The sequence below is a fragment of the Enterococcus casseliflavus genome, assembly GCF_029215545.1.
In the GTDB taxonomy this organism is placed as follows: domain Bacteria; phylum Bacillota; class Bacilli; order Lactobacillales; family Enterococcaceae; genus Enterococcus_D; species Enterococcus_D casseliflavus.
This window is the reverse complement of sequence record NZ_CP119393.1, coordinates 3,471,544-3,529,214: the sequence shown is the minus strand read 5'-3', so window position 1 is coordinate 3,529,214 and position 57,671 is coordinate 3,471,544. Positions and strand designations below refer to the sequence as shown.

The 57,671-nt window shown below is 45.1% G+C and carries 50 protein-coding genes (2 of these 50 only partly in view); 37 read left to right on the top strand and 13 right to left on the bottom strand.

Annotated features, from left to right (window positions below):
* From P0G38_RS16570 to P0G38_RS16470, 21 genes are all read left to right on the top strand, one after another.
* On the top strand, nucleotides 1–1,921 hold the 3' portion of the coding sequence (locus P0G38_RS16570) for a chemotaxis protein CheA (protein WP_010748546.1). The gene continues 131 nt to the left of window position 1, outside the view; the window shows 1,921 of its 2,052 coding nt (coding positions 132–2,052); its start codon lies beyond the left edge, outside the window; its stop codon occupies nucleotides 1,919–1,921.
* Nucleotides 1,918–2,505: a chemotaxis protein CheC gene (locus P0G38_RS16565; protein WP_005226634.1), complete on the top strand. Its 588-nt coding sequence runs from the start codon at nucleotides 1,918–1,920 to the stop codon at nucleotides 2,503–2,505. Before P0G38_RS16570 ends, P0G38_RS16565 begins: the two co-directional genes overlap by 4 nt.
* Before the next feature lie 14 nt (nucleotides 2,506–2,519).
* On the top strand, nucleotides 2,520–2,882 hold the full coding sequence (locus P0G38_RS16560) for a response regulator (protein ID WP_003129084.1): 363 nt from the start codon (nucleotides 2,520–2,522) through the stop codon (nucleotides 2,880–2,882).
* 19 nt (nucleotides 2,883–2,901) lie between these two features.
* Complete coding sequence (locus tag P0G38_RS16555; protein ID WP_275853327.1) at nucleotides 2,902–3,291, top strand: chemotaxis protein CheW; 390 nt, start codon at nucleotides 2,902–2,904, stop codon at nucleotides 3,289–3,291.
* A 17-nt stretch (nucleotides 3,292–3,308) separates the two neighbouring features.
* Nucleotides 3,309–4,319, top strand: a complete 1,011-nt coding sequence (gene fliM / locus P0G38_RS16550; RefSeq protein WP_005232756.1) for a flagellar motor switch protein FliM — start codon at nucleotides 3,309–3,311, stop codon at nucleotides 4,317–4,319.
* On the top strand, nucleotides 4,316–5,374 hold the full coding sequence (fliY, locus tag P0G38_RS16545) for a flagellar motor switch phosphatase FliY (RefSeq protein WP_005226637.1): 1,059 nt from the start codon (nucleotides 4,316–4,318) through the stop codon (nucleotides 5,372–5,374). The genes fliM and fliY overlap by 4 nt, the downstream gene beginning before the upstream one ends.
* 95 nt (nucleotides 5,375–5,469) lie before the next feature.
* Nucleotides 5,470–5,745 carry a flagellar biosynthesis anti-sigma factor FlgM gene (gene flgM / locus P0G38_RS16540; RefSeq protein WP_005226638.1) on the top strand — a complete coding sequence of 92 codons (276 nt, stop codon included), beginning with the start codon at nucleotides 5,470–5,472 and terminating at the stop codon, nucleotides 5,743–5,745.
* Nucleotides 5,746–6,102: a hypothetical protein gene (locus tag P0G38_RS16535; protein WP_005232752.1), complete on the top strand. Its 357-nt coding sequence runs from the start codon at nucleotides 5,746–5,748 to the stop codon at nucleotides 6,100–6,102.
* An 11-nt stretch (nucleotides 6,103–6,113) separates the two neighbouring features.
* Nucleotides 6,114–7,637, top strand: a complete 1,524-nt coding sequence (gene flgK, locus P0G38_RS16530; protein ID WP_275853322.1) for a flagellar hook-associated protein FlgK — start codon at nucleotides 6,114–6,116, stop codon at nucleotides 7,635–7,637.
* A gap of 3 nt (nucleotides 7,638–7,640) precedes the next feature.
* Nucleotides 7,641–8,561, top strand: a complete 921-nt coding sequence (flgL, locus tag P0G38_RS16525; RefSeq protein ID WP_005226641.1) for a flagellar hook-associated protein FlgL — start codon at nucleotides 7,641–7,643, stop codon at nucleotides 8,559–8,561.
* A gap of 136 nt (nucleotides 8,562–8,697) precedes the next feature.
* Nucleotides 8,698–9,780, top strand: coding sequence for a flagellin N-terminal helical domain-containing protein (locus P0G38_RS16520; protein ID WP_005226642.1), 1,083 nt, complete (start codon nucleotides 8,698–8,700; stop codon nucleotides 9,778–9,780).
* A 102-nt stretch (nucleotides 9,781–9,882) separates the two neighbouring features.
* Nucleotides 9,883–10,296 carry a flagellar protein FlaG gene (locus P0G38_RS16515; RefSeq protein WP_005226643.1) on the top strand — a complete coding sequence of 138 codons (414 nt, stop codon included), beginning with the start codon at nucleotides 9,883–9,885 and terminating at the stop codon, nucleotides 10,294–10,296.
* A gap of 4 nt (nucleotides 10,297–10,300) precedes the next feature.
* Nucleotides 10,301–11,722, top strand: a complete 1,422-nt coding sequence (gene fliD / locus P0G38_RS16510) for a flagellar filament capping protein FliD (protein WP_338070824.1) — start codon at nucleotides 10,301–10,303, stop codon at nucleotides 11,720–11,722.
* Between the two features lie 73 nt (nucleotides 11,723–11,795).
* On the top strand, nucleotides 11,796–12,125 hold the full coding sequence (locus tag P0G38_RS16505; RefSeq protein ID WP_005232745.1) for a hypothetical protein: 330 nt from the start codon (nucleotides 11,796–11,798) through the stop codon (nucleotides 12,123–12,125).
* Between the two features lie 13 nt (nucleotides 12,126–12,138).
* The gene (fliS, locus tag P0G38_RS16500) at nucleotides 12,139–12,507 is read left to right on the top strand and encodes a flagellar export chaperone FliS (protein ID WP_008376567.1); all 369 of its coding nucleotides are present in this window, start codon (nucleotides 12,139–12,141) and stop codon (nucleotides 12,505–12,507) included.
* Between the two features lie 165 nt (nucleotides 12,508–12,672).
* Complete coding sequence (locus P0G38_RS16495) at nucleotides 12,673–14,424, top strand: glycosyltransferase family protein (RefSeq protein WP_081343868.1); 1,752 nt, start codon at nucleotides 12,673–12,675, stop codon at nucleotides 14,422–14,424.
* A 166-nt stretch (nucleotides 14,425–14,590) separates the two neighbouring features.
* Nucleotides 14,591–15,031 carry a MarR family winged helix-turn-helix transcriptional regulator gene (locus tag P0G38_RS16490; protein WP_010748552.1) on the top strand — a complete coding sequence of 147 codons (441 nt, stop codon included), beginning with the start codon at nucleotides 14,591–14,593 and terminating at the stop codon, nucleotides 15,029–15,031.
* On the top strand, nucleotides 15,028–16,770 hold the full coding sequence (locus tag P0G38_RS16485) for an ABC transporter ATP-binding protein (RefSeq protein WP_005226665.1): 1,743 nt from the start codon (nucleotides 15,028–15,030) through the stop codon (nucleotides 16,768–16,770). The genes P0G38_RS16490 and P0G38_RS16485 overlap by 4 nt, the downstream gene beginning before the upstream one ends.
* Nucleotides 16,736–18,502: an ABC transporter ATP-binding protein gene (locus P0G38_RS16480; protein ID WP_060791647.1), complete on the top strand. Its 1,767-nt coding sequence runs from the start codon at nucleotides 16,736–16,738 to the stop codon at nucleotides 18,500–18,502. Before P0G38_RS16485 ends, P0G38_RS16480 begins: the two co-directional genes overlap by 35 nt.
* A 167-nt stretch (nucleotides 18,503–18,669) precedes the next feature.
* Nucleotides 18,670–20,106 carry a glycoside hydrolase family 1 protein gene (locus tag P0G38_RS16475; protein WP_005226667.1) on the top strand — a complete coding sequence of 479 codons (1,437 nt, stop codon included), beginning with the start codon at nucleotides 18,670–18,672 and terminating at the stop codon, nucleotides 20,104–20,106.
* A 262-nt stretch (nucleotides 20,107–20,368) separates the two neighbouring features.
* Entirely contained in the window at nucleotides 20,369–22,831 is a 2,463-nt protein-coding gene (locus P0G38_RS16470; RefSeq protein WP_167826592.1) for a heavy metal translocating P-type ATPase, read from the top strand.
* Nucleotides 22,832–22,904: 73 nt separating this feature from the next.
* Here P0G38_RS16470 and P0G38_RS16465 read toward each other — a convergent pair whose 3' ends face one another.
* Complete coding sequence (locus P0G38_RS16465; RefSeq protein ID WP_005226669.1) at nucleotides 22,905–23,621, bottom strand: GntR family transcriptional regulator; 717 nt, start codon at nucleotides 23,619–23,621, stop codon at nucleotides 22,905–22,907.
* A 108-nt stretch (nucleotides 23,622–23,729) separates the two neighbouring features.
* A complete protein-coding gene (gene celB, locus P0G38_RS16460) occupies nucleotides 23,730–25,001 on the bottom strand; it encodes a PTS cellobiose transporter subunit IIC (RefSeq protein WP_275853303.1) in 1,272 nt (423 codons plus the stop codon).
* Between the two features lie 159 nt (nucleotides 25,002–25,160).
* Between celB and P0G38_RS16455 the strand changes: the two genes are divergently transcribed.
* From P0G38_RS16455 to P0G38_RS16445, 3 genes are all read left to right on the top strand, one after another.
* On the top strand, nucleotides 25,161–26,549 hold the full coding sequence (locus P0G38_RS16455; protein ID WP_015508750.1) for a glycoside hydrolase family 1 protein: 1,389 nt from the start codon (nucleotides 25,161–25,163) through the stop codon (nucleotides 26,547–26,549).
* Between the two features lie 247 nt (nucleotides 26,550–26,796).
* A complete protein-coding gene (locus P0G38_RS16450) occupies nucleotides 26,797–28,077 on the top strand; it encodes a PTS sugar transporter subunit IIC (RefSeq protein WP_005232725.1) in 1,281 nt (426 codons plus the stop codon).
* A 191-nt stretch (nucleotides 28,078–28,268) separates the two neighbouring features.
* Nucleotides 28,269–29,009 carry a GntR family transcriptional regulator gene (locus tag P0G38_RS16445; protein ID WP_008376546.1) on the top strand — a complete coding sequence of 247 codons (741 nt, stop codon included), beginning with the start codon at nucleotides 28,269–28,271 and terminating at the stop codon, nucleotides 29,007–29,009.
* A 74-nt stretch (nucleotides 29,010–29,083) separates the two neighbouring features.
* Here P0G38_RS16445 and uvrC read toward each other — a convergent pair whose 3' ends face one another.
* Both uvrC and P0G38_RS16435 read right to left on the bottom strand, forming a co-directional pair.
* Nucleotides 29,084–30,874 (bottom strand): excinuclease ABC subunit UvrC, encoded by a 1,791-nt coding sequence (gene uvrC, locus P0G38_RS16440; protein ID WP_005226686.1) that lies wholly within the window; start codon nucleotides 30,872–30,874, stop codon nucleotides 29,084–29,086.
* 231 nt (nucleotides 30,875–31,105) lie between these two features.
* Complete coding sequence (locus tag P0G38_RS16435; RefSeq protein ID WP_034870186.1) at nucleotides 31,106–31,957, bottom strand: LysR family transcriptional regulator; 852 nt, start codon at nucleotides 31,955–31,957, stop codon at nucleotides 31,106–31,108.
* A 65-nt stretch (nucleotides 31,958–32,022) separates the two neighbouring features.
* Here P0G38_RS16435 and P0G38_RS16430 point away from each other — a divergent pair, with 65 nt between their 5' ends.
* Nucleotides 32,023–33,045 (top strand): YeiH family protein, encoded by a 1,023-nt coding sequence (locus tag P0G38_RS16430; protein WP_060791641.1) that lies wholly within the window; start codon nucleotides 32,023–32,025, stop codon nucleotides 33,043–33,045.
* On the opposite strand, the gene P0G38_RS16425 is transcribed toward P0G38_RS16430, so the two are convergent.
* The 6 genes from P0G38_RS16425 to P0G38_RS16400 all read right to left on the bottom strand — a co-directional run bounded on the left by P0G38_RS16425 (nucleotide 32,971) and on the right by P0G38_RS16400 (nucleotide 39,045).
* Nucleotides 32,971–33,528 carry a GNAT family N-acetyltransferase gene (locus P0G38_RS16425; protein ID WP_074535621.1) on the bottom strand — a complete coding sequence of 186 codons (558 nt, stop codon included), beginning with the start codon at nucleotides 33,526–33,528 and terminating at the stop codon, nucleotides 32,971–32,973. The two genes, P0G38_RS16430 and P0G38_RS16425, sit on opposite strands and share 75 nt — an antisense overlap.
* A gap of 205 nt (nucleotides 33,529–33,733) precedes the next feature.
* Nucleotides 33,734–35,173, bottom strand: coding sequence for a 6-phospho-beta-glucosidase (locus tag P0G38_RS16420; protein WP_008376521.1), 1,440 nt, complete (start codon nucleotides 35,171–35,173; stop codon nucleotides 33,734–33,736).
* A gap of 32 nt (nucleotides 35,174–35,205) precedes the next feature.
* Nucleotides 35,206–36,516, bottom strand: a complete 1,311-nt coding sequence (locus P0G38_RS16415) for a PTS sugar transporter subunit IIC (RefSeq protein WP_008376519.1) — start codon at nucleotides 36,514–36,516, stop codon at nucleotides 35,206–35,208.
* 159 nt (nucleotides 36,517–36,675) lie between these two features.
* The gene (locus P0G38_RS16410; protein WP_010748570.1) at nucleotides 36,676–37,434 is read right to left on the bottom strand and encodes a MurR/RpiR family transcriptional regulator; all 759 of its coding nucleotides are present in this window, start codon (nucleotides 37,432–37,434) and stop codon (nucleotides 36,676–36,678) included.
* Between the two features lie 57 nt (nucleotides 37,435–37,491).
* On the bottom strand, nucleotides 37,492–38,418 hold the full coding sequence (locus P0G38_RS16405) for an ROK family protein (protein WP_074535622.1): 927 nt from the start codon (nucleotides 38,416–38,418) through the stop codon (nucleotides 37,492–37,494).
* 75 nt (nucleotides 38,419–38,493) lie between these two features.
* Entirely contained in the window at nucleotides 38,494–39,045 is a 552-nt protein-coding gene (locus P0G38_RS16400; protein WP_074535623.1) for a GNAT family N-acetyltransferase, read from the bottom strand.
* Between the two features lie 335 nt (nucleotides 39,046–39,380).
* On the opposite strand from P0G38_RS16400, the gene P0G38_RS16395 reads away from it, so the two are divergent.
* A complete protein-coding gene (locus P0G38_RS16395) occupies nucleotides 39,381–40,661 on the top strand; it encodes a PTS sugar transporter subunit IIC (protein ID WP_074535624.1) in 1,281 nt (426 codons plus the stop codon).
* Nucleotides 40,662–40,704: 43 nt separating this feature from the next.
* Here P0G38_RS16395 and P0G38_RS16390 read toward each other — a convergent pair whose 3' ends face one another.
* On the bottom strand, nucleotides 40,705–41,751 hold the full coding sequence (locus P0G38_RS16390) for an AraC family transcriptional regulator (RefSeq protein WP_074535625.1): 1,047 nt from the start codon (nucleotides 41,749–41,751) through the stop codon (nucleotides 40,705–40,707).
* Between the two features lie 38 nt (nucleotides 41,752–41,789).
* Here P0G38_RS16390 and P0G38_RS16385 point away from each other — a divergent pair, with 38 nt between their 5' ends.
* The 5 genes from P0G38_RS16385 (at nucleotide 41,790) to P0G38_RS16365 (ending at nucleotide 48,261) form a co-directional block, all read left to right on the top strand.
* Nucleotides 41,790–44,588 (top strand): alpha-L-rhamnosidase, encoded by a 2,799-nt coding sequence (locus P0G38_RS16385; RefSeq protein WP_074535626.1) that lies wholly within the window; start codon nucleotides 41,790–41,792, stop codon nucleotides 44,586–44,588.
* A gap of 385 nt (nucleotides 44,589–44,973) precedes the next feature.
* The gene (locus P0G38_RS16380; protein WP_074535627.1) at nucleotides 44,974–45,342 is read left to right on the top strand and encodes a YxeA family protein; all 369 of its coding nucleotides are present in this window, start codon (nucleotides 44,974–44,976) and stop codon (nucleotides 45,340–45,342) included.
* 295 nt (nucleotides 45,343–45,637) lie between these two features.
* A complete protein-coding gene (locus P0G38_RS16375) occupies nucleotides 45,638–46,984 on the top strand; it encodes an amino acid permease (RefSeq protein ID WP_074536613.1) in 1,347 nt (448 codons plus the stop codon).
* Between the two features lie 107 nt (nucleotides 46,985–47,091).
* A complete protein-coding gene (locus P0G38_RS16370; protein ID WP_074536614.1) occupies nucleotides 47,092–47,520 on the top strand; it encodes a DUF1761 domain-containing protein in 429 nt (142 codons plus the stop codon).
* A gap of 240 nt (nucleotides 47,521–47,760) precedes the next feature.
* Nucleotides 47,761–48,261 carry a hypothetical protein gene (locus P0G38_RS16365; RefSeq protein WP_074536615.1) on the top strand — a complete coding sequence of 167 codons (501 nt, stop codon included), beginning with the start codon at nucleotides 47,761–47,763 and terminating at the stop codon, nucleotides 48,259–48,261.
* Nucleotides 48,262–48,369: 108 nt separating this feature from the next.
* On the opposite strand, the gene P0G38_RS16360 is transcribed toward P0G38_RS16365, so the two are convergent.
* On the bottom strand, nucleotides 48,370–49,506 hold the full coding sequence (locus P0G38_RS16360) for a serine protease (RefSeq protein WP_074536616.1): 1,137 nt from the start codon (nucleotides 49,504–49,506) through the stop codon (nucleotides 48,370–48,372).
* 419 nt (nucleotides 49,507–49,925) lie between these two features.
* On the opposite strand from P0G38_RS16360, the gene P0G38_RS16355 reads away from it, so the two are divergent.
* Genes P0G38_RS16355 through P0G38_RS16345 form a run of 3 tightly spaced genes read left to right on the top strand, consistent with a single transcriptional unit; the run spans nucleotide 49,926 to nucleotide 53,439 of the window.
* Nucleotides 49,926–51,230: a hypothetical protein gene (locus P0G38_RS16355; RefSeq protein WP_074536617.1), complete on the top strand. Its 1,305-nt coding sequence runs from the start codon at nucleotides 49,926–49,928 to the stop codon at nucleotides 51,228–51,230.
* A gap of 45 nt (nucleotides 51,231–51,275) precedes the next feature.
* Entirely contained in the window at nucleotides 51,276–52,661 is a 1,386-nt protein-coding gene (locus tag P0G38_RS16350) for a hypothetical protein (protein ID WP_275853267.1), read from the top strand.
* A gap of 4 nt (nucleotides 52,662–52,665) precedes the next feature.
* Nucleotides 52,666–53,439 carry a hypothetical protein gene (locus P0G38_RS16345; RefSeq protein WP_074536618.1) on the top strand — a complete coding sequence of 258 codons (774 nt, stop codon included), beginning with the start codon at nucleotides 52,666–52,668 and terminating at the stop codon, nucleotides 53,437–53,439.
* Nucleotides 53,440–53,525: 86 nt separating this feature from the next.
* Here the strand turns inward: P0G38_RS16345 and P0G38_RS16340 are convergent, their stop codons facing one another.
* Entirely contained in the window at nucleotides 53,526–54,455 is a 930-nt protein-coding gene (locus P0G38_RS16340; protein ID WP_074536619.1) for a methyl-accepting chemotaxis protein, read from the bottom strand.
* A 218-nt stretch (nucleotides 54,456–54,673) separates the two neighbouring features.
* On the opposite strand from P0G38_RS16340, the gene P0G38_RS16335 reads away from it, so the two are divergent.
* The 3 genes from P0G38_RS16335 to budA form a co-directional block, all read left to right on the top strand.
* On the top strand, nucleotides 54,674–55,633 hold the full coding sequence (locus P0G38_RS16335; RefSeq protein WP_074536620.1) for an alpha/beta hydrolase: 960 nt from the start codon (nucleotides 54,674–54,676) through the stop codon (nucleotides 55,631–55,633).
* A gap of 254 nt (nucleotides 55,634–55,887) precedes the next feature.
* Nucleotides 55,888–57,540, top strand: coding sequence for an acetolactate synthase AlsS (alsS, locus tag P0G38_RS16330; protein WP_005232673.1), 1,653 nt, complete (start codon nucleotides 55,888–55,890; stop codon nucleotides 57,538–57,540).
* Between the two features lie 18 nt (nucleotides 57,541–57,558).
* Nucleotides 57,559–57,671, top strand: the beginning of a protein-coding gene (gene budA / locus P0G38_RS16325) for an acetolactate decarboxylase (RefSeq protein WP_074536621.1). Its footprint extends 604 nt past the window's final position; 113 of the gene's 717 nt are visible here — the first part of the coding sequence; the start codon lies at nucleotides 57,559–57,561; the stop codon falls past the right edge of the window.

Sequence of the window (57,671 nt, the reverse complement as noted above, 5' to 3'; positions counted from 1 at the left end):
TTCTGCCCATACCCTTAAAGGGATGGCGGCAACGATGGGCTATGACGTCATGACGCAGCTGACCCATAAAATGGAAAATATTTTTGAGTTATTTAAAACTGGGACCTTGCAAGTGACCCAGCAATCGATCTCATTGATTTTCAAATGTCTGGATCGCCTGTCAGAACTTGTGGAGGACTTGCGAGAAGAACGAGACCTGCAGCCAGCTCAAATTGCCGATTTATTGGCCGAACTTGACCAAACGGAACATTCTGGCGGTATATCAACCGAGACAGAAGCAAGCCAAAACCCCACCGCAGTGGGCGCGTTAACCCCACAGCTTCAACAGATCGATCCTTCTGATCTGTATGTGATCGAGCAAGCGGCTGGAGATGGCTATCAAGCGGTCCAAATTGCTGTTCGCTTAGATGCCCAATCCATGTTAAAAGGTGCTCGTGCCTTCTTGATCATGGAAAAGCTTGGCCAAGCAGGGGATGTTCTTTATACAGAACCAGATGCCCAAACACTTGAAGAAGGCACCTTTGAATCAGATTTTTCACTGCTGTATTTGACGCAGCAAACACTGGCTGATGTCGAGCAAAACATCGCCAGCAACAGTGAGATCGAAGCCTTCGTGGTGGCACCGTTTGATCCTTCAGCTGCTGTGTTGGAGGAGGCAGAAGAGCTGCTTCAACCAGTGCCGACCCCAGAGTCAGAGACTTCTGCTCTTCAGCAAGCGACAACAGAAACGAAAGAAAAATCGCCGGCGCCCGCGCATCATGCGTCCGCCCAAAATCAATCGATCCGAGTCGACTTGAATCGCTTAGATTCATTCTTGGATCTCGTGTCCGAATTGGTGGTCTATCGCAATCAATTGGAAGATGTCAGTGAGCGGGAAAACATCGAAGCAGTCAAAGACCCCTTAGAGCAAGTTTCGCGATTGACCTCTGAGCTGCAAGATTTGGTCTTGCGGATCCGCATGCAGCAAGTCAATGTCGTCTTTAGTCGCTTTCCACGAATGGTTCGGGACTTATCCAATGAACTGCAAAAGGAAATGGAACTTGTCATTTTTGGGGAAGAAACGGAATTGGATAAAACAGTGGTTTCTGAATTGAGCGAACCTCTGGTCCATCTGTTACGTAATTCTGTCGATCACGGCATCGAAGCACCCGATGTTCGGGAAAAACTGGGCAAACCGCGCAAGGGCACGATTCGCTTGGCGGCCTATCAAGAAGGCAATCGCGTGATCATTACTTTAGAGGATGATGGCAAAGGCCTTGATCCGCAAGTAATCAAAGCAAGTGCTGAAAAGAAAGGCTTAGCAACGGAAGGTCTTTCCGATGAAGCGTTGCAGCAGCTGATTTTCCATCCTGGTTTTTCAACGGCACAAGAAGTGACTAACATTTCTGGGCGCGGTGTCGGGATGGATGCCGTGCAATCGAAGATCACCCAACTAGGGGGCACGATCGAAATGAAGAGCCAGCCAAATAAAGGCACGCAGTTTGTGATCAAATTGCCATTGACTCTGTCGATCATTCAAGCGTTGATGGTTCGCGTCGGAGCAGAAACCTTTGCGATCCCACTAAATCTCGTCGAACGCGTGGTGATGGTCAAAGAAGAAGAGATCATCCAGACGGTCTCAGATGAGGTCTATCGTTTTCAAGAGGAGTTGATTCCGTTGGTTCGGACCGATCAACTCTTAGCGATCGAAGGCGATCCATCTGAGAAAAAATTCGCCATCATCGTCAACAATGACCAGCAGTTTCACGGCATTTTGGCAGATGAGCTGATCGGCCAGCAAGAAATCGTCATCAAGAAAATCGATCCATTGCTGCAAAAGCTGAATCGCTATCAAGGGGCAACGATTATGGGCAACGGCTCGATCGCACTGATCCTAGACATTCATGCCATCTGTCAGGAAAAAAAGGATGACCGCTTATGAGCTATACAGCGCTGCAGATCGATGGCCTAAAAGAACTGATCAATATCGGCGGTGGTCACGCTGCGACTAGTTTATCAAAGCTCGTCCAACAACCGATCGATATGCGGGTACCGGAAGTCGAGATTCTAGCGTATGAGGACCTGTATCAGCAGATCATGGCGGAAGACAAAGAAGTTCATGTGGTGATGAGCCAGATCGAAGGGGCATTTCGAGGGATCTTCTTGTTTGTCTTAACGGATGAATCCGCCGCAAAATTGCGTCAGTTGATGATCCAAGAAAGCGATCCGTCTGAAGAATTGAAGCAATCGGTCATCAACGAGTTGACCAACATCCTTACCAATTCTTTTTTGATCGCGATCGGGCAACTGTTGGAAACCCAGCTGAGTGCGTCTTTACCAAGCGCCAGCTATGATTTCTTTGGCGCAGCGATCAGCTCCATCTATTTGGCGATGGCCCAGTATGATGAGCAGGTGATGGTGATCCGTAATGAGTTCGTCTACGCCAAAGAAACATTAGAGGCATCGTTATTTTTGATTCCAGAAATCGGTGTACTAGAAAACATATTTGATTCATTAGGAATTTGAAAGGGGCAAATACAATGTCAAAAAAAGTATTGATTGTGGATGATGCGGTATTTATGCGCATGAAATTAAAGGATATTTTAGAAAAAAACGGCTATGAAGTCGTGGGGGAAGCCCAAAATGGCCAAGAGGCTTTTGAAAAATACCAAGCAACGACACCAGACTTAGTGACTATGGATATCACGATGCCAGAAGTGGACGGCTTAGAGGCATTAAAAATGATCCGCACGTTTGATGCGCAGGCCAAAGTCGTAATGTGCAGTGCCATGGGACAACAAGGAATGGTGATGGATGCGATTCGCGCCGGTGCGGTGGACTTTATCGTGAAGCCCTTTGACACGGACCGCGTAATCACTGCCATCGACAAAGCCTTTGCCTAATGCCTAGGAGGATAGCGACATGCAGATGATTCTTTTCAAAATGGCCCAGCAGTACTATTTGATCTCGGCGGACTCGGTGGACGAGGTCATTGATGCCCCTTCCTTTACGAAGGTGCCCTTAGCACCAGAGTGGGTGGAAGGGTTGATCAATCTGCGGGGGTCTGTCGTAACGGTGATTCGTTTGGCAAAATTGATTCCCATCATGGAACCAGCCTACGAAAAAAACATATTGATCATGAAGAAGCAAGAGGAGACCAAAGGGGTCCTCGTAGAAGAAGTAATTGAAGTACTTGATATCACTGAAGACGATATCCAACTGGGCAATCAAGAGACAGAACATGCCGTTGGGGTCGTGACGATCGGTAAAAAAGTAGCCAGTGTGATTCAAATCGATCACATGATTTTTTAAAAAAATGGGGGATTAGTGTGGATCAGGTATTGACGCAGCAAGAGATTGATTTATTGTTGAATGCGATGAGCAGCGGAGAGATCGATCAAGAAATTATTGAGATAGAAGACAAACAAGCCAAAGTGAAAGCCTACGATTTTCGCCGACCAACAAAGCTGTCGAAAGAATACGTCAATACCCTGCACATGATCTTCGAGGATTTCTCGAAGATGAGCAGCAGCATGCTTTCTACCCAACTGCGGACCAATGTTTCTTTGCAGTTGGCAGCTATCGAACAAGTCAGTTATGACGAATTTATCCATTCGATACCAAAATTTACTTTGTTGGGGCTCTTTCATTCGCAGCCTTTGAGCGGGATTCAAATGATCGAGATGAACCCACAACTGTGTATGATGTTGGTGGAGTTGTTGTGCGGCGGCTTGGATGTCTATCAAAACAAGCCGATCGAAATGGATTTTAGCGAGAAAAAAAGTTTTACTGATATTGAAACAGCAATCTTGGAAGAAGTGGTGGCACAATTTGTACGGGTCTACCAAAATGTTTGGAAGGACATCGTTGCCTTGGATTCGGTTTTGGATGGAATCGATACGAATCCGCAATTGATGCAAAACATGTCGCCCAACGAACCCGTCGTGTTAGTGACCTTTACTATCAAAATTTTTGAAGTGAAACATTTTATCAATCTATGTATCCCTTATGTCTTCTTTGAAGGGATCATTGATAAATTAAGTTTCCGCAATTGGTTTGATAGCAATCAGCCAGTCAACCAAGACGATAGCCGCGAGTTGCAAAAAAGTTTGAATGGCGTCGGTTTGAATTTAGAAGTTCTGCTGGGCCATGCGCAAATGAGTCTTTCTGAGTTTCTCCACTTAGAAGAAGGCGATGTCATCAAACTAGACAAAAAAATTACTGAACCATTGGAGACTTTCATCGATGGAAAACCTTACTTCCGAGCAAAACCTGGGAAGCAAGAGGACCGTTTAGCCATTGAATTATTAGACAAGTTAGAAGAGGAGCAAGAACTATGAGTGAACGTTTATCCCAAGCAGAAATCGATGCATTGTTGAATCAAAGTGCCCCAGCCCAGCCACAAGGATTAGAAGAGCAAGTCAAAGTCGACATTATCGGCGAAGTTGGCAATATCTCCATGTCGCAAGCGGCGACGACGTTGTCTTCCATTCTTGATCGTCGGGTCAGCATCACGACTCCCCGGGTGTCTAAAATCAAATTTGGTGAGATCTTAAACGACCTCGTTGCACCAAAAGTAGCGACGACAGTTGAATTTAAAGAAGGCCTTTTAGGCAGTAATTTGATGCTATTAGAAGTCAAAGATGCCATCGTGATCGCCGATTTGATGATGGGTGGAACTGGTGAAACCAGCAACACTCAATTTACGGAATTAGAGCTAAGTGCTGTGGCAGAAGCTATGAACCAAATGATTGGGACTGCCTCGACTTCGATGGCAACGATGATCAGCCGCAAAGTGGATATCTTGCCGCCGATCGTCAAACTATGGGAGACACCAGAAAACATTGAGTATAGCGGGATCGAGGCAGAGGAAGAGATTTACTGTATCTCATTTTCTTTGCGCGTCGAAGGTTTGATCGAAAGCAAAATCATGCAGATCTTTACGGATCCTGTGGTCAACGATATCGCCAGTGCGATGCTCTCAGACGAAGCGACTGTCGTTACTCGGGAAACACCAACACCGCAGCCAACGGCACCCGTTGCTGCGCCTACGCCAGAACCAGCGGCTGCATCAAAGCCCGTGGAAGTCAGCAAACCGGCGTTTCAAACATTGGCCTCTAGCGGGGTGAGCGATGGGGACAATTTGGACTTGATTCTTGATGTGCCATTGGATCTAAGTGTCGTGTTAGGCCGCAGCAAAAAAACCATTAAGGATATTTTATCTTTCAATACGGGGTCCGTCATCGAGCTGGAAAAACTGACGGATGAACCGCTAGAGATTTTGTTGAACGGCAAACTGATCGCCACTGGGGAAGTCGTGGTCATCAATGAAAACTTTGGTGTGCGGATCACCAACATTCTTTCGCAAAAACAACGCATCCACAATTTGCATTAATTTGAAGAAATCGCAAAAAGTTAAACATATGGGTTTAACTTTTTTGTGATTTGACCGATAGTAGAGGGTAGAAGAATGAGAACGGAGGAGAACCTATGAAAATCGAAAGAGGTTACGCAGAATACAGCGACAAGGCCATCAAACGTGAAGCGGTCAAACAAGAAAAGCCATCTGCTGCTCAGACAGAAAAAACCGTCGATGTTCAATTGTCCGAAACAGCTCAAGCCATTCAAAAGAGTGCCAATCAAACAGCCAGTCGCAGTGAGCGAGTGGCAGAATTGAAACGAGCGATCAAAGAAGGCACCTACCAAGTATCTGCCGAAACGATCGCAGATAAAATGCTGCAACAAGATGAAAAGCAGGTCGACTAGATGACAGAACGGGAATTTGAGCGTCAGCTTCAGCAGTTCTTGCGGTTGCTGCAAAAAGAAAAGACCTGCTTGATCAAAAATCAAGCAGAAAAATTACCAGAACTCGTCGAGAAAAAAACCGCCTTCGTACCCGTTTTTTCCACGTATGAAGGAACTCTTTCAGTGACGATCAAAGAACTCATCCGCCAGATCCAAGTGCAGCAAGCCGAAAATCTCCTGCTGACGGAGCAAGCCATTAGTTTCCAAACTGTTTTGATGGATGCAGTCAAAGAAAATATCAAGACACCGGCAAATACGTATTCGAAATACCAAGAAAAACAAGCTGTCTCAACAGCGATCATCGATCAAAAAATGTAAGGAGTACTTCTATGACAGGACTATTTGGTTCATTAGGCACCGCAACCCGGGGCATGACCGCCAATCAAGCAGCGTTGCAAACCAGCAGCCACAACATTGCAAATACCAATACAGACGGCTACTCAAGACAACGAGTCAACTTGCAAGCCGAAGCGTCTTATCATTTAGCGGGTGTCGGCAGCATCGGTATGGGTGTGAAAGTCGGCAGTGTCGAACGGATCGTCGATGATTTTGTCATTGGACAAGTACGCAATGCCAATTCTACCTATACATATTATGAACAAAAAGCAGACATATTAGGACAGCTGGAAAGTTTAATGAATGAGCCTTCTGACAACGGACTGTCCAAACAGCTGGCAACGATGTTTGATTCTTGGACCGCATTAGCCAACAATCCTGAACTGGATACGTCTAAGACCCTTGTGCTGGAAAACAGCAGTACGTTTGCCGATACCATCAACCAAATGGGCAAACAAATGACGCAGCTGCAAAGAGACACGCTGGATACCATCGAAAAATCCGCGCTGGACTTCAATGAGAAGGTCAAACAGCTGCAATCCTTGAATGAACAGATCTATGGGTTGACGACGAGTGGTGAGACACCCAATGATCTTTTAGATCGTCGAGACAGTCTGTTGAAAGATCTCTCGGGTCTAGCAGGGATCGAAACCAAGACCGATCAGTATGGCCGTGGGTTTGTATCCATGAGCGGACAGACGATTTTAAGTGCGGAGGAACGCAATACCCTTAGTGTGGTGGTGGGACAAAGCGACACAGGCGCCTTGGTTTCCAAAGACGGCAACGCCTTGAATCCTGCCGAAACCATCACAGGGTCTTATCCAGCTGGAACCGTCTTGTTGACGAAAACCACCGACAATGGCGAAACCGCCTATACAGAATTGCCGATCAAAGAAGGCGCGATCGGAGGCCTGCAAGCATCATCTGGGGAGATAGGCAGTCGCTTGACGGAATTGAACAACTTTACGACGACAATCGCGCAAGCCATGAACATGGTCTTTACCGGCGGCGCTTCTCGCACAAGCGGTCTATTTGAGATCGGCCAAGATGATACTGGTACAGCGACGACGATTCGGGTCAGCCAAGCACTGTTAGATAACCCAAGTCTGGTGACCGGTGGAACGAGCAATGCAGCAGGAGATGGTTCAAGAGCTGCTGCAATGGCGAAACTCAGCAGTGCCAAATTGGATTTCCCGTTGTCAGAAAAGACGATCGCTTCTTTTGATTCTGAGACATTGACGTTTGCCAATGCAGCATCCGGCATGAGTGTCAGCAGTTATTTTAACAGCATCGTCACCAAAAACGGGATCTCAAAACAGCAAGCCGACAATACGGTCAGTGCCCAATTGTCGCTGCTGAATCAACTAGAATACAAAAATCAATCGGTGTCTGGGGTTTCATTAAATGAAGAAATGTCAGATGTGATTCGTTTCCAACAAGGATTTCAGGCCAATGCCCGCATATTATCGGTCGTTTCTGAAATGTTAGACACATTGATCAATCGAACAGGAGTGTAGACCATGCGTATTTCCAATTCAATCACCTACAATGATTTTTTACGAAATCTAGGCACTAACGCCTCCAAAGTCCAATCCACGTTGAATCAGCTATCGAGCTTAAAAGAAGTCAGCAAGTCCTCGGATAATCCGCTGCTGGTTTCAAAAATCATGGATCTCAATGTGTCGTTAAATCAAAACAAAACTTACAACAATACGATCAAAGACAGTATTTCTTGGACAAAAGCCCAAGATTCTGCTTTAGAAAGCGTCAGTACTTCGATGCTGCGGATTCGCTCGTTGGTTCAATCTTCTGCCAATGCGACAGCTGGCAGTGAGGAATTAGGGGCAAATCGTTCAGAGATCGAGCAAGAGATCGAAGGCATCGTTGAATCATTAAACACCAACTTTGATGGCCGCTATCTATTTAGCGGAACGAATACGACGACGGCGCCTTTTGAGATCGTCAAAGAAAATGACGCCATCGTCGGTATCAAATACAATGGCACGAGCGAAGACTTGCCGCGAGAAATCGCAAATGGGGTCTCAGTGGATCTGTTAGCCAGCGGTGATCGTCTGATGAACGAGACGGGTACCGCTGCGGATCCCCAAAATTTAAGCACCTATTTCAATGATTTGTTGTCTGCATTGCGCAGTGACGATAAAGATGCCTTAGGGGGCGAGCTTTTAACCGCTCATGACCAGCATGCCACTAATGTGGTGAATGTACGGGCGCAGATCGGCACCCTCTACAATCGCTTGGAGGCGGCAGCTGATCGAAATGAGACGGAAAAGCTGAACTTGACCGAAACACTGTCCAACAAACAAGACGTCGATATTGCGGAAAAGTATATGGAATATCAAAATCAAATGACTGCCTACCGTTCAACACTAGCGATGGGAACAAAGATCATGCAGATGTCCATTCTAGATTATTTAAATTAACCCAAAAACTTTTGTTCTTTGCTGAGAGCAAAAGTTTTTTATTTTTTTTAGAAAAAAGGCTTAACCCTGAACGGTTTCTTCCGATAAATAGTAGCAGAGGGAAACCTTAGCGAATAAAAATTAGGAGGAACTACACATGAGAATCAATACAAACGTTTCAGCATTGAATACTTACTCACGCCTAACGGCAGCAAATGCTTCTAAAAGCAATTCTTTGTCTAAATTATCTTCAGGCTTACGCATCAACAAAGCTGGGGACGACGCAGCTGGCTTAGCAATTTCTGAAAAAATGAAAGGCCAAATCGGCGGTTTGTCACAAGCAAAAAGCAACGCACAAGATGGTATTTCATTGATCCAAACAGCAGAAGGTGCATTAAATGAAACCCACAGCATCTTAGGCCGTATGCGTGATCTTGCGGTTCAAAGTTCAAACGGTACGTTAAGTGATGACGACCGCAGTGCGATCAACAAAGAATACACTGCATTGTCTGATGAAATCGACCGTATCAGCAATACCACTGAATTCAATACAAAAAGCTTGTTAACTGGTGAAGGCGATGATGCGAAATCATTCACTTTCCAAATCGGTGCCAATGCAAACCAAACAATGAGCGTTTCAATCAACAACATGAGCTCATCTGCCTTGAAAGTAAAAGGCTTAGATTTAACACAAGCCATTGACACAAGCGATGCCAAAGCTGTTGCTGCAGCAAAAGATAAAGCAGTAGCGACTGCCTTCAAAGCAGATGCTACAACAAAATATGCAGCGGACGGCACAGTTGATGCGGCTGCTGGTAAAACAGTTGCTGAATTACAAACAGCCATCGATACAGCAGCGGATGATACAGCAAAAGCAACAGCTCAAAAAACATACGATGATGCTTTAGCAACATTTACCGCTTCTGATGAAGGCAAAGCAGCAGCGGCAACTGTCAGCGTTGAAAACAACCCAATCACAAAAATCGATGAAGCGATCAAAGCAGTTTCTGCACAACGTGCGGATCTTGGTGCGGCGCAAAACCGTCTAGAACACACAATCAACAACTTAGGTACAACGCAAGAAAATCTATCTGAAGCAAACTCACGTATCCGTGACGTTGATATGGCGCAAGAAATGATGAGCTTTACGAAGAGCAACATCCTTTCTCAAGCAGCAACTTCAATGTTGGCACAAGCAAACTCAATGCCTAACAGCGTATTGAGCTTGTTACAAGGATAATTTTTGATCAAGTGAACCACTAACACAAGGACTGCCTAGGGGAAGCGCAGTTCTTGTGTTTTACATAGCAGCACAAAAACGCTTAGAAATGAGGAAGCTCTGATGGATATTCAGCCAATGTCAGGAATACACCCGATCGAAGCCGTTGCGTCGGTCGCTAAAGCACGTCCGATCGAATCCCTAGATCAAGAGAACGCCAACCTTCAGCCGCAACACCAAGAGGGGAAACTGGCGGAGAAAAAGGAACAGACAGTGGCCACTGAACCGCCGATCCACTATTTTTCAGTAGCCGATCAGCACAAGATCGCAGCCTCCGTGGAGGAAGTGAATCAGCGACTACTTGGCAAAGATATGAAATTGGCTTATGAAGTACATGAGCGCACAGGGCGTACGATGGTGCGTTTAGTGGATATGCAGACCAACGAAGTGATCAAAGAGATCCCGCCCGCCAACATGCTAGATGTGATTGGGAAAATATGGGATGACATGGGCATCGCGGTCGATCGAAAGGGATGAAAACATGGCAAGTGTAACCAGCAGTTCAGGAATCAGTACAACGCTAGGGAGTTATTCTGGCGTGACTTCAGAAGATATTGAAAAATTATTGGCGGCAGATGCGATCAACAAGACCCGCGCTGAGAATAAAATCACGTCGCTTAAAGCACAAAAAACGGCATGGAGTGATATCAGCACTCGCTTGACTAACTTTTTGTCAAAAGTCGATGCATTACAAAAAGATGATGCTTATCAAACGAAAAAAGCGACGACCACCAATAGTAGCATCGCTTCAATTGCAGGAACAACGGAAGCTCCAGAAGGCACCTATGATCTAAAAGTCAACCAACTAGCAACAGCCACGAAGGTGACGGGGAGACAAGTAGCTCAAAGCAGCAAAACGGCCCTAAATGTCAGTGGTCAGCTGTCATTGACCAGTTCGGAAGTCGATGAAGATGGCAAACCGATCACCGCTTCGATCGAGATCACGGCCGAAGACAGCTTAAAAGATGTGGCAGCCAAGATCAATAGCCAAAGCAAGACGACCTTCGTCGCGGCGAGCATCGTGGATAACCGTTTGATTTTAACGAATACCAAAATGGGCGACAAAAATTTCTTGATCGACGGCAATGCCGCCGAAGGGTTAGGGATCGGTTCAACTGCGACAACGACGCAAGGCCAACCGGCTATTTTTGAGCTAGACGGCATGAAGATCACTCGCGACAGCAACAGTGTGACGGATGTTATCGATGGTGTCACGCTGACGTTAGCGAAAAAAAGCGAGGAGCATGTGACGCTTTCTTTAGCCAATGATACCTCGAAAGTCGTTGATGCAGTGCAAGGATTAGTGGATCAATACAATAGCTTGATGAGTTTTATCGGCGACAATTTGACCGTGGGAGATCCTAGTAGTGAAAACAACAAGACGGGGACCTTGGTGGGAGACAGTGCGTTGACCCGTCTACAGACCCAATTGCGAAATTTGATCACCATTCCAGCCGTCAGCGGCTCAAAGCTGACCGCCAATAAGCTAGGCATCTCCACCGTTGATAATGATGGTACATTGGGACTGGATACGACAAAGTTAAAAGAAGCCTTAGCGGAAGATCCCGCTGCTGTGAAGTCTTTCTTTTATGCAAGTACGAAAACCAAAGAAGCTGATGGCACTGCGAGCACGAAAGAGACTGGCTATACACTAGCCCTAAAAGAATTAGCCAACAGCTATGTCGTCAATACTTCAGCCAATAAAGGGATCATTGCCACCAAATCTGCGACCTATGACAGTACCATCAAGGATTTAAACAAGCAGATCACACGGTTTGATGATATTTTAGCAATGAAAAAAGAGCGTTACATCACAATGTTTACCAAGTTAGACTCCGTGATGATGGAGGCTGAAAATCAGCTGAGCTACCTAAGCAATCAGTTTGCCAATACGTCAAACTAGGCAGGATAGCCGATTAAAGCAGTCATTTTTCATTCGCATAAGAAACCCTCGTCAACATGAAAGGAAACAACCTATGGAGCCACACGTATCATTAGATGAACGTTTGAATCAGATTTTAACTGGTTTTGCCCAATGGCGCGGCGACAGCGAAGAAGCCAGTCGTTTGATGGCAGCCAATGCAGCGGTCATAGCAGCCATGCAAGCAGAAGCACAGAGCCATAGTCCACAAACCAGTGCATTGGCGCAACAAGTGATCCAAGCGTATCAAGCGTTCTTAGACCAGGTCAAAGCCCAGCAGCAAGAGATCAAACAAGAATTGGGGCGTTTGAACCGCAAAAACAATCTTGTCAAAACGTATTTGCAGCAAGAAGACAGTGCCGCTTTCGTCGAATTTGATTTATAGTGAGGAAAAAAAGATGAATTATCAAAAAATGCAAAACAACTATTTGCAGAACCAAGTAATGAGTGCCTCCCCCAACAAACTGATTGAAATGCTGTTGCAAGCAGCGATCAAAAATATCAAATTAGCAGTGATCGCATTGGAAAAAGAAGAGTTGAGCCAAGCTCATCAGCAATTTGTCAAGGCGCAGAATATTTTATTGGAATTACGGGTCTCTTTAGACCGTGAGCAAGGCGGCGCTATCGCTGAAGATCTCGATCAGCTGTATGGCTATATGTACGATCAGCTAGTCAGTGCCAATGTCCAAAAAGAGGCAGCCCCTGCAGAAACGGTCGTCCCGCTTTTAAGCGAACTACTGGAAAGCTGGCAAACGATCACCCAATAAATTTGAGAAAAAGCACAGAAACGACCACCTAAAACCTAGAAAAGTTTAGTAATTGGTTAAATTTTTACCATGTATCCCTTTTCACTAAGCTTTCTTTTTCCCCTCCTCGTCCCTATCTGGTACTCTTTTTATGAGCGTACCGAAAAGGTGCAAGGAGGTTTTTTTTTGAAACAAAAAATAGTACAAAAGCCGCTTTTCTGGCAAGTGGTGATTCTGATTGCAATGAGTGGTGTTTTTTTATTGCCGCAGATTTTAGGCCAAGGCATGATTTTGGGCTCTGATGTGGTCTTTCACTTCAATCGTTTTTATGAGACCAGCCAGCAGATCAAAGAGGGCAATTTTCAATATTTTCTTTCTATCTACGGGTTTCAGCAATCTGCTCGTATCGTCAATGCATTATACGGGCCCTTTTTTGCCTATTTCCAAGGACTGCTGGTCTTGCTGAGTCCTTCGTGGTTTTCCTACCAGCTGCTCGCCAACGGGCTGCTCTATTTGTTAGCAGGGTTTTCGATGTTTGGCTTATTAAAGAAATTACGAGTCAATGGTTGGCTGTCAGTGGGGATGAGCGTCCTGTTTATGGCGACCTATTCTGTCCAGTATTGGATTGAGCGACAGGGCTTTTCTGCTTGGGGGGCGGCTGTGCTGCCGCTGTGCCTGATTCCACTGATCGCACTAGGGGAACATAAACGGTTACGGCCTTTTGCGGTAGGGGTTTCCGTGGCGGTCTTATTTCAAATCCATGTGTTTTCAAGCATCTTGTTAGTGTTCTTATACGTGCCCTTTTTCTTACGCGCCTTTTTTGTTGGGACTTCTGGCGAAGAAAAACGACAATTGGTGCTGCGCTTAGCAGGAGCGATCGGGATCTTCTTGCTACTGACCGCCAATATTTGGTTAGGGATGTTGGATCTTTATACGAGTAACACGTTGATCGCGCCTTTTGTGAATCGCAACATGCAGAACAATACCATTACTGGAACCAGCAGCTATTGGTGGACGACTCCGTACCTGCTGCCCATCTTATGTGCTTTGTTCTTTTGTGGTGCGATCCGTGTGTGGCCACGTCTATCTGGCGGCTTCAAATTAATGACGGCAGCTGCAGCAGTCTTTTTCGTTTTATCATCGAACGCTGTTCCTTGGCAATGGCTAGGCAGTCTGGACAATGGTGTAATCAATTTACTGCAATTTCCTTTTCGGTTCTTTGTTCCTGCCACGATTTTGATCTTAGTCGGTTTGTGCCTGCTAGTTCCTTATTATCGGGGCAAGCCATTGGCAAATCCGCGTTGGTTTGTCCTCGTTTTAGTCTTGAGTGTTGGTCAAATCCTGATCCAAAACACGGTCAAAATGCAGGACTGGCACTCCGATGAAGCTGCGGTTTCACTGCGAAACCACACCTATCTGTCCGCGGAATCTGAAGCGCAATTGAAGGAAGCCTATTTTAGTAAAGACAAGTCCTTAGCATTAGCGCTGTATCAACGTTCTACGCCAGATTATCTGCCCCTCTATCAAGAAACCAAGAAGAACAAGTACAATTTGTACGGGGAAGAAATCATTGAAAAGAATGATACCGTGGCAAAAACCGTAGAAAACGGGAAGCTTACTTTACGTTGGCAAGGTGATCAAGAGACGTGGAAGGCGTTACCGATCATCAATTACCGATATACTGAATTGACCCTCAATCAGCAGCCACTAACTGAAAAAGATGTCTCTTTGAGTGCCATTGGTGCCGTTTCTGTCCAACAGCAAGCAGGGGAGAATGTCTTAGTCGTTGATTACGACGCGCCTTGGTTTTTCGACGGAGCTTTATGGCTGACGATCATTTCTTGGCTCGCTTTACTCATCGGCTTTATCAGCTGGAAAACCAGACAGCTGTACCGTCGTCGTAAGGTCGTACAAGCTTTATTGAAAGAATCTGAATAAAATGAATCAGAAAAGAACTTCAGCGAGAGGGCTGAAGTTCTTTTTTTGCTGATCAACAACAGTGGACCTGTTGCTTTTCGTCAGAAACAATAATCGTTGCGCACGCAACGATTATTCCTTATAATAGATTAGACACTTTGAAGAACTAAGAAAGGCAGGAGTGCTCATGGAAGCCATTATCCGCTCAATCAATCATATTGCCCGTCTCGCCACCCTTTATCGGGAAAAAGAACTGAAAAAATTTGGTTTAGGCGGGATGCATCATACCTATATCTTAAACATTTGCCGCCAACCGGGGATCAGTCAAGAAGCATTAGCCAAGAAGATTTTTGTGAATAAAAGCAATGTTGCCCGTCAACTAGCAATCCTAGAAGAACGAGGATTTGTCACTAGAACCAGCAGTCCCACCGACAAACGACAATTACTGGTTTATCCAACCGAAAAAGCACTCGCCGTCCAACCAGCGATCCAACAGCTGCTTCAAAGCTGGAATGAACAAGTCGTAGCAGGTTTTTCTGCTGCCCAACAGCAGCAGTTGATCGCCGATCTGGAAATCGTCAAAGAAAATTCCCAGCGGCTTTTAGCGAAAGATGAGGCGATGGAATGAATCTTTTGACTCAATATTTAAAACCCTATATCGGCCGCATCTCCCTTGGCGTCAGTATCAAATTCTTCGGCTCCCTGATGGACTTGCTATTGCCTTGGATTTTGGCGTATATCATCGATTCTGTGATCCCCACGAAGCAGGTATCTGCGATTTTTGCTTGGGGTGGGGCGATGGTGGTCTGCTCCATCATCGCAGTCGTCACCAATATCATCGCCAATCGGATGGCCTCCAGTGTTGCTCGCGATACCACCGGCAGTATACGCCATGATTTATTTGAAAAAGTTTCCTATCTGTCGATTCCGCAAGTCGAAGAAGTCGGGATCCCTTCCTTGGTGTCTCGCTTGACGACAGACACTTACAACATCCATCAAACGGTAGGCATGATCCAACGGATGGGGATTCGTGCCCCGATTCTGTTATTAGGGGGGATCATGATCACTGCCACATTAGATCCCGTGTTGACGCTGGTCTTAGTAGGCGTCTTGCCCTTCACTTTAGTGGCGGCAGTCACGATCTCGAAACGGGGGATCCCCTTGTTTGCCTCATTGCAAAAGCAAGTGGATGTGTTGGTGCGAACTGTCCGTGAAAATGTGACTGGGGCTCGGGTGATCAAGGCCTTGTCCAAAGCAGATTACGAGAAAAAGCGCTTTGACCACGTCAACCAAGACGTAGTAGCTGCGGAAACTACCGCTAATCGAACGATGGCTGCGACACCGCCCCTGATGGACCTATTTTTGAATATCGGACTGACGCTAGTGATCGTCGTCAGTGCCTTTCGCGTCAATCAAGGATTGACCCAACCAGGCGTCATCATCGCCTTTTTGACTTATTTTACGATCATTTTGAATGCCATGCTCAGTATCACGCGCATCTTTGTGATCGTGTCGAAGGGGCTGGCTTCTGCCGATCGAATCCAATCCGTCTTGCGCCTGCCGCAAAATATGCAAGTCATTGAGGCGCCTGTCAAAGAAGAGTCTGCGCATATTGTTTTTGAAAAAGTTTCCTTCACCTATCCTAACGGTACCCAGGTGCTGAAAGACATCGATTTTTCCTTGCAGCCGGGAGAAACCTTAGGGATTATCGGTGCGACTGGTAGTGGAAAATCAACGATCGTCAAACTACTGCTGCGGCTCTATGACCCAACGAAGGGCATGATTCGCATCGCTGGTCGCGACATTCGCTCCATCGATCCGACGGAGCTGCATCAGTTATTCGGTGTCGTCTTACAAAAAGACGTGCTTTTTGCGGAAACGATCGAAGAAAATATCGCTTTTGGTCGGCGGTTTTCTAAAGAACAGATCGAAGAAGCGGCGGCTCGCGCCCAAGCCAAGGAGTTTATCAATCAACTACCCAAGCGCTTAGCTCATCCACTGCATGCTAAAGGCAGCAATTTAAGCGGGGGTCAAAAGCAGCGGGTCTTGTTATCGCGGGCCTTGGCGGGGGATCCAGAGATTTTGATTTTGGATGATTCTGCCAGTGCGCTGGATTATCGGACCGACGCTCAGTTGCGCAAGGTCCTGAGACAGCAGTTTCAACAGACGACGACGGTCTTGATCGCGCAGCGGATCAGCTCGATCCAGCATGCCGACAAAATTTTGGTACTGGAAAACGGGCAAATGAACGGCTTTGGCAGTCACCAAGAATTACTAGCAGAAAATGCGATCTACCAAGCCATTTATCAAGGTCAGACAGGAGGTGCCGACGATGCCGAAGAAAAAAACGGAAAAACCGCAGGATAGTAAGAAAACACTACGGCGTTTGTGGGGCTATCTCTACGAGTACAAAGGTCTCCTGCTGGCAGCCGCTGTATTGATGATGGCCAGCAACATTTTCGCCTTGGTGGGACCGTTGCTTTCAGGGTACGCCATTGATGCCATTCAACCGGGTCCCGGCAAGGTCATTTTTGACCGAGTCTTCTTTTATTGTGGGCTGATGCTGCTGTTTTATCTTGCGTCTTCCCTTCTTAGTTATCTGATTTCGCTCATGATGATCCGCTTGAGTCAGCGGGTGGTGGCAGCGATGCGCAAGGCGATTTTTGATAAAATCACCGAACTGCCGGTTGGGTATTTTGACCGAGTCGCCACTGGGGATATCATCAGCCGCATCAGTTATGATGTCGATACCATCAATACGTCATTGGCCAGCGATGCCATTCAAGTCCTCAGCAGTCTTGTGACGATCATTGGTTCGTTTGTGATGATGGTTTTGATTTCGCCGCTGCTGGTGCTGATTTTTGTCGTAACGGTTCCCGCTTCGATCTTTTTGACCCGCTTTTTGATGAGCAAATTTCAACCATTGTTTCGCCGTCGTTCTCGCAAATTAGGCGAACTGAACGGCTTTGTGGAAGAGATTATTTCTGGTCAGCAAACGATCAAGCTGTATAACCAAGAAGAAGCGATCATCAGCCGTTTTGACGAAAAAAACCAAGAAGCGGTGGATGCCTATTACAATGCTGAGTACTACGGCAGTATGACTGGTCCTTCCATCAACTTTATCAACAATCTGTCGTTGTCCTTGATCAGTATGTTTGGCGCTTTGCTGTTTTTGTTCGGTCATCTGACATTAGGGAATGTTTCTTCCTTTGTTCTTTACTCCAGAAAATTCTCAGGACCAATCAATGAGTTAGCCAACATCTTCAGCGATTTGCAATCAGCATTGGCGGCGGCAGAACGGATCTTCCGTTTGCTGGATGAAGAACCTGAAGTTTCTGATGTTCCTGGAGCCTACGAATACCACGAGGTGTCTGGTGATGTCGCCTTTGACCATGTGACCTTCGGCTATCAAGCACAGCAGCCCATCATCAAAGACCTTTCGCTACAAGTACCAGCTGGCAGCTTGGTCGCGATCGTCGGACCGACCGGAGCCGGGAAAACCACCATCGTGAACCTCTTGATGCGGTTTTATGACCCTGACCAAGGAGCGATTCGGTTAGACGGTAAAAATATCCGCCAAGCGACACGTCGCAGCCTACGGCAAAGCTATGCGATGGTGCTGCAAGATACCTGGTTGTTCACGGGAACGGTTTTCGACAATTTGGCCTACGGCAAGGCGAATGCGACGTTGGCAGAAGTCCAAGCTGCTGCACAAGCCGCCCATATCCATGACTTTATTATGAGCCTGCCAAAAGGCTATGATACTTTGATCTCTGAAGACGGAACCGGTATCTCACAAGGGCAAAAACAGCTGTTGACGATTGCACGAGCAATGCTGTTGGATGCCGATCTGTTGATTCTTGATGAAGCCACATCGAATGTCGACACGCAAACAGAGCTGCTGATCCAAGCAGCGATGACCAAATTGATGAAAGGCAAAACCTCCTTTGTGATCGCCCATCGCTTGTCCACGATTCGACATGCTGATACGATCCTCGTGGTGGAACAGGGGAATATCGTAGAGCAAGGGACCCACGAAGAATTAGTAGCCAAAGAGGGGCGTTACGCCGCACTCTATCAGGCACAATTTGATGCATGATCCATAGCTAGTCCACATCCTTGCAAGGAGAACGCCACTGCTTGCAAGGATGTTTTTTGCGTGCCATCGACTTTCTTGGCATAGGTACAAAATCTTCTTATGACAAATCAGGCAATTATCGGTATACTTAAGAAAGGGGTATCATCAAACAGAAAGAAGGGAAACAATTGGATCACAAACAACTAAAAGAATTCCCCAATGATTTTTTATGGGGTTCAGCATCAGCAGCCTATCAAGTAGAAGGCGCATGGCAAGAAGACGGCAAAGGAGCTTCGGTTTGGGACGATTTTGTCCGCATTCCAGGAAAAACCTTTAAAGCAACTAACGGAGATGTCGCAGTCGACCATTACCACCGCTTCAAAGAAGATGTTGCCTTGATGAAAGAACAAGGATTGAAAACCTATCGTTTTTCCATTGCTTGGACACGGATTTTTCCAGAAGGACGAGGAGAAGTCAATCAAGCAGGGTTAGACTTTTATTTAGCATTGATCGATGAACTGATAAAAGCAGGGATCGAACCGATGGTGACCTTGTACCATTGGGATCTGCCACGAGCTTTGCAAGAAGAATATGGTGGCTGGGAATCTCGCAAAATCATTGAAGATTTCACCAACTATGCGGCCGTATTGTTTGAAGCCTTTCGCGGCAAAGTCCACTATTGGGTCAGCTTGAATGAACAAAATATCTTTACTTCGTTAGGCTATCTTTTAGCTGCCCATCCACCAGGAGTGACCGATCCTAAACGGATGTATGAAGTCAATCATATCGCTAACTTGGCGAATGCTTCGGTGATCAACAAGTTCCATGAGATGAAAATCCCAGGGAAAATCGGACCAAGTTTCGCCTACTCACCGAACTACCCAATCAACAGCGACCCGAAAAATATTTTGGCAGCTGAAAACGCGGAAGACTTGATGGCGCATTATTGGTTAGACGTCTATCTATGGGGCGAATACCCGATTGCGGCAATGAATTACTTGAAAGAGCAAGGGATCGCACCAACGATCGAACCAGGAGATATGGACTTGCTGCGTTCAGCAAAACCAGATTTCTTAGGGATCAACTATTACCAAACAGCAACAAATGCCTACAATCCATTAGATGGAGTCGGAGCGGGGAAAATGAACACCACTGGGAAAAAAGGCAGCTCCGAAGAAACCGGGACACCAGGAATGTTCAAAAAAGCCGAAAATCCATTTGTGGAACGGACGAATTGGGATTGGGAGATCGATCCTCAAGGGCTGCGGATCGCTTTACGACGAATCACTAGCCGTTATCGGGTGCCTGTGATCATTACCGAAAACGGACTTGGTGAATACGACAAACTAACCGACGATCATCAAATCCATGACCAATACCGCATCGATTATTTAGCAGGGCATGTCCATGCCATTAAAGAAGCGATCAGCGACGGCGCGGAAGTTCTTGGCTATTGCACCTGGTCCTTCACTGATTTGCTAAGCTGGTTGAACGGCTACCAAAAACGCTATGGCTTTGTCTATGTTGACCAAGATGAAACGCAAGAAGGATCTTTGGCACGCTACAAGAAAGACAGCTTCTACTGGTACCAAGAGCTGATCAAAACCAACGGGCAAGAGTGCTAGCCTCCTAAAACCAATACCTGAATAAGCGAAACGACCCCTGCAACGGCAGTGATCGTTTCTTAGAAAAAAGTACGTTCCACCTGTAGCGACCGCCCAAAGGTAGACCAAAAGTCTCGCGTTTTGGGCCGCTTCAAAGGAGAACGTCCTTTTTTTGAGTATTATCGTTGACAAGTGTAAACGATAATTGTAAAGTAGAAGAAGATTACAACTGTAAACATAAAAGGTTAATGGGTTTGCATAGCAAGCAAGGAGGAAGGAAACAATGATCGAAAAGAATTATGGAGTAAAAGGGATGACCTGTGCGTCTTGTTCCCAGACCGTCGAAAAAACTGTCAGCAAGCTGGCGGGGGTCGACCAAGCAGCTGTCAATTTGGCTACTGAAAAATTACATATTCGTTATGATGAGCAGCAGCTCACCGAAGAAACACTCGCTGCGGCCATCAAAGCAGCGGGCTATCAACTGATCGGCTCTCAAAGACAAGAGACCTTTGCCATCTCGGGCATGACCTGTGCGTCTTGTGCCCAAACAGTAGAAAAAGCTGTCCAAAAATTAGCGGGTGTGGAGCAAGCCTCCGTCAATCTGGCAACAGAAAAACTGACGGTCAGCTATCAACAAGATCAAGTGACCGCCGCGAAGATCGCAGCTGCCGTGAAAGAGGCGGGCTATGATGCACAGCTGCCGACCGCTTCTGCCGACAAGGCGGATTCAAAACAGGCAGAGATTCGTGCTTTATGGCAACGGTTTTGGCTTTCAGCGCTCTTTACGATCCCCTTGTTCTATTTGACGATGGGGGAAATGATCGGTTTGCCGATCCCTGGCTTTTTAGATCCGATGGCCTATCCAGTCAATTTCGTTACCACTCAATTGCTTTTGGTCTTACCGGTGATGGTCCTCGGTCGCGCCTTTTACATTGCTGGTTTCAAAGCGCTTTGGAAAGGCCATCCCAATATGGATTCCCTCGTCGCATTGGGAACCAGTGCTGCCTTCTTTTATAGTATTTATGGGACCGTGATGGTCTACCTGGGCACGACCCACTATGCGATGCACTTGTACTATGAAACGGCCGCCGTTATTTTGGCATTAGTTACTTTAGGAAAATACCTTGAGTCGGTCTCGAAGGGCAAAACCTCCGAAGCTATCAAGAAGTTGTTGGATCTCGCACCGAAAAAAGCCCGCGTGCTCCGCGGCAGCGGGAATCAAGCCGAAGAAGTCGAAGTGGGTATTGAAGAAGTCGCAGCTGGCGATATCTTAATCGTACGACCTGGTGAGAAGATTCCTGTGGATGGGATCGTTACCCAAGGCCGCTCTGCCATCGATGAATCAATGATTACTGGAGAAAGCTTACCTATCGAAAAACAAGTCGGTGATCGCGTGATCGGCGCCAGCATCAACAAAAACGGCTCCTTTCAATATGAAGCCACCAATGTGGGAGAAGATTCAACGTTAGCGCAAATCATTCAGTTAGTAGAAAATGCCCAAGGCTCCAAAGCGCCGATTGCTCGCATGGCTGACAAAGTTTCGGGTGTGTTTGTCCCGATCGTCATGGTCTTGGCGGTTTTTGCAGGACTTGCCTGGTTTTTCTTAGGACAAGAAACCTGGATCTTCTCATTGACCATTACGATCTCTGTATTAGTGATTGCCTGTCCGTGTGCCTTAGGATTAGCGACACCGACCGCCATCATGGTGGGTGCGGGCAAAGGGGCAGAAAATGGCGTCTTGATCAAAAGCGGCGATGCGTTAGAAACAGCTAGAAACGTGACGACGATCGTCTTTGATAAAACGGGCACGATCACAGAAGGCAAACCAGTCGTAACAGATCTCCTGCCTGCAGGCAATCACACGCCGACGGAATTGCTGCAGCTGGCGGCTTCTGTTGAAAAAGGCTCAGAACATCCATTAGGCGAAGCCATTGTGATCGAAGCCCGAACGCAAGCTCTCGCCCTACAAGAAGTTGACGGGTTTGAAGCGATCCCAGGGCATGGGATTCAAGGAACGATCGCTGGCAGTCCAGTCCTATTAGGCAACCAGAAATGGTTGGAAAAACAAAACGTTGCCATCGATGGCCTGATCGAGCAAGCCCAACAATTGGCTCACGAAGGGAAAACACCGATGTATGTTGCCAAAGACGGCGAAGCGATCGGGATCATCGCTGTGGCAGATACTATCAAAGAAAGCAGTCGAAAAGCCATTGAACGGTTGCATCAAATGGGCTTGTACGTAGCAATGATCACGGGCGACAATGCCCGAACGGCCCAAGCCATCGCCAAACAAGTCGGTATCGATGAAGTGATCAGTGACGTCTTGCCAGAAGATAAAGCCGCCAAAGTAGCTGGCCTGCAAGCCAAAGGCCAAAAGGTTGCGATGGTAGGTGACGGGATCAATGATGCGCCCGCGTTAGCCCAAGCCGATGTAGGGATCGCGATCGGCTCTGGTACCGATGTCGCCATCGAATCGGCAGACATCGTACTGATGCGCAGCGATCTAATGGACGTCCCATCCGCGATCGAGTTAAGTCGGGCAACAATCAAAAACATCAAAGAAAATCTTTTCTGGGCTTTTGCTTATAACGTCTTAGGCATCCCTGTTGCAATGGGTGTGCTGCATCTTTTCGGCGGCCCCTTGCTCAATCCAATGATCGCTGGGGCGGCCATGAGCTTCAGCTCGGTATCCGTTTTATTAAATGCCTTGCGGCTGAAACGATTCCAACCCTCAGCGAAAAAATAACCGAAGCAACGAATGCACCAACAAAAAGACCTGCCCACGGTTTCTGATGGAAGAAAACCGTGGGCAGGTCTTTTTAGTGCTGGACATCTAAATAAGAGTAGGCCCGCACGTCATAACGGTTGCGACTACGGGAAAATTCGATGGGTGAGCCATTTTTCTGATAGACGATCTGTTCGATCTCTAAGACCGGATCATCGGCTTTACAGTCCAAATACTGTTGATCGTACGCAGTACTTTTATCAGCGGCGATGGTGCGGTAGGCGCCAGCAAACTGGACCCCTAGTTCCTCTTTGACATAACGATAGATAGAACTTTCTAAATGGCCACGAGTTAAATTGGGCACCAAATGGACGGGCATATAGGTATATTCTAAAATAAACGGCTGGTCTTCAAGAATCCGCAAGCGGACAATACTATAGATCGGTTGTTCTTCCGTTAACATCAACTTTTCTTGGATCGTTTGGTCAGGAAATTCGACTTGAAAATCGATGACCTGACTGACTAGCTTGCGGCCAGCTTTGCCCATTTCCGTTGACAAGCCTTCATAGACCGTTAAAGCAGTGGTGTCTTTTTTTAAGAATGGGTGGTTCAATATTTTTGTTCCAGCGCCCCGCTGAGAATAAACCAGTCCTTCCATGGCTAAAATACCGATGGCTTTTTTGACGGTCATCCGGCTGACTCCGAATTCCTCGACTAAATCAGTTTGATTCGGCAGTAAGCTGTCAGGCGGATACGTTTTGTTTTTGATACGTGTGCGTAAAATATTGGCAATTTCTTGGTATTTTGGCATCTGATCACCTCGCAAGAAGTATAGCTGAAAAAAGCGGTTTCGACAATCAAACCTTGGTTTTTTTATAAAAAGAACGGCTGACTGAAAAAATTCAGCCAGCCGTTGCGCTTAATCGATTGATGGTTCTGCTTGACGATCTAACACACGTAAGAATGGATACCAGATCAAGCCGACGATCACCACGTCAATGACTTGCAGCAAACCACCTAACCAAGAGTTGGTTGCTAAGACACCACTGAAGACCACTGGAACGGTCCAAGGGACAGAAACACCAGTTGGTGCAGGAACAAGTCCAGCCGCCATCACTAAGTAGTTGAAGGTCGTTACCACAAGAGGTGCCACGACCCAAGGAATCAGGATCGTCGCATTCAAGACGATCGGCATACCGAAGATGGCTGGTTCGTTAACGTTAAAGATCCCTGGTGCTAAAGCCAAACGACCCACATCGCGGTATTGTTTTTTCTTCAATACGAAAGCCATCAAGATAACAACGGCTAACGTCATACCAGAACCGCCTAATCCAACAGTAAAGGTTTCCATAAATGGTTTTGTGACGATATGCGGCAGTGCATCCCCATTTTGATACGCTTCTAAGTTGTCTAACATCAATGTATTCCAAATCGGGTCCATCACAGAGTTGACGATGATTTGACCATGTAGACCGAAGAACCAAAGGAATTGAACAAAGAACAAAGCCAATAGAGTTGCTGGCAAGCTGCTGCCTAGTCCAGTCAATGGTTTTTGGATCAATTCATAAACCAGGTCATGCAAGTTGGCATTGAAGACACCCGTCATGATGGCATTGATCACTAAGAATACCGTTAAAGTGATAATTGCTGGAATCAAAGCGGCAAAAGATTTAGAAACTGCTGGTGGTACCCCATCAGGCATTTTGATCTGCCAGCCGCGTTTTGTGATGCGGCAATAGATTTCAGCTGCCAAAAATGCTGCGATCATCCCGATAAACATCCCTTTTGCGCCAAGACGATCAAGAGACAGCACACCGGAGATCGTTTCGCCAGATTCAGTAGTCATAAAGAAAGGAGTCAAGATCAAAAAGCTGGCAAACGAAACGGCACCACCAAAAATCCCTTCCACATCATATGATTTTGATAAATAATAGCCAATACCGAAAGTAACGAAAACAGTCATGATACTCATTGTTGCATTTTGCCCATTGCCAAACAGTGTTCCTAATATTCCTTTAGTGGCATCACTGAAGAAGGGCAGGTTGTTTAAAACGACCACGATCGATCCAAACATAGTGATTGGGAACGAAAGCATAAACGCGTCCCGCAAGACGGTCAGGTAGCGATTTTGTCCTAAGGCATTCGCCAAGGGCAAAATCTTTTCAGATAACTTGTCCATAAAACCATTCATTATTATTTCACTCCTTAAATTTCTTTTTGCAATCGATTACATTGATAATGTATCATGTTTTATTTTAAATGTCTATACATTTATTTTAAAAAAGATTGATTTTTGTAACTGCTTCCTTTATGATTAGGGCAGCAAAGAAAAAATGAGGAGTGAATGAAGATGGATTATCAATTTCCAGCAGGCTTTTGGTGGGGGTCAGCCGCTAGTGGCCCACAAACAGAAGGTGTATTTGAAGGCGATGGCAAAGGGGCAAGCATCTGGGATTACTGGTATCAGCAAGAACCAGAGAAATTTTTCAATGAGGTAGGTCCTGAAAAAACCTCGCAAGTCTATACACGCTATCAAGAAGATATTCAACTAATGAAAGAAACCGGCCATACGACGTTTCGGACGTCGATCCAATGGAGTCGTCTCTTCCCGCAAGGCAAAGGAGAAGTCAATCAAAAAGCCGTTGATTTTTACAATGCCTACATTGATGAGTTGATCGCCAACGGGATCGAACCTTTCATGAACCTTTACCACTTCGATATGCCGATGGCGCTGCAAGAAAAAGGCGGCTGGTTGAACCGAGAGACCGTGGATGCCTATGTCGCATTTGCGCAAACCTGCTTTACATTATTTGGTGATCGTGTCAAGAAATGGTTCACTCATAATGAACCGATCGTCCCTGTTGAAGGCGGCTATCTTTACCAATTCCATTATCCAAATGAGATCAACATGAAACATGCAGTCCAAGTTGGGTTCCACGAAACGTTGGCGAGTGCTAAAGCCATCAAAGTCTATCATGAGATGAACCTTGATGGGGAGATCGGCATCATCTTGAACTTGACGCCAAGCTATCCAAGAGATGAGAACGATCCAGAGGATGTCAAAGCAGCGCAAATCGCGGATGCCTTCTTTAATCGTTCTTTCTTAGACCCTGCGGTCAAAGGCACGTTCCCAGAAGAATTAGTGACCATCGTCAAGGAATTGGATATGGTACCAGCGATGGAAGCCGATGATTTACAAACGATTCGCGAAAACACGATCGACTTGTTGGGGATCAATTATTACCAACCTCGTCGTATCATGAAGAAAGAATCACCGATCGATGAAGCGAAAAGTCCAATGCCTGATGATTACTTTGATAACTATGATATGCCGAACAAGAAAATGAACCCGTATCGTGGATGGGAAATCTATGAAAAAGGGATCTATGATATTTTGACGAACACGCGAGAAAACTATGGCAATATCAAGTGCTACATTTCTGAAAATGGCATGGGTGTCGAAGGAGAAGAACGTTTCGTTAATGCTGATGGCGTGATCGAAGATGATTACCGCATCGAATTTGTCTCTGACCACTTGAAGTACGTCCACCAAGCGATCCAAGAAGGAACCAATTGTGTTGGCTACCATATGTGGACCTGCATGGACAACTGGTCATGGACCAATGCTTACAAGAACCGTTACGGATTTATCTCCGTTGACTTAGCAAATGATGCTAAACGAACGGTGAAAAAATCAGGTCGTTGGTTTAAAGAAGTATCAGATAATAACGGCTTTTAATAACAATGAAAAAAGCAATGCTGTTGGAATCAGCATTGCTTTTTTTGTGTAAAATCGCGGATTTTTTCTGGCTGATTTCAAAGGGGGGATTCTATTAAAAAACCACCTGTTTTTGCAAATGATAAGCTGGGTTAAATAAAAGCACAGTTTTGATAAAGAAAAGACTAGACATGGAAACGTTCTCGTGGTATTCTTTAGTAGAAATCGGTTTCATTATTTTGTTTAGGGTTTGAAAGGAGAAAAAACAATGGATAAATTTATTGGATTTATGGAGAAGCACTTTATTCCGATCGCTTCTAAAATAGGCTCTCAAAGACATCTAGTGGCCATTCGTGACGGATTTATCGTAACGATGCCGTTGATGATCTTAGGCTCTTTTGGGGTATTGATCAACAACTTACCAATCCCTGCCTATATTGATTTTATGAATGGCATTTTTGGTGAAGGAACATGGCAAGCCTTTGGGAACAACTTGTCAGCAGGTACTTTTTCAATACTTGGTCTGTTAATCGCTTTCACAGTAGCGTATAATTTAGCTAAAAGCTACAATCAAGACGCATTAGGTGCTGGGGCGATCTCAGTTGCAAGTTTCTTCGCATTAGGTGCAATGGCGACAGGCCCAGATGGTTTGTTAACAGCTGCCGGACTTGGTTCTCAAGGATTATTTTTAGCATTAATCGTATCGATCATTTCTACTGAGATCTTCCGTCGTCTAGCTGGCAACCCACGCTTAGTCATCAACATGCCTGATGGAGTACCACCAGCAGTCTCACGTTCATTTGCTGCATTATTCCCAGCAATGATCACCGTATCGATCTTTGCTTTGTTTACAGCAATTTTCCAAGCATTTGGTGTGACAAGTATCGTATTGTCCTTCTATGAATTGGTGCAACAACCATTCATGGGCTTGGCAAACTCTTACCCAGCTGCTTTGCTATTAGGTTTTATCTCTGCATTCTTATGGTTCTTTGGTTTACATGGTGCCAACATCATCGACCCGTTCATGCAAACGATCAATGTGCCAGCGATCGAAGCAAACGCACGAGCATTAGAAGCAGGAACAGATTTGCCTTATATCGTGAACAAACCATTCTTTGATTCTTTCGTGAACATCGGCGGAACAGGTGCGACACTAGGTCTTTTGATTGCGATCTTTTTAGTTGCTCGTCATCATAAAGCATATATGACTGTCGCAAAACTATCCGTTGCACCAGGTGTGTTTATGATCAATGAACCAGTGATGTTTGGGTTACCAGTTGTCTTAAACCCAATCTTGTTCATCCCATATGTGTTGACCCCACTTGTTTTAGTAACGACTGCTTATTTTGCAACCGCAACTGGCTTAGTTCCTGCAAGTACCGTCATCGCACCATGGACGACGCCACCAATCATCGGCGGTATTTTGTCGACACAAAGTATTGCTGGCGGAATCTTGGCAGCTGTTAACTTGATCTTGTCAATCGTTATCTACTTGCCGTTCGTGAAAATGGCGCAAATTCAAGAAACACGCCGTTTAAAAAATGCGTAATGTCTGATCGAGTCGATTAGAAACAAGCGCCAAACGTAATAGACCTTATCCGGCCGCGATCAGAGTGCAATACCCCTTATCACACTGCTTCATTGGAAGGTGCAGTGGTGTGATGACACTCTTTTCGTTTGGCCGGTTCTTTTATCGTTTTTCAATCAATACAATACAACACACGTTTTGGAGGTGGCAAAATGCCCAAATATATGGAGATCGCAGATGTTCTGCGTAAAAGAATCAAGGACGGAACTTATCCGAAAGACAGTCTTTTACCTTATCAAACAGAGTTAGTGGAAGAGTTTGGCGTCAGCCGAATGACGATTAAAAATGCGGTGAATATCCTGATTATGGAAGGCTTGCTGCTGACAAAGCGCGGCTTAGGGACCAAAGTTTTGAATCATTCCTTTTGGGGCAAAGATACCTCATCGGTGACAGAATACAAAGGCCTGAGCTATCAGATGAAACAAGAAAAACGGACATTGACTAGCCAAGTCATCACCTTTGAAGTCTGTTTTCCTACAACAAGAATTCAAGAGATGCTTCAGATCACTGCCGAACAACCAATCTATCATGTGATCCGTTTGCGGATCTTAGAAGGCAATCCATACATACTCGAGCATTCCTATATGCCGTTGGATCTGGTCAGCGGTTTGACGAAAGAAATCTTGGAAGAATCCGTCTATGACTATCTACTGCAAGATTTAGGCTACAAATTTGCTGGTGCTTATCGGACCTTTCAGGCTGCCAAAAGCGATGAATACGATCAAACCTATTTAGCGTGCCAAGCAGATGACCCAGTATTGGAATTAGAACAGATCATCTATTTAGAATCGGGACGTCCAGTGGACTATTCCTGCAGCCGCAATCGGTATGATGTTCGTGGCTATTCCATGTTAGACATGAAGCCTGATCTGTTACAGCACCGCAAAAAGTAACGGCTTACAAAATGCTTCTTCAATGAAAAAACGCTTCATAGCTACTGTTGGCTATGAAGCGTTTTTGTTTTGACTTAAGAAGTGGGTTGATTTTGATCGCCTAGTTTGGCTAAGATAGTTTCCGCAACGGCTTTGGGGATGCCAGCTTGCTGGATCTCTTCCACGGAAGCTGCTTGGATGTTTTTTAACGACTTGAAGGTTTTCATCAGCTGTTGCTTGCGTTTTGGTCCTAAGCCAGGAATTTCATCCAGTTTGGAAGAAAAGCTGTTTTTACTGCGCAATTGGCGATGGAAGGTGATCGCAAAACGATGGACCTCATCTTGGATCCGTTGCAGCAAAAAGAATTCCACAGAATTGCGTTCCAGCTGGATCGGATCTAAAAACTCCCCGAAAATCAACTCGCTGGTTTTGTGTTTGTTGTTCTTCACTAAACCGGCAACGGGAATATCTAAACCTAGCTGGTTATACAGCACTTCTTGGGCAGCACCGACTTGGGCTTTCCCACCATCGATGATGATCAGATCAGGAAAAGGCAGGTTTTCTTTTAGGACACGAGAGTATCGGCGATAGATGACTTCTTGCATAGAGCCATAATCGTCGCCGCCTTGTGCGGTACGGATCTTATATTTCCGATAATCATCTTTAAACGGCTTCCCGTCGACAAAAACCACCATTGCAGACACCGGGTCGGTCCCCATGATGTGGGAGTTATCGAAGGCTTCGATCCGATAAGGTGTCGCGATCCCCATGGCTTCGCCTAGACGATCCACTGCACCGATCGTCCGTTCTTCAGTACGCTCGATCAACGCAAATTTTTGTGCCAAGGCAATGCGGGCATTTTTATTGGCCAAATCGACCAATTTCTTTTTGTCGCCTCGTTGGGGCTGCAGGACTTTGGTTTCCAGCAGCGCTTCTAATGGGGCAGCATCGACATTTTGCGGAACAAAGACTTCTTTGGGAATGAAGTGCTCATTCTTTTGGTAAAACTGGCCGACGAAGGTCAAGAAATCCTCATCCGCTTCATTGTAGAAAGGAAACAAAGAGACTTCTCGTTCGATCAGCTTTCCTTGACGGATAAAAAAGACTTGGACACACATCCAGCCTTTGTCGACACTGTAGCCAAAGACATCACGGTCCATCAGATCTGTCAGAGTCATTTTTTGTCGCGTCATGACGGTATCGATTGCTTGGATCTGATCCCGCAGCTCAGCCGCTCGTTCAAACTCTAACGTTTCAATGGCTTCGCCCATCTTCTCTTTCAGGTCTTTCAAAATATCGACGTGACCGCCGTGGAAAAAGTGTTTGACTTGATCAACGATCTTCTGATAATCCTTGGGATCTACATTGTTGACATAAGGACAGACGCATTGACCCAAATGATAATAAAGACAAGGCCGCTTTTGAGAAGGACCGCATTTTCGCAATGGAAAGAGGCGATCCAGCACCCGTTTGGTTTCGTTGGCTGCTCGTGCATCAGGATAGGGGCCAAAATATAAAGCCCCGTCTTTTAAAACTTTACGAGTGATGATCAGACGCGGATAGCGCTCTTTGGTCACTTTAATAAAAGGATATGACTTGTCGTCCTTTAGCATGATATTGTATTTCGGTTTGTTTTTTTGAATCAAATTGATTTCCAGCAATAAGGCTTCCGTATTTGATTCGGTAACGACGTACTCAAAATCATTGATTTCTTGAACGAGCCGTTCGGTTTTCGTATCGTGACTGCCGGTAAAGTACGAACGGACACGATTTTTTAAAATTTTGGCTTTCCCAACATAGATGATTTTGTTATTTTTATCTTTCATTAAATAACAACCGGGTTGGTCAGGAAGCAGCGCTAATTTGTTCTTGATTTGTTCGTTCATTTCAAGATCCTTTCTTACTGGTTTGCTCACGAACTGCAAAAGTAGTCAAAGGGCGGTCTAAGATCCACCGAAAAGGGGAACGTTAGAGCCCATAGCCAGTACTCTTCATTTTAGCACAAATTTCTTAAGAAACAATCAAACGGGCCAGATCGGCAGCGAGGAAGCGTAATCGTAAGAAAAGGTTAAGAAATCCCACGAGGCGGTGGTTTCCTCCCTTAAAAACAAGTGAATTTATTTGCTTTCTGCTTGTGAGGAATCCTCTTGCGACCACTCCTGAATGAAGGTCCGCAATCCCTCGATGGCTGGTTCTGTGACGGCTTTGCGCTGGATGAGGTAAAATTGCCGCTCAAAATTTTTATCCAGCAGTTGATAGCCAATGCCGTGGGCGGCTCGCTTGGAAAGGATCGAACAGCCGAAGCCTTGTTTCAGTAAAGCGACGATCAATTCATTGCTGGCGATCTCAATGATCGGTCCTTGAATATTTTGTTCCTCTAGATAGCGCTTAGTGTAATAGTAGACACCAGAACTCGCTTCTCGGACGAGCCAAGGACCGACTTGGGGATCACCAGCTAAGACGAGCTGATCTTTCAAAATCGGGAAACGCAAAATACTTGGTGCAGATAAGGGTTTTTCAATGATCCCTAAATCTAGTTGATGTTGCTCAAGCGCTGTTAAGACTTCAGCGGAGTTCATCATCGATACCCGAAAACGCACCGTGGGAAAGGCGTTGTATAAAGCAATCATCAAGTCAGGCATCAAGGCCATCGCATAGGTATGAGAGATGCCTAGGGCACAGTGGCTTTGATGCTGCGTGTTGGTATGGATCTCGCTGGCGATCGTCGACCACTCATCCAATAAATTCAGTGCCTTTTCGTAAAGGTACTCTGCTTGGGGCGTGGCGATCACGTTTTTGCGACCATTGCGTAAAAAAAGCGGTGTATCCAGGTCTTGTTCCAACTGCTTGATCTGAGCAGAAACCGTGGGCTGCGAAATAAACAGCAATTCGGCAGCTTTCGAAAAATTTTTTGTTTCATAGACCATCTTGAAGGTCTCCAGTAATTTTAACATTGCAATCCCTTCCATTAGAAAATTCAATCATAACTATTATACCAATAAATCCTACTGATCGGTCAATCTGTGTATAATGGATGTTATATGAAAGGATGAAAGCAATGAAGCAACGACAAACAGCTTTGATACTTCCCGGTTTGTTCCTATCCTTTTCGGTAGCCGTCATCGCCCGAATCATGGCTTTGGCTGTGCCAAAATTAGGAGGAGCAACCCTTGCTATTTTATTAGGAATCATTTTAGGAAATACACTGTTCAAGCAAGAACGCTATCAAGTCGGAACGAAGGTTGCGGAAAGTCGGCTCTTGGAATATTCGGTGGTTTTGCTGGGCTTTACCGTCACTTTCCAGACCATCAGTGAAATGGGCCTTCGGGGCTTTCTCTTTATATTGCTGATGATGAGTTTGGTCATTACCGCTGCTTATTTGATAGGGAAAAAAATGGGCTTTAATCAAAAGATGAGCCTGATGATGGCAGGCGGCAACGCTGTCTGCGGGTCCTCTGCGATTGCGGCGATCGCACCAGCCATTGATGCCGATGATGAAGAAAAAGGGCAGATCATCACCTTGGTCAATCTTTTAGGAACAGTGATGATGCTGACGCTGCCGTTTTTAGGATTGGCCTTATACGGCGATGATCTGTTGCAAAAAAGCGCCTTACTTGGTGGCACGCTGCAATCCGTCGGACAAGTCGTGGCGGGGGCTAGTTTGATTGATGCCGACACCGTCAAATACGCGATGCTCTTTAAAATCGCGCGCATCATCATGTTGGCAGTCGTCGTCATTGTTTTTGAACGAATGACGACAAAGACCCCCACCAAAACCAAAGCCAAAGGCAAGCTGCGGCTGCCGATCCCTTGGTATGTGTTGGGCTTCTTGACCATCTGTATCTTGAACAGCTTCTTGCCGCTGCCTAGCTGGTTGAATGAGGGCGCTCATTTTATCAGTACGTGGTTTGAAACGACGGCGTTGGCAGCCATCGGTTTGCGCCTGGATTTCCGCAAGTTTTTAAAAGAAGGCCCGCGCTTTTTATTCTATGGTCTTTCCGTTGGCGCCGTCCAAACCGTGGGTGCTGTTGCATTGATTTGGTTGCTGCGGCTCTAGTGTTTTCACATAAAAGCGATCCATCGTGGTATGCTGTGCCGCCAATAGTGGCTGGGACAATGCGCGATAGCCGGCTTTTTGATAGACATGCAAGGCAGCTTCTAAAGAATGATGGGATTCTAAATAGAGTTGCCGATAGCCTAGTTCAAAAGCTTTGGCCTCGATCTTCGCCAGCAGGGGATAGCTGAGGCGCTGCCCTTTGGCGGCATCACTGAGATAAAATTTTTGCAGCTCGGCGATTTGCCCTTCTGAATCATAAGTGGCAAGACCACCGCCGCCTAAAAGGATACCCGATTCATCGGTGACGACAAAATAATGGCGGCTAGCAGGATCTGCTGCATAAAATTCACTTAAGTGGTCTAACTCGGGATCAAAATAGGCAGTTCCTGGAACCGCCAACTGGTGGTCGGTCAAGCTTTTGCGAATGATAGCAGCTAATGGCGCATCATCTTGAGATTGGATCGGACGAAATATCGGCTTCATGCAGTTCCTCCTTAACGTAAAAGTAAATGAATAGCTATAGTGTACCACAAGCATCGAGGTAGTGTTTAGTGATGATAAGAAAAGCCATCCTCGCAATGGCGCACCTCTTTAATAAAAAAAACGCCCCTCGTTGCCAGGCTCCTAATGTAAAAAGGAGGATGGCGAAACGAGGGGGCGGTTTTTGTGTTAGTCATGGAAGCAGTAATTAGAGCGTTTCACCATTAGAGGCGATTACTTGCTGGTACCACGCAAAGGAATCTTTTTTCAAACGATTCAAGGTTCCTTTGCCGGTATTGTCTTTGTCGACATAGATCATGCCATAGCGTTTCTCCATTTCGCCGCTGCCGAAGCTGACGATATCAATGATCCCCCAAGGCGTATAACCTAATAGCGGTACACCATCTTCAACCACCGCTTTTTCCATCTGTTCGATATGCTCTTTCAGGTAAGTGATGCGGTAATCATCATGGACTTGCTGTTCATCGGTTAATTGATCGTAAGCACCAAAGCCATTTTCTACGATAAATAGCGGCAAGTCATAGCGTTGATAGATCGTATTTAACACATAGCGCAACCCGACTGGATCGATAGGCCAGCCCCAATCAGAAGCACTGATATAAGGATTACTCACGATTTTTGCTCCCGGGATATCCTCAGTTGGTGTGCCAGCCACTTCATCAAGGGTTGAGATCGTTCCTGACATGTAATAGCTGAACCCAATATAATCAACGGTTCCTGCTTTTAATAGCGCTTGTTCCTCGGGCGTGATCTCAATCGTGATGCCTTTTTTTGCCCAATATTTTTGCACATAGGTTGGGATCTTGCCTCGTACGTGGACGTCGCTGTAAAAATAGCGCCGTTCATTGGCTTTGACGGATGCCATCAAATCAGCTGGCGCACAAGAGTAGGGGTAGACCGGGACATAGGCCATCATACAACCAATCTGAAACTCTGGATTGATTTTTTTGCCTTCGATCACGGCTGCCGCGCTGGCAATCAACTCATTGACGCCCGCTTGAAAGACGAGTGCTTCTTTTTGACTGTCATCCTCGATGATCATGGCAGAATTGGTCCAAACGTGCAGCGGCTCTTGCCCATCTGCTTGATTATTGATCTCATTGAAAGTCATCCAATACGTCACTTTGTCATGATACCGTTGAAAAACAGTCTTAGCGAATTTGACAAAGAGGGGAATCACTTCTTTGTTAGCAAACCCACCAAATTCTTCATAGAGGGCATAAGGCATTTCAAAGTGAGACAAAGTGATGACGGGTTCGATGCCATTTGCCTGCAATTCGTCGAAAAGATCATCGTAGTATTGGAGACCGGCTTCATTTGGTTCTTCTTCTGTTCCAGTTGGATAGATCCGGCTCCAAGAAATCGATGTCCGTAGACATTTCAAGCCCAGTTCTTTGAATAACTGGATATCTTCTTTGTAACGGTGATAAAAGTCAATGGCTTCATGGTTCGGGTAATATTCCCCTTCAATGACTCCTTTGGTGATTTTACGGGGAATACCGTTGCCACCGGCCGTCATGACATCGGCGGTACTCATTCCACGGCCAGCAACATTCCAAGCGCCTTCCGCTTGATGGGCAGCGATCGCGCCGCCCCATAAAAAATCTTTCGGCATTTTTGCGGACATAAATTTCATTCCTCCTCGACTCATTCGTTTGCTTATAATTCTACTTTCTGGGAACGGTTAGAGGCGATCACGAAAGGCAAATAGATCAAGACCGAAATCGCAAGACAAACGACACCGACAACCGCAGCGATCGCATTTCCTCCAGTTCCTAAAAAGAGATTAATGATTCCTGGGGTCGTCCATGGTACCCCAATCGCTGGGGTCGGCATGATCGGCCAGACAACAGTGACAAAATAACCCACCAAAATATTGACCATTGGTGTCAAAATAAACGGAATGATCATGATTGGATTCAAGACGATCGGTAGACCGAAGATCATCGGTTCATTGATTTGGAAAATTCCTGGAACTAAGGACATCTTAGCGATCTCACGTTGTTCTGGACGTTTTGAAGCGATGAAGATCGCAATGATCAAGCCCAATGTCATACCAGTTCCGCCCATATTTGCGAACATATCATTTAAAACGCCCCAGGTTTCTTTGTAAGGAACGTCCCACAAGGAGCCGCCCTGGTTGATAAAGTCTAGGTTAGCTAGATCTTGTTCGGTAAAAATCGCTGAACGAACCGCATTCAATGTGTTTGGTCCATGGATCCCGATCGCAAACAACGTGGTTTGCAAGAATGCCAAGATCAAGACACCGACGACATTGCCCCCCAGATCCCGCAATGGACTTTGGATCCCGTTGTAAATCAGTTCATTGATGCCTTCTGGTGCAATCATTAAAACTAAGAAATTGATCAAAGCAGTGACTGCCACGATGATCACGATCGGAATCATACCAGAAAAGGAACGAGAAACTGCTGGTGGTACCATTTCAGGCATTTTGATCTGCAATCGTTTGACCTTGAAAAGCTTCGGCAAGAATTCACCGACCAAACAAGCCACGATCATAGCTACAAACAACCCTTGGGCGCCTAAATATTGTGTGGAGATCACATTGACATCATCTACTGCAAAGGAGGTCGGGTACAAGATCATAAAGGCAGCGACACTTGTCAAACCAACTAGCGTAGCATCTGCTTGGAAATGCTTGGCTAAAAGTTGGGCAACAAGAAACGCAATGAATAAACTCATGATGTTGATGGTCCCGTTCGCCACGGAAGCTAGAACTTGCTGGGCGCTTTCCAGATTAGGAAAAAGCCGATTCAGTTGAAATAATTGCACGATGAAACTTTCATTGGAAAATAAAATATTGTTGACCAAAATAACGAGAGAAGAAGCGATGGTCAGTGGGAAAATCAGCATGAATGCATCCCGGATCGCTGCTACGTGGCGTTGATTGTTCAACTTTGTTGCGATTGGTACCAACGAGCGGTCTAACAGGTCATTGAATTTTTGCATAATAATAACACCTTTCATTAATTGATGCCATCATTATAGCGAATGAAAACGACTAAAAGTAAGCGGATACGGATTCCGTACATATCTCTCAAGAAATGAAAAAAATTCCGCAGATGGAACACAGTGTTACAAAAAAAGATGGTTCAGTAAACTGAACCATCAAGAATGGGTACGATAATCTTGCAAATAGCCGATCAGCGTTTCTAAAATCGCTACTGAAGGCAGTTGACTAGTCAAATCAAGAAAGATGTCTTTGCGTTCCTCTTTGATCGCATACTCGATCGAATAATCGCACAGGCGTGCCAACGTACTTTCCCGATTTGGGGTAATGCAGTACTTCTGCACGATCGCCTGATTGTCTAAACCGGTAATGACTTCGATCAGTTCTTTGGTTTCACCAGAGACACTCAAAAAAACCAAAACATTCTTTTGATCTTTTCGTAAAAAGCTTTTGATCGGGTAGGTCAGCTCATCAATGCTGATGCTAAAGTAACCGAGGCTGGCTAGTTTGCGGGCAACGTATTGCGCGATCGCACCAGATGCCCCCATCCCCATAAATAAGATCAAATCGGCATCCCGCATCGCTTCGGCGAGTTTTCGTATTTGGTATTCCGCATCAGGGTGGAAGATCTGCATATTCAAGCCTTTGATGCGCGCTTCTAAACCTAAGTGTTCAGGGTGCGCATCAAAATGGGCTTTTTCTAAATGATTTTTGATATAGAAGCGAAATTCTGGAAACGACTGAAAGCCGACTTTTTGAATAAAACGAAAGACCGAAGTCGAAGAGACATGAGCATCATCGGCAATGTCGCGCACACGCATATACGGGATCTTTTCTAAGTGATTGACGATAAAACGGTAGATTTCTTGTTCTACCGCAGAGAGCTTGTTCAAGTTTAATTGTTCAAAAAGCGCCATGCTGGTTCCTCGCTGTCCTAGATAATCAATTTACACCAGTATAGCATATCCGAACTTTTAACGGTGCAGCTGTTGATGGATCTGATAGACTGCGCCGATCAAGCCGGCGTCGTTTTTCAGCTTCGCTGGACGCACAGGTGCGATGGTTTGTCCGCGCAAATAATTGATCGCTTCATGCCGTGTTTCCGTGATCGTCAAGCGAGCCTGCAGTCGTTCCCAGAAATAAGGATTGGCACTGATGCCGCCGCCGATCAATACCAATTCTGGGTCAAAGCAGCTGATCAAATTGATCAGCCCTACAGACAGATCCGTCAGAAATTGGTCCGTCAGCTTCAGCGCCAACGCTTCGCCTTGCTGTGCGCGGTCAAAAATTTCTTTGGCGTCTTGGGTGGGTTCAAAGCCAGGAACTGCTGCCCCCGCTAAATTGTAGAGGCGAATCAAGCCGCCTACGACGGCAGTTTTTTTATTGATGGAACTTTCCTCGATATTGCCTTCTTCTGGCAGCTGATCGATCACCATCCAGCCAAATTCACCCGCCATGCCATGAGCACCTCGGTAAACTTGATTATTGATCACGATCCCACCGCCTACACCAGTGCCTAGGACAAGACACAAATAGTTGGCAGCCTCTTGCGCATTGCCGATCCATTTTTCAGCGATCGCTGCTGCATTGGCATCATTTTCCACCGCCACAGGCAACCCTGTACGCGCTTCCAAGACTGCTTTGAAATTTTCGCCATATAACGATTTGATGGCGCCCGCCGTTAACATAAAGCCGTCTTTTTGAACGATCCCCGGGGCGCTGATCCCAATGCCATCAATCGTGTGGCGGTTCTGGGCATCTTCGATGATCGTGAGTAGATCCTGATAAAACTGGGCTGGTTCATAGCTAGTAGGGATCGCTGATTTTTCAAGGATCACTCCGCTTTCATCTAAAACACCATATTTAATACTTGTTCCGCCAATATCAAATCCTACGTACATTCTTCTTCCTCACCTTCTAAAACATTGTTGCCTTAAGTGTACCATCTGGCAGGAGGAATTTTTTTCTTTTTTCAGCTATTTTTTGACAGCTGTTTCCGCTGCATCCAAATAAAACAAAATATCACTTTTGCCTTCCTGATTGGTTCCTTTGTACACCTCCGTATCCAGGCCTCCGATACGAAAGCCTGCTCGCAAGTAGAACAGACAAGCAGAAGGATTGTTGTCCTGCGCTTGTGTATAGATGCCGCGATAGCCTTTGGCAAGGGCCGCTTTCAGTGCCTGTTGGATCAACAGTTGACCGACTCCTTGCTGGCGGTAGTCTGTGTTGACTTTTAAGTCATAGAGGTACAGATACTTGAAAAAAGCGTCTTGAACGATCGCTAAGCCGATACATTTTCCATCATCATAAGCACCGATAAACAGACTGTTTCGGCTCATTTCATCATAGCAATAATTTTCATCTGGGAAACGCATCGTCTGAATGTCTTCAGGTGCAAATTTACAGATTGTGTACTGCCAGTTGCCATCATTATAAGACGGCAACATTTTCCCCCATAAGGAGAAGGGTTCGTTTTTCAAGCGAATGTCAGCTTGGTGTTCTTGATCGATCAGTTTGATTTCTAGCATGGGGCACCTCGATTTTTTATAGATTCTCTTAATTATTAATGACTGGATAAGCGCCATTGTTTTTTCTAGTTTCTTACGATCTGTTGAACTCGATGCATTTGTGTCATCACAATATTGGATTTTTATTGGTCATCTCATGGTATTCTTCATGAGAAGACCAGCGAATGTTTTTGGCTTCCTAAAAAACACGGATCAATGCGCAACATTCTATTCAAAATCAATAACATCTAATTCTTTGATTTGGTTAGTATTTTTTCTTTCATAGGTCATTGGAGCGCGACATGAAATAGGGTTTAATGGTGTTGTTAACGTTATCATAAAAAGGAGGATGTAACATGAATGGATTTACAGAACGAATAGAGAAAATCGTTTCCCCCGCTGCTTCTTGGCTAAACAACAACAAAGTGATCCAAGCCATCTCAAAAGGGTTAATGATGTCTATGCCTATCATCATGGTAGGCGCAATTGCTTCGATTTTTCAAAATTTTCCCTTGGCAGCGTATCAATCTTTTCTTTCCGATTCTTACTTTGGTCAATTATTGACAACGATCGTCAATGTGACCACGAATATGTTAGCGGTTTATGTGGTGGCAGCGATCAGTTATACCTATTGTAAAATTTTAGGAAATTCTGATGGATTTATTTGTTCCTTATTAGCTTTGATGAACTTTTTCTTATTGACACCCATGATCGTTATTGGTGAAGGATTTGCTGCAGCAACGAATCTACCGATTGAATGGTTAGGGGCAAAGGGACTGTTTACGGCAATGCTCGTTGCCATTTTGACAACCAGATTATTTGATCTCAGTGTCAAGAAAAATTGGACGATCAGACTGCCTGAGTCAGTACCTCCCTTTGTATCAAAAGCATTTGCAGCTATTGTTCCTGGTTTTTTGATGGTGATTCTTTTTGGATTGATTGCATTTCTATTTTCATTGACACCATACAATGATGTCCATCATACCATTTATTCACTGATTCAAGAACCACTAGGCAATATCGGAAATAATGTTTGGACAGCGGCGCTTATTTATTTTCTCTCTGGTTTGTGTTGGTTCTTTGGTATCCATGGGATTGCAGTGATTGGGGTAGTGATGCCAATCTGGATCGCAGCCGATGCAGCGAATATTTCTGCGCTGGCTGCAGGAGAGGCAGCGCCTAATATTATTACTTTCTCATGGATCAACATTGTTTCTTCACCAGGAGGCGGGGGCGCAACGATTGGGTTAATTGTATTAGCGACCTTTTTCAGCAAAAGTCAGCGTTATCGATCAATGGGAAAGATTGCGTTTGTCCCCTCTTTATTTAATATAAACGAACCAGTCATTTTTGGGTTTCCAATGGTATTGAATGGCTTGATGGCGATTCCGTTTATTTTTACTCCAGTGATCAATATTTTGTTAGGTTATGCCCTAACAGTCATGGAGATTCTCCCACCGTCAAACGGTGCTGGTTCCATGGGGATGCCTATTTTCTTAAATGCACTTCTTAATGGCGGTTGGCGTCTATTGGCCTTTCAGATCGTAGCGACCCTGTTATCGATTGCGATCTATTATCCGTTCTTTAGGATATTGGATCAAAAAGAATACCAACTAGAAAATCCCGACCCAAAATAGTTCATAAGATACCCACAATCCACTTTCATGGGTTGAGGGTATCTTATTGATCGCTATGAGGAGACGTCGTTTCTAGCCGTTGCTGACTTGCCAAGCGATAATCCCGAGGTGTCATCTGCGTTTGAGCATAAAATTTCTTATAAAAAAAACTGAGATTATGGTAGCCAACCTCTTCAGCGATGTTCTGAATCGTTTCATCTGTATAGGACAATAGGTACTTGGCTTTTTTGATCTTTTGCGCCACGACCAACTCTTGGTAGCTGCTGCCCGTGTGATCTTTTAGCAATTTAGAGATGTAATTCGGATGATAGCCAAAAAGATCTGCAATACGTTGCAGCGTACAGTCCGCAGCATGATCGGCGATATATTTTAAGATCGGTAAGATGATCGTATGATCGGATCGGTCAAAACGTTCATTCGTAGTCACGTGATCTAATCGGCGAATCAAGGTAGTTAAGAATAAAAAGAGGTACGATTTCAACATTTCTGCAGTATAGCTATCATTTCGAAAATATTCGATCAACATTTGTTCCATCAAGCCGTGAAGCTCTTGCGGAACGATGGAGCGAAAAAGCAAAAAATTTTCCTGTTGGTTTTCTGATAGCGCTTGAATGATGAATTGTGACAAGATACTATGCTCCGATAAGCGATTTAAAAAAGAATCAGTGAAGAACTGTTTTTGCAAAACGATATTGATGATGATGTCTTCTTCTTCGACATCATAAAGCGTGTGGACGATGTTGGAGTCTAAAAGACAAAAATCTCCCTCCGTTAATTCATACGTTTTATCCATAAAGACTTGTTTACAACTTCCACGATAAACATAGGTCATTTCGAGATGATCATGCTTATGTAGGGGAGGATTACTAAAACGCGTATGTTGGACAAACTCGATCGTACTATTTTTAAAAAGGCTGCGCTTGTCATTCGCAAAAAATTTATTGTTATGACCGGCATTCATCAAGTTAAACGTAGGGATCTCTTCATCAAAGCGTTGGAAAAACGGGGCACTCTTTTTCGGCTGTTGTTGATAATTCAATTCACTTTCCGTCATGGAAAAAAGCAATTCGCGCAACTGCTGTTTATTCATATACACAACTCCAATTTTTAGTAAAAGGCGATGATAACATGGAAATCAATCAAATGACAATCAATTATTACACTGAACCGCTCGGCTATGATCTAAGCGATCCTGTCTTTCGGTATCAAGTAACGGACCAATCAAAAGCAGTCTTTCATGCCTTAGAAGTGGCGCTAGATGCTGATTTTCAAGCAATCGTTAGCCAAGTACCGAAACAAAAGCTCGCTGCGTATCGCTTTTCCTGCACCTTTCCAATGCAACCTCGACAGCGCTATTTCTGGCGTGTCACGATCTGGGATGCAGCAGGTGATCGGTATCAAAAGACGAGCTGGTTTGAAACAGGGAAGCTGCAAGAAGCGTGGCAGGGTAAGTGGATCACGCCTGTGACAACGCCACTTGAATCAGCGATCTTTTCTTATCAAGGAGACTTCGCTAAACCGATTAAGCAAGCCCGTTTGTATATTTGTGGGCTAGGTTTGTACGAAGCATACTTGAATGAGCAAAAAATTGGAGACGAGTTTTTTACTCCCGGTTACACCAATTATCACGAATGGCTCCAATATCAAACCTATGATGTGACTGATGATCTAGTTGATTCACAGTATACAATAAAGGTTCTCGTGGGAAAAGGCTGGTATCAAGGAAATTTTGGGTTTCATGGCGGGAAAGAAAACATCTATGGCGATGCCTTTTTATTAAGGGCAGAGCTGCATCTAGAATACGTGGATGGCACACAAGAGGTCCATGGAACCAATCAGGAATGGCACGTTCGCACCGGTTCGATTGGGAAAAACAGCATCTATTATGGCGAAGATATCGATGAAACGATTCCTCACCAGTCTATTCAAGCGGTGAAGGAACACCAAGGCCCACAAGGGAAGCTAACTGAACGGTTTAGCTTGCCTGTAAAAATAAAAGAAGAGCGCCCAGCGATTGCTTGTTGGCAAGAAGATGGGGATTGGGTGTTGGACTTTGGTCAAAATATGGTCGGTTGGGTCACGTTTTATGATCAGTTACCACCCGACGCTCAAATCAAACTCGAGCATGCCGAGCTATTGGTCAATGGCAAGTTTTATCGGGAAAATTTACGAGCCGCCCGAGCAGCATTCACGTATCGTTCCAATGGCAACCGACAGTGGGTTCGTCCGCACTTCTCATTCTTTGGGTTTCGCTATGTTCGGATCAGTGGCTGGCCGTTAGAGTGTCCCTTTGCTAAAGACGCCTTTATCGGACAGGTGATCTATACGGATCTAGAAACGACAGGGGATTTTCGCACGAGTAATGAAAAAGTGAATCGATTGTACCAGAATATTTTGTGGTCACAAAAAGGCAACTTCTTTGATGTGCCGATGGATTGTCCTCAACGCGATGAGCGCATGGGGTGGACAGGAGATGCACAGCTCTTTTCCCAGACAGCGATGTATACAATGGACACGTATGCGTTCTTTCGGAAATATTTACATGATTTAGCTAGCGAACAACCACATTTTAATGGTGCGCCACCAATGACTGTGCCGCATGTTCCGACAGATATCCAGCAGTCTGGGGCAGCAGTGGGCGTTTGGGGGGATGCCGCCACGATCATACCTTGGCATTTATACCGCTATTATGGTGAACCACAAATTCTCAAACAACAATTTTCTAGCATGCAAGCGTGGGTCGAATACATTGCCCGTAAGACGCATATCAACGGTTTATGGGACAAACAATTTCAATTTGGGGACTGGTTAGCTTTAGATGGTGATGATCCAGCTTCTCCGATTGGAGGGACCGAAGCAAAGTTTGTTGCGAATATATTTTACTGGCATTCCTTGAAAATCGTGGCGCAGGCTGCAGCTATTTTGGGCTATACTTCTGAAGCTAAGCAATATGATCAGCGTCAAAGAATGCTCAAACAAGCCTTGCGAGCAGAATATTTCACGCCGAATGGGCGCCTTGCACTCGATACGCAAACGGCTTATGTGTTAACACTGGCATTTGATTTGGCTGCCGATCATGAAGTTGCGGGGATCGTGGAGAAGTTAAAAGAGAGACTAAAACGAGATGACTATCATTTGAAAACAGGTTTTGTTGGAACGCCTTTTTTAAATTTAGTTCTTAGTAATTATGGATTAAACGAGATAGCCTACACGCTCCTGTTAAATAATGATTATCCCAGCTGGCTTTATGCGATCGATTTAGGCGCAACGACGATTTGGGAACGCTGGAATTCGCTGTTACCAGATGGGTCGGTCAATCCTCAAGGCATGAATTCGTTCAATCATTATGCTTATGGAGCAATTGGCCAGTGGTTCTTTGAGGGTGTTTTAGGCATTCAACAAGCATCATCCAGCAGCGGGTTTCGGCACGTCCACATACAGCCCCAGATCCATTGGAGTATCAATCATGCCTCCGGCGGCATCGCCACACCGAATGGACGGATTGAGGTCGCTTGGGCTTACGTTGCCAAAGATATCGTGAAATTAGACGTTACCTTACCGACACTTACGCAGGCAATCCTTCATCTACCGGAAGTGGAGATTTACACCGATGAAGCGCTGACTGACCGCTGGTCTGAAGAAACACCCTTAAAAGCAGGGCAAAATCATTTTTATTTAAAAGCCACAGCCTATCAAAAACCAATCATTTCTGCTGAAACTACGTTAGGGGAGATCCAACAAACCCCCTTGATGTATGTGCGAGCAAAGCAACGATTTGCTGAGTCAAAATTATTTTCCAGCAGCAACGTAAGGGACCATCAAAAGCGATCACTAGCTTATTTTGTCAATCAAGAAGTGATTTCTCAGACGCAGTTGGCTGGTTTTATCGATGAAATGACGGCATTGATCAAAGGAGACAAGAACTGAGCCCGTTATTCGGGGAACTGACTGGTCACAAGTCAAAGTGGTATCTATCGCTGAAGAAAAAAGCAGACGGATAATCTTTCCGTCTTAACGCAAAACCTATACCGATGCGTATCATTATTTGCGGACGATTGGTGTCGCACAAGAGACCCTCGTTCATTTGCAAAGCAAGTTGATCGATGTGGCAGTGACGGTTTAAAGGTCACTAATAAACGGAACATCTAAGTGAGGGACTACTGCTTCTTTTGAAAAAGTAGTCCCTTTTTGTCTTAGTCACAATGACCGACGGAAAAATACGCCTTAAGTTTGATTATATTTATCGCTTGTTTTTTTATACTGAAGGTAGATAGAAAAAACGGAGGACAATCACTTGAAGAAAGCAATTAGTATGATCCTGCTCATGTTAACGATCGGGACCGTCACATTGGTTACATGGTCTTATTTTACGAAAGATGATTCCAGCGAACTGGTTCAGCTGGTGGATCGTTTCAATCCGTTCGTACCGGAGAAAAAGGTCTATGTCAAAACATCCGACGAGTATGGCGTGTTGCAAGAACACGATTCCTACGAATATACACAAGAAGGGGTCAATGAAGATGGGCAAAAGATCAAAATCACGTTTTGGGCACCACAAAAGCTAAAAGAAAATGCCTACCTAGAGCTTGATGCAAAGGGCAAACATGTGGAGTCGTATCAAGAGGTGACCGAACAAGATCTCCCTGACGCCGTCAAAGACGAGTTGGTTACGACTGATTGATCATCAAGCCTGCTTGAAAAAACGGACAGAAAGTCATTTCCCACAAGTCGGGAGATGGCTTTTTTCGTGCATTCACTTAGATAAAAGCTCGCCAAGATTTGATTTAGGTGAAAAAGATTAGAGGAAGATAGAATTTTCAGAAAAAATAGATAATTTTTTCAATTCTTAGTTGCAATAGTAGAAACCTCTGGTATTCTCTATGGGGTAGTTTAAAAAAATCATTCATATAATTAAAAATAGCGCCAGGGAGAGAATCACCTTGTATGGAGGATCAATGGTTTTCAAGGAGGAACGTATGACAGAAAAAAATCAATTAAAAAAGCAGATGAAAACCAGACATATCACTATGTTGGCACTAGGTGGCGCCATCGGTGCTGGCCTATTCAAGGGCAGTGGTGAAGCGATCCAGTTAGCGGGGCCTGCGGTCTTGCTGGCGTTTATTTTTTGCGGGCTGATCTTATTTGTCGTTATGACAGGACTGGGACAGTTGGTCTTATCTGACCAAAAACAACATGGCCTTTCGGGCTTAGTCCAGCCATATCTTGGCGTGCATACAGCCGATTTCATCGACTGGATCTACTGGTCAATGTGGATGATCAACATCATCGCCGAAGCAGTTGCTGCCGCAAGCTTTTTGCAGTTGTGGTTTCCCAATATTCCAGCTTGGATCTTTGTTTTTATTTTGGCACTACTCACGACCATCATCAATTTGTTTTCGGTTCGCTTGTTTGCGGAAACAGAATATTGGCTTTCCTGGGCCAAAATCAGTGTGGTGATTGCGTTGATCTTGGTGGGTCTATATCTGGTTGTCACGCAAGTCTTTGATTTGGGCTTTTTCCCGACGATGAGACAAATGACAGATTATGGTGGTTTTGCCCCCCATGGTATCAAAGGGTTTATCAATTCTTTACTGGTTGTGATCTATTCGTACGGCGGTTCTGAATTAGTAGCCATTACGATCAGTGAAGCGGAAAATCCCAAAAAAGCGATCCCGCAAGCAATCAAAGGAGTGATGACTCGGATTGCCGCTTTTTACATCATTCCCTTGTTTCTTTTACTGATCATTTATCCGTGGAATCAATTAGCCGATCCAAATGTCAGTCCTTTTGTGATGGTGTTTCAAAAAATCCATGTCCCACTTGCCTCCGACATCGTCAATTTAGTGATTATTTTGGCTTTGTTTTCGTCAATCAATTCTGGAGTCTATGCTTCTTCAAGAACGTTGTTTTTCCGATTAAGCAACAATGGCCAGAAAAAAAGCCGCTTTACGATGCTGAATAAAAACAGCGTGCCCCAACGAGCGATCATGTTTTGCAGCGGTACTTTATATCTTGGGGTCGTTCTTTCTTACTTTTTAGGCGACAAACTCTTCAATTATCTAGCAGGCTCCCTGTCTTATACTGTATTGCTGATTTGGTTGCTGATCAGTGCGGCGGCGTTTGTTTTGGTACGCAAGCAGAAGAAAATGGGCTATACGATTTTCTTGAGTGGGGCGATCCTTGCGTTGCTTTTGCTGTTTGCCGGTATCTTGATCACTAACCCATTGGCGGTCACTGGCTTCACCGCACTATTGTATACGATCATTTTTCTTAGTTTTTATTGGAACCATCGAAAAATAGAGGAAACCAGTGAAAAAAGTTGAAGAAACGTCCCTTAAGACATAAACTGATGGGGAAGGAACCCCGCGTTCGGTTGTTTCTTCGGTTCTCAGGAATGTGACGATAAAATAAAGTGTAGGAGAAAATGAAAATGGTTAATTTTTGGACATTGATTTTCGGCACCCTCAGCTGGGTCGTGGTGGAAAGTCTGCTTTACAATCCGATGCATAAGTGGGGCAAGTTTTGGGCGAAAGAATCAGGAATGGCAGAGAAGGTGGCTGATCAGCAGATGACGACCGGTGACATGCTCTTTACCTTTGGCGGCACGATCGTTGGTGGGATTCTCTTATCAGCAGCGACCTATCAAGTCGTCTATTGGTTTGCAACATTCGATCATGATGGTTGGCTGATGACCTCTTTGCAAGTCGCTTGCTTATTGTGGTTAGGGGTTTATGGGGTCGCCACCTTCGTGATGGCTGTTTACTCGGGACAGTCCCGCAAATTAGTCGGGCTGCACCTTGTGAACGGGTTTCTAGGAGTGATCGTTTTAGGACTTGTTGTCGGCTTGATTGGACAGTAGGCAACGATCATACCCCAGCGAGAGCGTTCAAAGGTCTCAACGAATCAATCCTAAAGAAAGCCGATCTTGTTTCAACAAGGTTGGTTTTTTTGTGCGTAAAATTATCCTTACTATAAAAAAAGGCTATAAAAGCAAATAATTTGTGCTATACTAAAAGCACTTTAATCTGTAGAAAACCAAATCCGCGGATTGCGGAAAAATCATCAAAGAAGCAAAATTAGGGGCAACGAGGAGGAAAAAATGAAAACGAAAAGCATGTTAGGTAGAGGAATATTTGCTGCCGTTTGTTTAGCGACACTATTTTTCTTGACAAGCTGCAGTAGCTCAGGGGTTGACTCTGCAGCTGCGAATCAAGTGTTGACCAATACCAACAGTCATCAGCAAAATGCCTTGTACGTTTTGGAAGATGGAAAGCTCACTGTCAATAAAACGCTGAGTTTTTTGGTCGATCCGAATCAGGAACCTGCGGACTTGGTAAAAGAACAAGAGACGCAATTAGTGCAGATCAACGAAACACTGCAAGCAGAGTTTCCCAAAAGCAAAGCACTGACTGCGGCAGACATCGGTCCTATGCACACCTTTGAAGTGACAAATGCCCAAGTGATCATTGATCAAGAGAAAAGGGAAGTGCGCATGACTGGCGATGATTTTGAGAAAATATTCAAAATGGCGGACAACAATGACAAGCGTCTGATCGATGACGAACAAAACGAGTACGAGTTTTCGTATGAGGAAAACTAGCAAGTGACAAAAAACGGCTGCCTCCGACGAGACAACCGCTTCAGACAGTAGACAAACCTTAGACAAAAATGAGGTTTGTCTTTTTTTCGTTGCAAAATTTAGTGGCTATTACGGAAAACATTTTGCGCAAGGAGTAAGTCCGCGACTTTGCGCTTCTGCTAAAGTTGCAGGCGTGTAGGTACCGTTGCCGCATTTTCTCGTATGGTATTTCGAACCTGTTGGTGTCACGAGGACCGACGTTTGGGCTTGATTGCTAGCAGCGGCTGGCTGGTTTTCTTCTGGCACAGCTGCCGCTGCTTGTCGTTCTTCCTCCGCCTTGGCTTGGGCGGCTGCTTGTTCGTTGGCAGTGATCGTTTGCGCCACTGTTTTCGTTCGAGCAGCTAATTCCTCATCGGGGGTCTTGAGACGAGCGACAGCATCTTCTGCACGAGCAAGGGTATCTTTTGTCGGCTCCGCCTCTGCTGCTTCCACCGCTTGGACAGCTTCTGCAACGAGGGCTTCTGCTTCTTTCTCAGAAATCTTGGTTTCTACAGTGGATAACCGACTTTCAAACGTTTCCTTGTTCAAAACCGCTTGTGCGACCAATTCTTTTGCCTGATCGAAATCACTGCGTTCAAGAGAAGCTTCAGCAGTATCAAGGGCTTTGCCGATGGCAAGATGGTCTTCAACTACCGCGAGCCGAGTAGCGAGATCTTCGTAGGTTTTACTTAAAGCATGAATCAGCGTCACGGCTTCGTCGTAATTCTTTTGGTTTGGCTGGGTTTCGGCAAGAGCCAGTGCCGTCTCGGCTTTTACCAGTGCTTCTTGTTCTTGTTTTTCAGCTTGCAAACTCGCTAGAAATGCGCGAGAAGGTTTGACGGTGACGACCTCTTCTTTAGTGATTCCACCCATGGAGGCTTGGAGAGTAAATTCCTGTTCCTCTTCATCTTCCAGTTGGACAGCATAAGAAAATGTTTCGTCCGCCAGCGAAACCTCCACCCCGTTGATCGTCAGTTGCGCTTCTGGGTTGGTTCGCCCAGTGATCGCCGCTTCGCCTTGCTCATTCGTAACCAGTTCTGCTTCATCTACGTGAAGCTCCGGTGTTGCTGCAGGAGTCAATAGTGCCCCGCCAATCAATAAGAGAAAACCACCCATAAAAATAACGATTTTGTTGCGAAGCGGCTTTTTCTTGATCAATCCAAGAATAAAAAAGATTCCGCTTACAACCATTGTCAAAAAACCAACAACAAAAATAAATATCCCCATACTTTTTTCATTTCCTTTCTTGTGAATAATTTAATTATAACATTTTTACTAACGTATCCGCCATTAATAACTGGGATCAATAGTGATGAGAGTAGTAGGGAGGACTAATCGCAAATCAATATTTATTTTTTATCAATAATAAATAGATTTACATTATTTTTTATTATAAAATGATACATAAAGGGCTATCTTTGTTTATGCTGCCTTTTTCAAAAAGACACTTGATACCAATACACTTGTTTGCTTTATCACTAGAAACAGACGCTTGAACCAAAAGGATTGAAACGAGCAAACATCTGCAAATCAGCAGTTTCCTTTTGTTCCTTCCCCCAAATAACACCATAAAAAAGAGATTCCCCCTCACTTGCAACCAAGCCATTTCATTGATAAGAAAATCAGTATGCGCAAAAGGAGAAGCAATGAAAATCACACAAATCCAATGTCCCAGCTGCTTGGGTCAGTTAACCGTTGAATGGGAGACAGGAAAAGCAGTCTGCCAGTATTGCTTAACGAAGTCAGTCCTACATTCGCCGCCAAAACAAACGCAAGCAGCTTCGAATGAACAGGTTCCCGTAGTTTTTCAAGAAGTCAAAGAAGGGTTTTATTCGTTTACCTTTAATGAAGACGAGGTAGCAAATGCCTTGAAAAAATGGCTGATCCAACAGGAATCAGTTCCTGAGGACATTGTCGTTCATCTTGAAGTCAGCGAGGTAAAACGATATTTTATTCCGATTTATGAATTTCAGGTGACCTATACGATGCACTGGGAGGGGACCTTTGGCTACGATACCCATTCCATTGCATGGGAAGGCTCGCATACGACCACATGGGAAAAGAAGCGCGGCGACCATCCAGATGAGACGGTCATACTCTATCAATGCGGCAGTTCGGAGGTGATCGAGCAAGAAATTCCTCAAAGCTTCGAGGTCAATGATGAAATGAAAAGAAAACCGCACTTTAGTACCGATCAAAAGGAATTTCAACAGCTAGTCTCAGCACATGCTATTCATGCTTTTCCCTTTGATATTGAGCAAGAGCAGGCGCTCTTTGGTTCTGAAAAACAAGCGGAATTGAGAGCCCATGCGAATGCGGTGATCCAGAAGAAAGAATCTGCCGATCATCTAAAAGAGCTGCACCTAGATCTTTCCCTGATCAGCTGTGCTACAGAAAAGCTCTACTTTCCCCTGTATATGGGCACCTTCAAGTACCAAGAGCAATCCTTTGAATTTGCGATCGACGGCAAAGATCCTGACCGAATGAAGCTGCCGATTATCCCACAGTGCCAAGAAACCTTACAAACGGTTGCGAATTTTTCAAAAGCTCGTAAGGTTTTTGGCTGGTCCTCCGTACTCTTTTTTACGTTAGGTGTGATCCTGATGATCTTGGCGCTATTCATTTCTGAATGGATCCCTCTAGGAAGAGTATTTAGGGCTGTCATAGGGGGGATTGTCATGAGTTCTCTGCCAACTGCAATCTATTGGGTAGTATCGGGGATATTGTTGCACTTTCTAAAAGAACAGTACCTCAAAACAGTCCAAAAATTTAGAGATGAGCTCCAAAGAGAATTATTAGGTAAGAAAACAGTTGGGACCGCTTTGTTAGCAAACTATGAGAAGCGTGGGAAGCACCTTGCAAGAATCAGGAAATTTTATGAATGGCTCGATACGCTCGCTTATGTGGTCGTGATCGCTACCCTTATTTGGAACATTCGTCGGTTTTTTTGATAAGCCATCTTGTTGAAAAAAATGATTCATAAAAAAGGAGAAAAAATGAAAATCACACAAATCCAATGCCCCAGTTGCTTAGGGCGTCTAGAAGTTGATTGGGACTCAGGAAAAGCAGTCTGTCAGTATTGCTTGAATGAGCTGTTGATCAAACCGGAACAAAAAAACCAGGAACAAACAAACCAAGTCGTCTCGCTGAAAGAGTTGCCACGCATTCAAGGGACCGTCAAAGAAGGGTTTTATCCGTTTGCCTATGATGAAAAGGCATGTGAAGCGGCGTTGAAAAATAAACTAGCTTGGCAAGAGACCATCTCGGAAAGTATTTTTTTTGAGCTAGAGATGGTTCATCTAAAACGTGTGTTTATCCCGATGTATTATTTTCAAATTGCTTATGATGCGCAAGTGAGAGGGAGCTATGTCCATGAGGAACAACAGAGGGGGAGTGGGCGCATTACTGCCGACATTTCTTTACATAACAGCGGGAACACAACGGTTTTCAATGAATATTTCCCTACGGATACCCAAAAAGAAGCAGATTACAGCATAAATGGCAAGCTGCCGCTGCATCTTCAAAAAGGCGCTGCCTATTGCACGGATATGCAGCAGTTTTCGGCACTTAGCCAAGACGCTCAGGTGCTGCCCTTTGATATTTCCAGAGAAGCGGCACTTGCTGATACCCATCTAATGGAAGTCTTTGAAGCAAAAGCCAAAGACCATTTGGTGGGAGCAGATGTTGCCAATGAGGTTCAACTGACTCTTTTTCCGAAACAATGTGATACGGAAAAACTGTATTTTCCTTATTACATTGGCGAATTCAAGTACGGAAACCAAACCTATTCTTTCGTGGCTGATGGCACCGATGCTGAACGCCTTTTTCCAACCCAGCTCCCTGAATGTGAACAGCTCGTGCAAGTGAAAAAAAGTTTTTCGAAGACCAGTAGTGTCCTTTGGCAGTTCTGCTATACCTTTTTTTCATTCGGAATACTTTCAGGGACCCTTTTAAATTTTATTTTTGGTGGATTTTTAATGCCTGCCGTTGCCTTTAGTTTGATTGGCACATCGATCGTGCTTTTTGTCATTTGGCTAGTAGTTTCATTTTTTTTGATTACGCAAAAAATCAACTTCTTTAAAGAACATAAAAAGTTTAAAAAGGATCTGAATCATGCACTCAGTCAGCCACAGGCAGATCAAATAGCTATTTTGCAGACATTTGAAGCTCGAAAAAAGAAACTCGTCCGAAAAACAGTATTTTACAGTGGTCTGGAAAATATGGCGTATGAATTCGCATTGATTCTCTTTTTAGCAACACTGGCTTGGTATTTCGGTTTTTATGGCATATCGCTTCTAGTGCTGCTGGCGTTTGTCAGCTGGAATACGATCCGTATCTTTACCACGGATAGCTCCGATACCTGTATCGAAACGAAAGGATGATTCAATGGATATTATTCCGATTCAATGCCCCCACTGCCTAGGAGAACTAGAAGTCAATTGGGACGCTGGCACGGCGATTTGTCTGTATTGTCGTGGGAAAATGGTGATCAAACGGTCCTTCGATCCTACCAAAAGCCCGCATGCCAATCCTATGACAGCAAAACAGCTTTCGTTGACGCATCTTGCTTTTTTGCTGAAGAAAATCAGTCAATCAGCTGCTGCCGACACAACGATTGATCCTCTTCCCCTGGGAAACTCGCCAGCGACTGGGGTATCAAGTGATCACAAGCAGTCAAAACAAGCGGCAATGAATCAGACGTCTTTGATTCAGCGGGCGCCACGCGATCCAGTCAAGGAGCGGCAATATCGTTTGACTGTCTTTTTACAAAAACAAAATTTTTTGTTCTATTTTTCTGGAGAAAGACAAGTGCTGCCACGGCAATGGCAAAGACAAGTCCTTGCTAGTTTTGAAGTGCCTGAAACGGAGACCCCTCTTGCGCTGCTAACGGCAAAGATGACTGGCAAGAAAGCGAATGTGGGGCTGCTTTTTGGCGTTGAACGAGTGTATTTGTGCACGTACGAAAAGAAAGAAAAACGAATAGCCAGTTTTTCCTGGAGTGTTTGGAAAAACCTCAGTTTTGAGGTCCAGCATAAAATGTTTAGTAGCTTTTTGGTGATTCAACAGGAATACCGCATTCCTCTCCAAGCATTGGGCTTTGCGACCCAATCATTTTTGCAAGAATTACAGCAGTTGTTGCAAGAGTGGGAGACTGGCTAGTGCTGAGTATCGATGAAATCAAATAGGGAATCAATTTATTGGTCAAAAAAAAGAGAGCGTCGCAAACAGCGGCGCTCTTTTTCACTTCATGTGGTTTCCAACTCAGCGTCGTTGGTTTCTGATAAATACTCGGCTTCATCGTTTAAAAGACTGGCAGTCGTTCGCAGCGTGTCGTAAGAATGCAAAACGGCAGCGAGGCTTTTTTGCGAATCACTGATTTTCATGGTCGTCGAATCGGCACTATCTAACACGACTAAGGCTTGTTGGTTGATGGCTTGCATGGTTGCGGCAATGGTTTGGGTCAACTGCTTGGTCTGTTCAGCTAATTTTTGCATTTCATCCGCAACCACCCGAAAGCCAGCTGCCTGTTCGCCGATCCGTGCCGTTTCGATGGAGGCGTTGAAGGAAAGCAGTTTGGTTTGTTGTGCAATGCGGTCGATGTCATGCAGCACCGCTGACACCTGTTGGCTATCCATTTCTAAGGCATGGGTCGTTGCTTGATTTTGATCAGACAGCTGTTTGACTTGCGCCAAGTTCTCTGACAAATGATCGACTTGCTGGTGTCCGTTGGCAGAAAGTCGTGTCAGGGAAGCCGCACTGTCTTGTACTTTTTTGATAGTGACCGCTAAGGCTTGTTCTCTTTGGGTAATGTCAAAAGCGATTTTGACGACATTGACGACTTCTTGCTGCTCATCGAGGACGGGGAAGTAGATCCCTTCTAAAATCAGTTTTTCTCCTTGTTTGTTTTTCCGAATGATTTTGTCTTGAAACCGTTGCTTTGAGTAAAGTAGTTGATTCCAGAAAGCCTGGTAATCCGTACTGGCAGCATAATGGTCAAAACAAAAGGTCCGATGCGGCAAGCCAATGATTTCTTCTTGGCTGTAACCTAGGATATCCGTCATGTTGGCATTGGCGAAAACAACTTCTTTTTGCGGATCAAAGACTATGACAGCGAGTTCTTGAAAAATAGCAGCGAGCAGACGGTTATTTTGTGTTTCATCTAATGTGAATTTCATACGTACTTACCTACGCCTTTCAGTTTTTTGGGAAGTTTACACAGCGAGTGTCTTACAGTTATCGGTGATGAAGGCAAGGCAGTTAAGAGTGCAAAAATCACCTTTTTTGTCGAGCGAAATGCCTGGAAGCAGAAGGAAGCAAGATTCTTTGCATCAGAATGACTTGGTGGTACCCTTAAGGTCAACACGAACGATTTCAAACAAAAGGAGAGAATCGTATGACAGATAGAATTTCGTTGGAAAAAGCAGCCGTTGAATTTAGTGAGGCAAATGCACCGCACCCACGGATCTATGAATTACCGCCAGAAGAAGGGCGCGCACTATTGGAACAAGTCCAAGAGTCACCCGTCAATAAATTGGCGGTTGAGATAGAAGATCAGACCGTAGATACAGGCGAATGGGGGACCATCAATGTTCGTTTTGTTCGTCCTGAAGGAAATCATGCGATTCTCCCTGTCATTTATTATCTCCATGGCGCGGGCTGGGTCTTCGGCAGTGCCGCGACTCATGATAAATTGATCCGTGAATTGGCGGTACGAACCAACTCGATCGTCATTTTTCCTGAATATAGTCGTTCACCAGAAGCAAAATACCCAACGGCGATCGAACAAAATTATGCGGTCTTGCAGCAATTACCGGGATTTGTCGATGTCAAAGGCTTAGACCTTAGCCGTTTGACCGTGGCTGGCGATTCCGTAGGTGGGAACATGGCGACGGTTATGACCTTGTTGACGAAAGCCCGTGGCGGCATTCCGATCGCACAGCAATTATTGTTCTATCCTGTGACAGATGCCCGCTTTGATACGCCTTCGTATGAAGCATTCGGCGAAAATTATTTTCTGACCAAAGAAGGGATGCAATGGTTCTGGGATCAATACACGACGGATGAAACACAGCGGAATCAAATTACCGCTTCTCCTCTACGAGCGACCAAAGAGGAGTTAGCCGATCTGCCACCAGCGTTGATCATTACGGGGGAAGCAGATGTCTTGCGGGATGAAGGGGAAGCCTATGCGCAGCATTTACGAGCAGCTGGTGTGGAAGTCACCCAAGCGCGTCTGCAAGGGATCATCCATGATTTTGTGATGGTCAATGCGATGGATCAGACCAAAGCCGCACGAGCGGCCATGACACTGGCTGTCGGTTGGCTGACGGAAAAAAATGTCCCCGCAGAATAAGAAACCGACGAAAGAAGCTTCTTTTTAAGCGGTGTTCTGATACAGAAAAGGATGTATGGAGTGGAGCGATCCACTCCTTTTTTTGTCGGAAAAATTGAAAGACGTACACCTGCAGTCTGAAGCAGATGCAAACGCTCTCTAAAAAAACTCGTTTTTATAATACAGATTTTAATAAGTGTTTTTCGTTGATAAATAAATAAAAAATGCTATTATATGTATTGTGATTAATACAGTTTTTGAAAAGAGGTAATACAGTGAGTGCAAAAGGATCAGAAATCATTGTTGAAAGTTTAGAGAATCATCGGGTGCCTTATATCTTTGGGATTCCCGGTGCAAAAATCGATGGCGTATTTGATGTGTTGAGTGATCGGGGACCAGAGTTGATTTTGGCGCGACATGAACAAAACGCGGCATTTATGGCACAAGCAATCGGTCGCCTGACAGGAGAGCCAGGAGTCGTCATTGCGACAAGTGGACCAGGAGCCAGTAATTTAGCGACTGGGTTGGTCACGGCAACTGCCGAAGGTGATCCCGTCCTGGCACTAGCAGGCCAAGTGAAGCGTTCTGACCTTTCAAAATTGACCCACCAAAGCATGAATAATGCGGCATTGTTTGCGCCGATCACGAAATTCAGCAGTGAAGTCCAAGATCCTGAAACCCTTTCTGAAAGTATTGCCAACGCCTTTCGCATCGCAAAAACAGCGAAAAAAGGGGCGAGCTTTTTATCCATTCCTCAAGATGTGACAGATGGAACCGTTCAAGGGGCAGCGATCAAACCGCTATCTTCGCCTAAATTAGGCAGTGCCGATGCAGAAGATATCCAGGCACTCGTCGATCGGATCAAAGAAGCCAAACTGCCTGTCCTACTCTTAGGGATGCGGGCTTCAGGCGTGAAAGAAACACAAGCGATTCGTCATTTAGTTGCAAAAACTGGGTTGCCTGTCGTAGAGACCTTCCAAGGCGCCGGGATCATTTCTCGTGAATTAGAAGAGCATTTCTTTGGCCGCGTCGGCTTGTTCCGCAATCAGCCTGGTGATATGCTGTTGAAACGCAGCGACTTAGTGATCGCTGTGGGGTACGACCCGATCGAATACGAAGCTCGCAACTGGAATGCGGAAAAAGATGCCCGCGTGATCGTCATCGATGAAGTACCGATGGAGATCGATCCATTTATGCAGCCAGAAGTTGAACTGATGGGCAGTATCGCGAAAATTATTGAACAACTATCAAAAGCCATCGATCAGTATCACTTGACCGAAGACGCTCAAAACTATTTAACGACGCTGCAAACCAAACTCAATGAAAAACCAGCGGATGTCGAAGGCAGCAACAATACCTTGCATCCCCTGGAAATCATTGATGCTTTGCAACAAGAAGTGACCGATGACATGACGGTGACGGTGGATGTCGGCAGCCACTACATTTGGATGGCCCGTCATTTCCGCAGTTATGAGCCACGGCATCTGCTCTTTAGTAATGGCATGCAGACTTTAGGGGTCGCTTTGCCATGGGCGATCGCGGCAGCGCTCGTGCGACCAAATACTCAAGTGATCTCTGTATCTGGCGATGGTGGCTTCTTGTTTTCTGCCCAAGAGTTAGAAACAGCCGTCCGTTTGAAACAAAACATCATTCACTTGATTTGGAATGACGGTACCTACAATATGGTGAAATTCCAAGAAGAAATGAAATATGATCGTGCTTCTGGGGTTGATTTTGGACCAGTTGATTTCGTGAAATATGCCGAAGCGTTTGGTGCCAAAGGCTTACGGGCAACCACCAAGCAAGAATTGATGGCAGCCATCGAAGAAGGCTTTGCAACGGATGGTCCAGTGATCATTGATATCCCTGTGGATTATTCAGACAATGCCGATCTTGGCAAAACGATCCTACCTGATCAATTTTATTAAGACCAAAGGAGCATCAAGATGAAAGTGAAAAACAAAAGTTATTTATATCAGCATGGCACCCTAGGTGGGTTGATGCAGGATTTAATGGATGGCACGGAGCAAATCGGCAAAATGCTTGAATATGGCAATTT

Bases quoted from the DNA above. Each gene is read 5' to 3' on its own strand.
- P0G38_RS16565 (WP_005226634.1), top strand. From the start codon at position 1,918: ATGAGCTATACAGCGCTGCAGATCGATGGCCTAAAAGAACTGATCAAT.
- P0G38_RS16560 (WP_003129084.1), top strand. From the start codon at position 2,520: ATGTCAAAAAAAGTATTGATTGTGGATGATGCGGTATTTATGCGCATG.
- P0G38_RS16555 (WP_275853327.1), top strand. From the start codon at position 2,902: ATGCAGATGATTCTTTTCAAAATGGCCCAGCAGTACTATTTGATCTCG.
- fliY (WP_005226637.1), top strand. From the start codon at position 4,316: ATGAGTGAACGTTTATCCCAAGCAGAAATCGATGCATTGTTGAATCAA.
- flgM (WP_005226638.1), top strand. From the start codon at position 5,470: ATGAAAATCGAAAGAGGTTACGCAGAATACAGCGACAAGGCCATCAAA.
- P0G38_RS16535 (WP_005232752.1), top strand. From the start codon at position 5,746: ATGACAGAACGGGAATTTGAGCGTCAGCTTCAGCAGTTCTTGCGGTTG.
- flgK (WP_275853322.1), top strand. From the start codon at position 6,114: ATGACAGGACTATTTGGTTCATTAGGCACCGCAACCCGGGGCATGACC.
- flgL (WP_005226641.1), top strand. From the start codon at position 7,641: ATGCGTATTTCCAATTCAATCACCTACAATGATTTTTTACGAAATCTA.
- P0G38_RS16520 (WP_005226642.1), top strand. From the start codon at position 8,698: ATGAGAATCAATACAAACGTTTCAGCATTGAATACTTACTCACGCCTA.
- P0G38_RS16515 (WP_005226643.1), top strand. From the start codon at position 9,883: ATGGATATTCAGCCAATGTCAGGAATACACCCGATCGAAGCCGTTGCG.
- fliD (WP_338070824.1), top strand. From the start codon at position 10,301: ATGGCAAGTGTAACCAGCAGTTCAGGAATCAGTACAACGCTAGGGAGT.
- P0G38_RS16505 (WP_005232745.1), top strand. From the start codon at position 11,796: ATGGAGCCACACGTATCATTAGATGAACGTTTGAATCAGATTTTAACT.
- fliS (WP_008376567.1), top strand. From the start codon at position 12,139: ATGAATTATCAAAAAATGCAAAACAACTATTTGCAGAACCAAGTAATG.
- P0G38_RS16490 (WP_010748552.1), top strand. From the start codon at position 14,591: ATGGAAGCCATTATCCGCTCAATCAATCATATTGCCCGTCTCGCCACC.
- P0G38_RS16485 (WP_005226665.1), top strand. From the start codon at position 15,028: ATGAATCTTTTGACTCAATATTTAAAACCCTATATCGGCCGCATCTCC.
- P0G38_RS16480 (WP_060791647.1), top strand. From the start codon at position 16,736: ATGCCGAAGAAAAAAACGGAAAAACCGCAGGATAGTAAGAAAACACTA.
- P0G38_RS16470 (WP_167826592.1), top strand. From the start codon at position 20,369: ATGATCGAAAAGAATTATGGAGTAAAAGGGATGACCTGTGCGTCTTGT.
- P0G38_RS16465 (WP_005226669.1), bottom strand. From the start codon at position 23,621: ATGCCAAAATACCAAGAAATTGCCAATATTTTACGCACACGTATCAAA.
- celB (WP_275853303.1), bottom strand. From the start codon at position 25,001: ATGAATGGTTTTATGGACAAGTTATCTGAAAAGATTTTGCCCTTGGCG.
- P0G38_RS16455 (WP_015508750.1), top strand. From the start codon at position 25,161: ATGGATTATCAATTTCCAGCAGGCTTTTGGTGGGGGTCAGCCGCTAGT.
- P0G38_RS16450 (WP_005232725.1), top strand. From the start codon at position 26,797: ATGGATAAATTTATTGGATTTATGGAGAAGCACTTTATTCCGATCGCT.
- P0G38_RS16445 (WP_008376546.1), top strand. From the start codon at position 28,269: ATGCCCAAATATATGGAGATCGCAGATGTTCTGCGTAAAAGAATCAAG.
- uvrC (WP_005226686.1), bottom strand. From the start codon at position 30,874: ATGAACGAACAAATCAAGAACAAATTAGCGCTGCTTCCTGACCAACCC.
- P0G38_RS16435 (WP_034870186.1), bottom strand. From the start codon at position 31,957: ATGGAAGGGATTGCAATGTTAAAATTACTGGAGACCTTCAAGATGGTC.
- P0G38_RS16430 (WP_060791641.1), top strand. From the start codon at position 32,023: ATGTTATATGAAAGGATGAAAGCAATGAAGCAACGACAAACAGCTTTG.
- P0G38_RS16425 (WP_074535621.1), bottom strand. From the start codon at position 33,528: ATGAAGCCGATATTTCGTCCGATCCAATCTCAAGATGATGCGCCATTA.
- P0G38_RS16420 (WP_008376521.1), bottom strand. From the start codon at position 35,173: ATGTCCGCAAAAATGCCGAAAGATTTTTTATGGGGCGGCGCGATCGCT.
- P0G38_RS16415 (WP_008376519.1), bottom strand. From the start codon at position 36,516: ATGCAAAAATTCAATGACCTGTTAGACCGCTCGTTGGTACCAATCGCA.
- P0G38_RS16410 (WP_010748570.1), bottom strand. From the start codon at position 37,434: ATGGCGCTTTTTGAACAATTAAACTTGAACAAGCTCTCTGCGGTAGAA.
- P0G38_RS16405 (WP_074535622.1), bottom strand. From the start codon at position 38,418: ATGTACGTAGGATTTGATATTGGCGGAACAAGTATTAAATATGGTGTT.
- P0G38_RS16400 (WP_074535623.1), bottom strand. From the start codon at position 39,045: ATGCTAGAAATCAAACTGATCGATCAAGAACACCAAGCTGACATTCGC.
- P0G38_RS16395 (WP_074535624.1), top strand. From the start codon at position 39,381: ATGAATGGATTTACAGAACGAATAGAGAAAATCGTTTCCCCCGCTGCT.
- P0G38_RS16390 (WP_074535625.1), bottom strand. From the start codon at position 41,751: ATGAATAAACAGCAGTTGCGCGAATTGCTTTTTTCCATGACGGAAAGT.
- P0G38_RS16385 (WP_074535626.1), top strand. From the start codon at position 41,790: ATGGAAATCAATCAAATGACAATCAATTATTACACTGAACCGCTCGGC.
- P0G38_RS16380 (WP_074535627.1), top strand. From the start codon at position 44,974: ATGATCCTGCTCATGTTAACGATCGGGACCGTCACATTGGTTACATGG.
- P0G38_RS16375 (WP_074536613.1), top strand. From the start codon at position 45,638: ATGACAGAAAAAAATCAATTAAAAAAGCAGATGAAAACCAGACATATC.
- P0G38_RS16370 (WP_074536614.1), top strand. From the start codon at position 47,092: ATGGTTAATTTTTGGACATTGATTTTCGGCACCCTCAGCTGGGTCGTG.
- P0G38_RS16365 (WP_074536615.1), top strand. From the start codon at position 47,761: ATGAAAACGAAAAGCATGTTAGGTAGAGGAATATTTGCTGCCGTTTGT.
- P0G38_RS16360 (WP_074536616.1), bottom strand. From the start codon at position 49,506: ATGGGGATATTTATTTTTGTTGTTGGTTTTTTGACAATGGTTGTAAGC.
- P0G38_RS16355 (WP_074536617.1), top strand. From the start codon at position 49,926: ATGAAAATCACACAAATCCAATGTCCCAGCTGCTTGGGTCAGTTAACC.
- P0G38_RS16350 (WP_275853267.1), top strand. From the start codon at position 51,276: ATGAAAATCACACAAATCCAATGCCCCAGTTGCTTAGGGCGTCTAGAA.
- P0G38_RS16345 (WP_074536618.1), top strand. From the start codon at position 52,666: ATGGATATTATTCCGATTCAATGCCCCCACTGCCTAGGAGAACTAGAA.
- P0G38_RS16340 (WP_074536619.1), bottom strand. From the start codon at position 54,455: ATGAAATTCACATTAGATGAAACACAAAATAACCGTCTGCTCGCTGCT.
- P0G38_RS16335 (WP_074536620.1), top strand. From the start codon at position 54,674: ATGACAGATAGAATTTCGTTGGAAAAAGCAGCCGTTGAATTTAGTGAG.